Source organism: Streptomyces sp. NPDC015125 (assembly GCF_043080045.1).
GTDB lineage: Bacteria > Actinomycetota > Actinomycetes > Streptomycetales > Streptomycetaceae > Streptomyces.
The window spans coordinates 1-57,671 of sequence record NZ_JBIBVF010000014.1 but is presented as its reverse complement, the minus strand read 5'-3'; the positions used below and the strand labels follow the sequence as shown (position 1 = coordinate 57,671).

Below are 57,671 nucleotides of genomic sequence, written 5' to 3'. Positions count from 1 at the left end.
ACGCCCGGGTCCTGCAGGCCCTGGCCGCCGGGGTCCCCTATGGCGGCGTCGTCGGCTATCAGGACCTCGCCGACCGGGTCGGGGAACCGGGTGCCGCCCGCGCGGTGGGCGCCGCGATGGGTTCCAATCCGCTTCCGGTCGTCGTCCCCTGCCACCGTGTCGTCGCCAGTGACGGCGGCATCGGCGGCTTCGGCGGTGGCCTGGAGACCAAGCGTCTGCTGCTGGCCCTCGAAGGGGTACTGCCCGCTCCGCTCTTCTGACCGCGACCATCGTCCGCCCTCGCCGAGTCCGGCTCCTACGAAAGACAGCCCATGTCCCGTCAGATCGCTCTGCTCCGCGGCATCAATGTCGGCGGCCACAACCCCTTCCCCAAGGCGAAGCAGCTGGAGCTGGCCGAGTCCCTGGGCTTCCGCGAGGTCTCGGTGCTCCTGCAGACCGGCAATATCGTCTTCGCCGATCCCGGTACGCCACCGCATGAGACCGCCCGGGTGCTCCACGACCGGATCGCCGCCGAACTCGGCCTGACGGTGCCGGTCGTCGTCCGGACCGGCGACGAGCTGGCCGCCGTCGTCGCCGCGAATCCGTTTCCCCGGGCCGTGGCGGAACCCAAGAGTCTGCATGTCACGTTCCTGTCGGCGGTGCCGACCGATACGTCCCGGCTGGACACGCTCGACGCGGCCGCGTTCGCGCCCGATCAGTACCGGCTGACCGGGCGCGAACTGTATCTGTGGTGCCCCGACGGCATCGGCCGCTCCAAGCTCGCCGACGTGGTGAGCCGCGCCCGGCTCGGGGTGACGGCCACGGCCCGCAACTGGAACACCGTCACCAAGCTCCTGGCCCTGGCCGACGCCTGAGCCCCGGGGGCCCGGAGTCCCGGAGTCCGGAGCGCCCCGGAGTTCGCAACCCCGGGGCCCCGGAGCTGCGGAGCCCTGCCGTCAGCGCCAGCCGTAGCGCTCGCGCAGCCGGTTGACGACCAGGTTGAAGCGGCCCCGGTCCAGCGCGCAGGCCTCGCGCCGCATCCCGGCCGGGTGCACCCGCAGCACCCGGTCCACAGCCACCCAGGAGTCGCGCCCCGCGCGGTCCCACGGGCCGGTCCCGAGGGGGACCCATTCCCGGTCGTTCTGGTGCCGTTTGCTGGACAGCTGCACGGCCAGCAGCGTTCCGCCGGTCTCGCGGGCGACGACCAGCACAGGGCGGTCCTTGCCCCGGCCGTCGTTCTCCTCGTAGGGCACCCAGGTCCACACGATCTCGCCGGGGTCCGGGTCGCCGTCGGGGTCGGGCGCATAGGACATCTTTACGGTGCCGACGGACTGCGGACGGGCCTCCACGGTCGCGGTGGGCCCCTGGCTGCCGGGCAGCCCGGCGGACTCGTCGGATGCATTGAATGAAGTGGTCACGGACTCACGCTAACCGCCGCCGCCGGCGCGGTGATCAGCGGTCCGCAGGCAGCGGCGCGGGCTCGATTGTCAGTGGTCGGCCGTACGGTTTTTTCCAACGGGGGGACGGCCGTGGAGGGGGCCGAGGACGCAGGCCGGGCCGGACGCTCAGAGCGGGCCGCTCCAGGCCGGCCGGCGGGGATCGTCGGCCCGTACGACCACATCCGCCGCCTCCTCGGGCCGGGTCTCGGTCTCGTAGCGTGCAAACGCGGGCAGGGTCCAGCGCTCGCCCTGCGGGGTGCGGCGGGCGAGCGCGGCCGGTGACAGCTTCAGATGCACGGAGAGATCGAAGGGGAACCAGTGGCCGAGCAGCAGAGGGCCGTGCAGCAGCAGGACGCCGCCGGGCGGCAGCTCCACGTACGCGCTGCGCGTCGCCCGGTCCGCCGCGGGATCCCACAGATCCGGCAGCACCCGCCCGCTGCCGCCCGGGTCCAACGGCTGGAACACCTCACGCCACAGGGCCTGCCGGTCGAACCACTCGTCGTGGTAGGCGTCGGGATCCTCGCGGCCGTATTCCAGCCGCAGCGAAGCGGGGCGCAGAAAGCCGAAGGTGCCGGCCTTGTGCACCGCCCGCCCCCGGATCCGCAGCGCCTCGGCGAGCCGTCCGGCCAGCTCGCCGGGCGAGGCGGCGGGCGCCCCGTCGAGGGCCACGCGCAGCCAGGGGCTCCCGTCCTTCGCCGGCATCGCGGCGATGCGCTCGGCGAGCGCGTCGGTGAGCCGTTCCCAGGTGATCGCTTCGAGCCGCACCCCGCCATTGTGCCCGGCCGCCCGACGCGGGGCGCCGTGCATCGGGCGGGGAACGGCCGGCCCGCCTTGCGCCTCATCGGTACGCCCCTGGTCGGTCGCCTGTGCGCCGAGGGAGAGCCGGGCCGGTTCCTGCGCCGGCCGGCGGGCGGCCGCCGCGGCTCAAGCCTGGTCCGCGGACGGCCGGGCGGCGCCGTGGCGACTCAGTTCGGCCGCCGCCTCCTTCGTCGCCTCGATGACGCCGTCGGGGGCCACCGGCATCACGGACTTGAGCTTGAGAAGCAATACCGCTCCCATGATGGAGCCGTCCCACATGATCGGTGCCGCGCAGGAATTCCAGCCGGCCATGCACTCCTCGTACCCGAGCGCGTGTCCGAGGTCGCGCACCTCGGCGAGGGACTCCACCAGCGCCTCGTTGTCCCGGTAGACACCGGGTCCTGCCTGGTCGGGGACGGGCTCGGCCAGCACCCGCTGCTGGAGCACCTCCGGCAGGTAGGCGAGGATCGTCCGCCCGGAGGCACCGGTGCGCAGCGAACGCGTCACGGACAGCACATCGCGCGGCGTCATCCCCAGCTCCGCGAGGTCGGAGTCGCCAACGGCCATGTCGACGCACTGTCGTTGCGCGCCGGAGAAGGGCGCCACCATGTAGAGGAACGCCAGCCCGTCGTCGGTGGCCGTCCGCAGTTCGCGCAGCACCGTCTGCGAGGTCGCACCGTCGAGGCGGTGGTCGAGCGCGGTGAAGGCCAGTTGGGCCGCCGAGGTGCGCAGCCGGTAGAGGCCGCGGTCCACCCGTTCGAAGATGCGCTGGTAGATGCCGGACTGCAGGATGCGGTAGACGACGGAGTCGTCGAGGCCGGTGAACTCCGCGATCTCACCCGGGCCGTGGGCGGATCCGCCCAGTTCGGCGAAGGCCGTCTGGACGAGGAAGACCCGCTCGGCATGGCCGGATCCCGACGTCCGGGAGCCCGTGGACGACGCGTCCTTGGTTGCCTGGCGCGCTTTCTTGGTGTGGCCCGCGGAACGCGGCGCCACGCCGGTGGCGGGCACGGCGGCCGAGGCCGACGCTCCCGTGGCTGCGGTGCTGTTGCCCATCGTGTGCTCTCTCCCCTGGCAGTGGTGGGCGCCCGAAGGCGCACGGCAGATGTGCTGCGGGCCGGCGCCCCCGCCGGCCGCGGTTCCCGGCGGCCGGTCCCGGGGCCCGCTCCCGCAGCCGTGGTGCCCGTCCGGCACCCCGGGTCACCGGAATTACCGGGCGACGTCGAGGGCCAGTTTCCCGGTCGGGGTGCGTGCGGCCAGATCGTGGTGCGCCCGTGCCGCCTCGCCGAGTGCGTAGGCGGTGCCGGTCAGCGGCTTGAGGGTGCCGTCGGCGACCGCGTCGAACAGTGCCCGCATGGACGTCGGCAGGGCCGTACGGTCCGCGTAGAGCTGCGGCAGCCAGAAGCCCGAGACCGTGATGCTCCGCGCCATCAGCTCCCTGGTCGGCACGCTCGCCAGGTCGCCGCCGGCGAACCCGTAGACGGCGAGGCGGCCTCGCGGTGCGACGGCGGCGAGGGTCCGCTCGAAGGTGACCCCACCGGTCATCTCCAGCGCCGCCGCGACCGGACCGCCGGCCGCGTCCAGGATGCGCTCGGTCAGGTCCTCGGCGGTCGAGTCGACCACTGCGTGGGCGCCCAGTTTCCCGGCCAGTTTGCGCTTCTCCGGGGAGCCCGCGAGGCCGATGACCTTGGCTCCGGCGTGCGCGGCGAGCTGGACGGCCAGCGAACCGACGCCGCCTGCCGCGGCCGGTACGACGACGGTCTCGCCCTCGGCCAGGCGCAGCGAGGTGAACAGCAGATGCCAGGCGCTGTTGCCCTGCAGCGCCAGCGCAACGGCCTGTTCGTCGCTGATGGCGTCGGGGACGTCCCAGGTCACGCGGCGGTGCAGCAGTGTCCGCTCCGCGTATCCGCCGCCACGGCACAGCCCGACGACGCGCCGTCCGCCGTCCGCCCTCCCCACGACCTCGTTCCCGGGTACGTACGGCAGCTCGACGGGTGCGAGATAGGAGTCCCCGCGTACGTGCACATCCGCGTAGTTGATGCCGGCCAGGGACACCTCGACCAGCGAGTGGCCGCCGCGGGGAGCGGGCTCGGGAACGTCCTCGAGCCGCAGCACGTCCGGGCCGCCGAATTCTCGCATCACAATCGCGCGCACGACTCTCCCTCGGGTTCTCCAGTGCGGTGCCCGCACAGGGTAGGCAGTCCGGCCTTCGGTCCGTCCGTACCCGATCATTTCCCGCCAACCCTGCGGGACTTCGCGTGCCGCCGTATCTCCCCTCACGGGATTTTCCGGCCCGCCTTTCTCGCGTCGCGAGAAAGCGCCGCAGCGGTTTCCGCCCATTGCACCGTTTTGCTGCAGATCTACCCATCGGTATCTCCGGGGTGGCCACCACGCGCCCCTCCCTCACACCCGGCTGTCGGATGTGATCGCCGCCGCCTACGATCCGGAAGGGTGCCCACCGTTGACCAGATGTGACGGCTGCGTCCCCCGGGGCAGAGCTCATTCCACGAGGCAGTTGTGCTCGCCCGCCCCACCCGGTGATACGGGCGGGTGGCGGAGGAGGACGTGGCGGTGCGCGGGGCGACGCGGCACGGCCTGAGGGGGAATCATGATGGGGAAATCGGGGGGCGGCAGGCCGGCATTCGCGTCGGCCTGCCGGGACCCACAACGAGCGCAACCGCTTCCACCGGCACCTCTGCGCATGCTGCGGACCGCATCCGCGTCCCTGCCGTTCTCGTTGACGGCTTCGTTCACCGCCGTCACCGACGCCGTCATCGCCGCCGCGCGCCGGCGTTCCCGACCGTATGCGGCACCGCCCTTTCTGGACGTGGCCCGCACCCGCCGGGGATCCGTGCTCCGCCGCCGAGAAAGGGACTGCCCATGAACGGATCGAGCACGACGAGCAGCAACGGGCTCCAGTTCAACCACCCCTACCTCGCCGTGGTGCTCGGCGGCGGCTTCACGGGCATGCTCGCCGCCGCGACGCTGTCCGAACACGCCGACGTCATCGTCGTCGAGCGTGACCGGCTGCCCCGGACCCCCGCCCTCCCCACGGACCTACCGCGGGCCCGGCACGCCCATCTGCTGACGGCGGACGGCGCCCGGCTGATCGATGCCCTGCTGCCCGGCAGCGTCGAACGCTGGCTGGCCGAGGGCGCCCGCAGGATGCCGAAACCGGCGGAGTACACGGACCGGTACCCGGCGGGCCGGTTAGGCCGACGGGCACGCCCGGAGCATCTGATCGCCTGCTCCCGCGATCTGCTCGACCGGGTCATCCGCCAACAGGTACCGGCCCTCCCGGGGGTGAGCGTCCTCGACGGAACCGAAGCAGCCGGGCTCACCGGCACCGCGGAACACATCACCGGCGTGCGCGTCCGGGACACCACCACCGGCGCCACATACCGTCTGGATGCCGACCTCGTCGTCGATGCCACCGGCCGGCACTCCACCACCCGGGACCGGCTGGCCGCGCTGGGGCTGCCCGCCGCACCCGAAGACCTCGCGGACCGCCACATCGTCTCGGCCACCCGTATTTTCCGTGCCCCTAACGGCATGGAAAACTGCCCGGTACTCACCACCCGTTCGGCGTTCACCGGCCCGGCTCCCGGTGCTGTCGCACCGCGGCGCCCGGTTCCCGGCAAGACGGCGACACTGGTCCCCATCGAGGGCGGGCGCTGGCTGGTCACGCTCACCGGCACCGGGGACGACCGGCCCTCCGAACACGCGGGCCGGTTCGTGCCGTTCGCCCGCTGCACGGGTAACGGCGTCATCGGCGACCTCATCGCGGACGCCGAGCCGCTGAGCGAGGTGCGGCTGTCCCGCGACACCACCAGCCGGCGGCGGCGCTATGAACAACTGCCGTCCTGGCCGACCGGATTCGTCGTCCTCGGGGGTGCCGTGGTCTCGCTCGCCCCCGACTGCGGTCAGGGCCTGTCCCTCGCCGCCCATGGTGCCGCCGCGCTGCGCGGGGCGCTTCGGCGGCACGGGATCGACGAGCCGGCGCTTGCCCGGAAGGTGCAGCGGAGCCTCGGACGCCTCGCCCGCGCACCGTGGTCGCTGGCCACCGGCACGGTGTTCCCCTCCCCCACCGGCGGCCGGCCCACTGTCAGCCGCGCCTACCTCGATGTCGTCACGCCCTCCGCACCGGCGGCCCCGGTCCTGCGCCCCTCCGCCGTACTCGGCCTGCTCCGGAATGCGGCGCGGACCGGAGCGGCGGCAAGCGGTGCAGCGCGCGGGCCGGGTGCACCGCAGGCGCTCCCGCCCCCGCTGCCGACGACGTCCGGCCCCGCTTCGTCCGCCGCCCCGCTTCCCCCGGCAGCGGCCGGTGCCGCCTCCGCACTCGCGGCGACGCCCGCCGCCACGCTCTCCGCCGCGCCGCCCGCTCCGGGGCAGCCCTCGGCGCCGCCCCGGCCCCACGGCTCCGAGCCCGCTCCCAGACGCTTCCCGCGCCTCGGTTTCGGGCCGACCGCGCTGCGCCGTCTCGGCGGGGCCGGCCGACGGAAACCGGCCGACGGCTGAGGCCGCCACCGCGTCGACGCCGCCTATCCGCCGCGCAGGGCGGCACGGAGTCCCCGGAGCCCGCCCCGCGCTGCGGGCTGCGGCGCGGGCCGGCAACGGGTCACGGGGCACGAGTCACGGGGCACGGTCACGGGTCCCCGGCCGTGGTGGCCTCCTGACAGGGTGCCGGCAGTCCCAGGAGGCGGTGGGCGAGAGCAAGCGGTGCGTGGGAATTACGCGGAGGGGCGGGGGCCTTGGTCCGGTGGGCGGGGAGGCGTTCGACGGTCGTGGTGCCGGTGTCGGATTCCAGGGCCGGCGCGTAGCCCGCGGCGCGCAGCGCGTCCAGGGTGGCGGCCGGCGGTCGGCTGCTGACCAGGACGGTCGGGGCGATGACCCGCAGCCCGAGGTCACGCAGTGCACGGTGGGCGGCAAGCTCTTCGACAAGGGCCTCGTCGTCGGAGCGGATGCAGCAGGCGGCGGGCAGGACACGCATCCGGCCGTGGGAGCGGGCGACGTCCTGGACGAGGTAGCCGAGCGGTTGCGGCAGGGTGCCGGTCGCCGAGGCGCGGGCGAGGTCTTCGAGGAGGGTGTCGGCGCGGTGGCCGGCGTCCAGCGCGCGGCGTACGGAGCGGGGTGTGAAGCGCCAGGTCACGGCGTGGCCTTCGGATTCCCGGTCGGCCGCGGCGGCGAGGAGTGTCTGGAGCGCGACGGCGGGGCGGCCGGGCACGACGGCCGTCAGATCGGCCTGGAAGTGGGCCTGTTCGAGGAGCGGCGGGAGCAGATCGCCGAGCGGCTCGTCGAGGGAGCGCGGGTCGGCGAGCAGCGCCCGGCCGAGGGGGGTGAGGGTGCCGTGGGCGACCAGCCCCAGACAGGCGGCCTCGTGGAGGGTGTGGGCGGCGCGTTCCCCGGCCATCGGTTGGCGGGTGACGGCGAGGGGGCGATGCCAGTCCGCGGCCCCGAGGAGGTCCTCCCACGGGGTGCGGGTACCCGTCTCCTGCCGTGAGGGCTCGGTGAACGGCAACGGCGGAAGGGGGGCTCTTGCACCGAGGGGGACTGCGGCCAGGGCGGCGAGGAGCGCGTGCCGGAGGGCGGGGGCGTGCCGGTCGTGGCCACGGACCAGTGCGGTCGGGGTCTCGCCGGACGGGGTGTGGGTGGGGATGTCCCACAGTGCCGACCAGGCGGCCAGGAGCGGGGCGAGGCGTGCGCCGGGCGGGCGGCCGAGCCAGTCGTCGTAGGCGCCGGTGGGCAGTGCGGTGATGCCGGACGGGCTGCGGGTCAGCGCGATCAGGTCGGCTGCGAGCGCGAGGTCGAGGAGGAGGCGGGTGTGCGGTTCGGTGGCGCCTGCCGCCTTGGCCAGCCGTTTGATCTCCCGTACGGCCAGCCCGCCCGACTTGCGCAGCGCGGCGGGCTGCGTCGCCAGGGAGGCCAGCAGACGGTCGGCGGTGGCGGCGAGGGTCGCCGCGGCGGCCCGGGATTCGTCGTGCGGCGAGGTCGGAGGGAGGGTTGCGGAGAGCGTGGCGGGGGCGGCGGTGTCGTCCGGCGCGGGCTGCGGGGCGCGCGCGAGGAACGGGCCGAGGTCGTGGGCGGCCAGGAGTTGCGGGGCGCGCGGCGGCACGACGATCGCGCCGTCCTCGGCCGGCGCGGCGAGTCCGTCGTCGCAGAGGTGGCGCAGTGCGGTTTCGGCGGCGGTGCGCGCAGGGCCGGGTGAGGCGGCCCCGAGGGCGGTGAAGACGTCCTCCGGCGGGACGGGTTCGGTGGCCAGATGTGCGAAGGACAGCCGGTGCGCCATCAGGGACTGGTAGTCGGCGCCCGGGGCCGGGGCGGCGGGGCCGGGGGCGTCACGCCCGGCCCGCTCCTGGCTGATGCGGGCGGTGGCGGCCAGCACCTGGAGCCGGGGGTGGTCGAGGTGCAGCACCAGGTGGTGGAGGGTTTCGTAGGACCACAACGCCTGGGCCAGGCCGCGGAGTTCGGTGGGGGCGGGCCGGCGGGCGAGCGGTTCGGCGTGCCGGGTGAGGAGCGCGGCGAGCTGCTCGGGGGTGCGCCGGGCGAGGGATCGGGTGACAGCATCGAGACCTTCCACGGCGTCGAGGTTAGTCATCGCGCGAGCAGGGTGGTGAGGGCGCCCACGGGGTCGGGGTCCGCGGGGCCGGTGGGCCACCAGTCCTCGGTGCCGGGCTCGGATTCGTACGGATACCAGCGGTGGTCGTGGCCGAAACGGAGCTGGATGCCGCGCTCCGCGTCGGTGAGGTGGTTGTGGCGCGGGCGCAGGGCCGGGAGGTCCGCGGCGAGGAGGGCACTGCGGGCCCGGTCGAAGTCGCCGGCCGGCGGGTTCCAGGCGGCTTCGAGGAGGGAGAGGCCCTCGCGGCCGCCCTGGCGCCAGGCGGCGACCGAGCGGGCCACGTCCGTGGTCGTCCGGCCGGTTGCCGCGGCGAGGTCGCGGTAGAGGGCCCGGGTGGCGGACGTCAGGCCGGCCGTGGGGTGGGCGGTGGCCGCCAGGCGGATGGCGTCCTCCCACACGGGGAGCGCCGGGAAGGGGCTGTGGACGGGCGGCCGCCCGCCGCCGGTGCGCCACCCGTCCCCGGCGCCGGGGTACGCGGATCCGGCGGCGGATACGCAGGCGTGGGCACGCGCCGCGGCGTCGGCTGCCAGGAATTCGAGGGCCGCAGGGTCCAAGGGGAGATGGTCGGCGTCCGGCAGGGCCGGCGGATGGCCGGGCCTGGGTGGGACCGGCAGCGGTGGAGGGAGCGGCGGGCGCGGGCGGTCGGCGAGCGCCGCCCTGGCGAGGACACCGGGGGGAGCCTGCGGCCCGGCCGCTGCCGTGGGCTCCCCGGGGCCCGCGCCGTCACCGCCCGCCGCGGCGCCCGGTGCGCTGACGGAGCGGGGGCTTCCGCCTTCGGGCGCCGGGCGGTGCGGGGGCGGCTGGGTGGTGGCGGGTGAGTGGGTGGCGGGTGGGTGGGCGCGGGCCTCGCGGGCGGTGAGGGCGGTGTTGCGGCGGGCGAGTGCGTCGAGGAGCTCGCGTTCACCGCGGCCGCGCATCAGCAGCAGGACGAACGGGTCGGCGTCCAGGAGGCGGGCGACCTGGAAGCAGAGCGCGGCGGCGTGTTTGCAGGGGCTGCCGTGGTCGGGGCAGGAGCACCGGGGGACGAGGTCGCCCGGCCCCGGGAGGAGGCGCGCCTCGCCCTCGGCCAGGACTCGGGGCAGCTTTTTGGCCAGCAGGGCGGTGAGCTGTCCGGGCTCCCCGGCGACGGCGTCCAGGAGTCCGTCCCACTCCTGGTCGGTGAGGGTTCCGAGGCGGATTTCCGCGCTGTAGGGGCGGGGCCTGCTGCCGCGTACGGTGGCGACGATGCGGCCCGGGGTGACGTTGATGGTGTCGACATGGCCGTCGCGGGCGTAGGTCCGGCCGCGGGCGAGCCGGGCGCTGTCGAGGGCCGTGGTCTCCAGGGCATCCAGCCAGGCGCTGCCCCACCAGGATTCGGCGAACAGTCCGCGGGCTCCGGTCCGGGCCGGCAGGGGCGGGAAGGTGCGCGAGCGGTCCGCGCGGGCCAGCCGGTCCGCGGCGGCGGCGCGCCCGGAGACGGGGCGGGGGGTCATCCGGGCCTCCTGAGAGAGACGAGGTCGGCCAGCTCGGCATCGGACAGCTCGGTGAGCGCACTCTCGCCACCGGAGAGCACGGCGTCGGCGAGTGCCCTTTTGGCGCTGAGGAGTTGGGCGATGTTGTCCTCGACCGTGCCCTCGGCGATCAGCCGGTGGACCTGGACGGGCCGGGTCTGGCCGATGCGGTACGCCCGGTCCGTGGCCTGCTCCTCCACCGCCGGATTCCACCAGCGGTCGTAGTGGATCACGTGTCCCGCGCGGGTCAGATTCAGTCCGGTGCCCGCCGCCTTCAGGGACAGCAGGAAGACCGGGGCGTGGCCCGACTGGAAGCGGTCGACCATCTTCTCCCGTGCGGCGACGGGGGTGCCGCCGTGCAGGAGTTGTACCGGGATGCCCCGGTGGGTCAGATGGCGTTCGAGCAGCCGCGCCATGCCCACGTACTGGGTGAAGATCAAGGTGGCGCCGCCCTCGGCGAGGATGGTGTCCAGGAGTTCGTCGAGGAGTTCGAGCTTCCCGGAGCGGGCGGCGAGACCGGGCGCGGCCTCCTTGAGGTACTGCGCGGGGTGGTTGCAGATCTGCTTGAGAGCGGTGAGCAGCTTCATCACCAGGCCGCGGCGGGCGATGCCCTCGGCGGTCTCGATCCGGGAGAGGGTCTCGCGGACGACGGCCTGGTACAGCGCGGCCTGTTCGCGCCCCAGCGCCACCGGGTGGTCCGTCTCGGTCTTGGGCGGCAGTTCGGGGACGATGCCGGGATCGGACTTCTTACGACGCAGGATGAACGGGCGCACCAGCCTGGCCAGCCGCTCGGCCGCCTGCGCATCCTCGCCACCCTCGACCTCCCGGGCGTGCAGCGCACGGAACGTCTTGAGCGAGCCGAGAAGCCCGGGGGTCGTCCAGTCGAGGAGAGCCCACAACTCGGAGAGGTTGTTCTCCACCGGCGTCCCGGTGAGGGCGATCCGGGCGGGGGCCTTGATGCTGCGCAGGGCTTTGGCCGTCGAGGAGCGCGGATTCTTCACATGCTGGGCCTCGTCGGCGACGATCCAGGCCCACGGGTGTCCGGCCAGTTGGGCGGCGCTGCTGCGCATCGTCCCGTACGTCGTCAGCACAAAGCCGCCCGCCAGGCCGTCGAGGCTGCGGCCGGCGCCGTGGAAGCGGCGTACGGGGGTACCGGGGGCGAAGCGTTCGATCTCGCGCTGCCAGTTGCCGAGCAGGGAGGCCGGGCAGACGACGAGGACCGGTGCGCCGGGCCGGCGGTGCAGCTGGAGCGCGATGACGGTGAGGGTCTTGCCGAGGCCCATGTCATCGGCGAGGCAGCCGCCGAGACCGAGGGAGGTCATGGTGTCGAGCCAGGCCATGCCCCGTAGTTGGTAGTCGCGGAGGGTGGCCCGCAGCCCCGGCGGCTGGGGCAGAGGCCGTGCTTCGGCGGTGAGACGGCCGCGCAGCGCGGCGAGGGCGCCCTCGGGCACCACTTCGACCTCCTCGCCGTCCACCTCCGCGGTGCCGTTGAGCGTCGTGGCGAGGGCCTCGGCCGGGTCCAGGTAGCCCAGTTCGCGTTTCCGGGCCTTGCGGACGAGCCCGGGGTCGACCAGGACCCACTGGTCACGCAGCCGGACGACGGGGCGATGCGCCTCGGCGAGGGCGTCCATCTCCGCCTCGCTCAGCGGCACCCCGTCCATCGCCACCTGCCAGCGGAACTGCAGGAGTTCACGGGTGTCGAAGAAGCCGAAGCCGTCCGCGGCCGACCCCGGCGCCGGGCGCAGCACCGCCGCCGCGGTCAGGCCGCGGGCCAGTTCCCTGGGCCAGTGGACGGTCACTCCGGCGGCGCCCAGGCGTGGCGCGGCTTCCCCCAGCAGCGCGTACAACTCGTCCTCGCTGAGCGCCAGTACGTCGGGAACGGGCTGCTCCAGGAGGCGGGTGAGCGGGGGCCAGATACGGGCGGCGCGACGCAGGGCGAGCAGAGTGTCGACACGGGAGCGCGGCCCGAAATGGCCGGGCTCTTCGCCGTCCCACAGTCCGCGGGCGTCCGTCACCAGGGTGGGGTCGGTGAGACTGTGCACCTGAAGGACGGCGGCCGCCGCACCGCGCTCTTCGGCCCCGCCCGCCCCGCTCTCCTCCTCCCGGTCGAAGAGCTTGTGCGGAGCGAGATCGAGGCGCAGGGAGAGGCGCACCCCGGCGTCGACGCCGGCCGCGACCTCGGCGGCCCACTCCCGGGCGCCGGGAAGGTACTGGGGCGCGCTCGCGGCGAACGGGGCACCGGCAACCAGACCGGCGGCAGGGGTACGCGGCAGCGCATCGGCGACCGCATCCACGTAGAGCCGTACCAGGGCCGCCGGGTCGTGCACCCGGAGCGGGCGGCTGCCGGCGATCGGCACGGCGTGGGCATCGGCGGGCATGGCGGCGGCGATGGCCCGGAGATGCGCGATGTCGTCGGGGTCCAGCGGCCCGGCGCGCCAGGCGTCGCTGTCCTCGGCGGTCAGCCCGGGGAGAAGTCTGCCGCGGGCGGCGAGATGCAGCGCATGCAGGGTGGCCGCGCCCCAGCAGGCGGCGGCCGGGTGGGCGGCCGGGTCGTGCCGGGCACGGACCAGCAGGGGGACGGCCTCGGCCAGGGGAAGCAGTACGGCGGGGACCGTGCGGCTACGGGCGCCGTTTCCATGGCGGCGGGCGACGGTCAGCTGTCCCGGCCCGGCGGTCCCGTCGTTGCCCGGCGCGGCCCCACGGTCTTCCCCGGTGCCGACGTCCGGGAGGGGGCCGCCGTCGGGTCGCCACAGAGCGATCTTCCCGGCGCGCGGCGGCTGGGCGGGCCCGGCGGGCAGGAAGACCGCCGCGCAGCGAGCCGGCGGAACGCCGGTTTTCCCGCTCTCCCCCACGCCCCCTGACCCGGCCGTGGGCGGGTCGTGCAACGGCCGGGGCTCCCCTGCCGCCTCCCACCGCCTGGCCATCCCATTCCTCACTGCTTGGTCGTTCACTCCGTGGCCGTGCACTGCTCGATCGTTCACTGCGTGGTCGTGCACTGCGTGGGTGTTCCACCCCGATCGCGGCGCCCGCAGAACCTGCCGCGACCGGCCCGATCCAGCGCCCCCGACCTGCGAGTCTACGGTCGCACGCACCATGTCTTCCGCTTCCCTCCGCAGCGTTCGCACCTCCCTCGGAGCGCCGGGCACCGAAGCCCCGGACGCACACCATGACCCCACCGGCATCCCGCGACCGCGCGCGCTCCTCGCCGCACGACGCTGAAGCCGAACGAGAGATCGCACTGCCTGCCGCCCCCGCTCCGCCGCGGTCCCGGCCCTTCCGGATCGATGGAAGCAGACAGCACTGACAATGCGTCCCGACCAGGCCTTCCGCGCCCGGGCCGGGGGTTATCCACAGGCCGCAGGAATCCCTCTCGCCCTCAGCCCGAAATCCGCTACGGTGTGCGACATCGTCACTCACAGTAATCAATCGGCGTCGATGAGGAGCACAGCATGCACAGCCCCACGCCCGAACAATCCGCCGCGGCGGAGGCCTTTCCGACCGGCGCGCATCTGGTGATCCAGGCCGGCGCCGGAACCGGCAAGACGACCACCCTCGCGATGCTCGCCCGCACCGCACGGCGGCAGGGCCGATCAGGCCGGTACATCGCCTTCAACAGAGCGGTCGCGCGCCATGCCGCGCGGACGTTCCCCGCCGAAGTTTCCTGCGGAACCGCCCACTCCCTCGCCTACACCGCCGTGGGCAGGCGGTACCAGGCACGTATGAACGCCCCTCGGCGAGCAGGATGGCGCACGGGCGCCGCCCTGGGCATCGACGAGGACATGACCGTGCCCATCGGCGCCCGCAAGGTGACCCACAAGGCGCTCTCCTACACGGTCCTGCGCACCGTCACCCGTTTCTGTCAGTCGGCCGACCAAGAGATCGCGCCCCATCACGTCCCGCCCCTGCGCGGAGCCGAATCCACGCCGCTGCACGCACAACTCGCCGCTCTCGTCCTGCCCTACGCGCGCAAGGCCTGGGCCGACCTGCAACATCCGGACCACGGCGTCGTCCGCTTCGAGCACGACCACTACCTCAAGATGTGGGCGCTGCGCGAACCCGTCATCCCGGGGGATTTCCTGCTCCTGGACGAGGCACAGGACACCAGCCCCGTGGTCGAGCAGGTCTTCACGGCCCAGCGCGACCACGCACAACTGGTGCTGGTCGGAGACTCGGCACAGGCCATCTACGGCTGGCGCGGCGCCCGCGACGTCATGACCGGATTCGACGGCAGACAGCTCAGCCTCTCCCGCTCGTTTCGCTTCGGTCCGGCGCTTGCGGCCGAGGCCAATCGCTGGCTCACCATCGTCGACGCCCCGATCCGGCTCACCGGATCACCCTGCCGGGCGACGGAGTTACGCAGGGTCCCCGCGCCGGAGGCGATCCTGTGCCGGACGAATGTGGGAGCGATGGTGGAGGTCATAGGACAGCTGGAGGCGGACCGCCGGGTCGCCCTCGCCGGCGGCGGCGAGGCCCTCAGCGCTCTCGCCCGCGCCGCATACGACCTCGAGGCCGGCCGCCGAACCGTCCACCCCGAGCTGATGCTCTTCGAGACCTGGGCCGAACTGCGCGAGTACGCGGAGTTCGACCCGGCCGGACGGGACCTGCTCCCCTTGGCGGAACTCGTCGACGAACATGGCACGGAGGCGTTACTCCACGCCCTGGATCAGCTCTCCCCCGAGGACTCCGCCGAAGTGACGGTGTCCACGGTGCACCGGGCCAAGGGCCGGGAGTGGGCAAGCGTGCGCATCGCGGACGATTTCACGGGCCCCGATGACCTCGACGAGCCCGGCGAGGACGGGACCCCGCTGCCCGGCCCGGTCGACATCGATGAGGCGCGCCTGGCCTACGTTGCCGTGACCCGTGCCCGCTCGCTCCTCGACATCGGCGGACTGTCCTGGATCAACAGCCACCCCGCCGGGGACCCGCTCCCCGACCCGTGCCCCAGCGAAGGAAAACCCACCAAGCAGCCGGCGGAAGGAGCGGAAAGAACAGCGCACAGCAGGGAAAGAGGTACCGGGGAAAGGTGACTGACCGGCCGATCGGGAGGATCCTGGAGGTGGGAGATGGGTGCCGATGCGTACGGGAAATGAGCCCCTTCAGGCACGTAGCCCGCTGAAAATCCGTTGCGGACTGGCGCTGTGGGGGTTGCTGTGGGCGATCGCCGGAACCGTGGCCTTCGTCGATGTAGGACGGCCGGAGTGGGCGGCGGCCTGTGCCGCGCTGGCCATGGTGGCGGCCATGGACCTGGCCATGGTGATCCGCCACATCCACCAGGGACCGCACTACCAGCCGGGAAAGAACATACCGCCGTACGCCCCCGACCGAGGGCACAACGACACGTTCGGCATACGGAACGGCCCCGGCAGGAGACGGGACAGCAAACCGTAGGTACCCCGGCGCAGAGCGCCACGATCGCGGACGGCGAAGGCGGAGCCCCGTAGCGAACCGCGGGCACTACGCGGGTGCGGCCTGTCGCATCCGGTGACAGGCGGGGGCGCTCGTACAGCGAAGGCGGGCCCCGCGTGGTGGCCGCGATAGGCACGATCGGCGCAGACGGCGCGACTACTCCGGACCGGCGTCCGGGCGGCCGCGATCACGGTCGCCGTTGCCCGTGCCCGGTGGGAAGCGGGCGGCTTCGATGAACTCCGGGCGCGGGTCCAGAGCTGCTGCCAGCCGGAAGTGGCGCAGCGCCTCCTCGGCGCGGCCGGCACGCTCCAGGGTGCGGCCGAGCGCGAAGTGCGCGAAGGCGTTGTCCGGCTCGCGTTCCAGGACGATCTGGAACTCGAGTTCCGCAGGCCGCAGTTGAGCGGCGAGAAAGAAAGCACGGGCGCGCAGCAGTCGGGCCGCGGTGTTCTCGGGGTGCGCGGTGATGACCGAGTCCAGCAGCCGGATCGCCCCGCGTGGGTCGCGGGCCGCCAACAACTGCTCCGCGGCGCGGAAGTCGATGACATACGTCTCGGGGCTGCTCTCGGGCACGGCTGCTCCTCTCCGTCGCCGTCGGGGCATGCATCAGCCACGGACCGTACGGCGCTACCTGCGGCACAACATTCCCATCGGTCGCGGCATTCCCCGGCCGGCATGACCTCAACCGGCGCTCCCGGCCTCCGTGTGCGAGCACCACCAGCCGGGCCGGCGGAAGAGCGCCGCCGGCCGCTGGCTACCGGTCCGTTTCCTACAGGCTGATGTGGTACGCCTTGCGCAACGTCTCGTGCACGGTCCACTGCGTGCGGTCGCCCTCGCGCAGCACGCAGGCATCGCCGGGGCCCACCTCCAACACCGAGCCGCCTTCGACCTCGATGGTGGCGCGCCCGCTGACGACCACGAACAGCTCATTGGCCTCGGTGTCCGTCACCACACCCGGCGTGATCTGCCAGATTCCGCGGATCTGCTGCCCGTCGGGCGACTCCCACAGCACCTTGCCCGTCACCACCGGCTCGCCGGCGACAATCTGCGAGGGGTCCAGCGGTTCAGGTTCCAGATCGGCATCCGCGATGCCGGGGATGTTGACCACGAACGATGCGGGCGCCGGGTCACCGGCAACGAGCGGTGCGGCGGACTCGGCAACCGGGCCGGGGCCGGAGCCCGGCTCCGTGGTGGGGGCGGGCTCGGTCGCGGAGTTCGTGGCGTCAAGGTCGGAAGCAGCAGTCATGGCGGCGAGGGTACCCTCCGGCCTCAGGCGCTCCGCAGCCGCTCCCATACGGCGCGGACCTGGGGTTCCAGCGCATCCAGCGGTCCGTCGTTGTCGATGACGAGATCCGCGACGGCCAGCCGCTGTTCACGGGTGGCCTGGGCCCCCATCCGTGACGTGGCCTCGTCCTCCGCCATACCGCGCAGCCGCACCAGGCGGTCCAGCCGGGTCTGCGGCGCGGCGTCGACCACGACCACCAGGTCGTACAGCGGTGCCAGGCCGTTCTCCGTCAGCAACGGGACATCGTGCACCACCACCGCGTCCGGCCCGGCCGATGCTTCGAGTTCGGCCGACCGTGCCCCCACCAGCGGGTGCACGATCGCATTGAGCGCCTCCAGCTTCCCCGGGTCGGAGAACACGATCCGGCCCAGCTTCGGCCGGTCCAACGTGCCGTCCGGTGCGAGTACGTCGCTTCCGAACTCCTCGACCACTGCGGCCAGTCCGGGTGTACCCGGCTCGACGACCTCGCGTGCGATCTTGTCCGCGTCCACCACCACCGCCCCGTACGACACCAGCAATCGCGAAACCTCACTCTTGCCCGCGCCGATTCCGCCGGTCAGCCCCACCTTCACCATGAGCCCACGCTATACGCTGCGCCCGGACGACAGGAGCGCAGGACGCCGCTCCGGCTTGTTCGCCCTCCCCCTCGCCCAAGCCCGGCCTCACTGGGGCTCCGGCAGGCTCCTGCTCTCTCCGGCCCTCTCCGGCTCGCTCAAGCCCCGCCCGCGCCGCCGTCGCCCTCGCGTTCGGCCAGGAAGCGCTCGAACTCCCTGCCGATCTCGTCGGCCGACGGCAGTTCCACCGGCTCGGCCACCAAGTTCCCCCGGCTCTCCGCCCCGGCCACCGCGTCGTACTGATGCTCCAGCCCGCTGACCAGCGCGACCAGTTCCTCATCGCCCTCCGAGATCTGCCGCTCGATCTCCTCCTGCGTCCGCAGTGCCTCCGTACGCAGCGAATGCGCGGCGCCCGGCAACACCAGCCCGGTCGCGGCCGTCACGGCTTCCAGCGCCGTCAGCGCGGCGTCCGGATAGGCGGACCGTGCGATGTAGTGCGGTACGTGCGCCGCCACGCCCAGCACGTCGTGTCCCGCCTCCGCCAGCCGGAACTCGATCAATGCCTCCGCGCTGCCGGGCACCTGTGCCTCATCGAAGAAGCCGCCGTGCCCGGGCATCAGGTCCGTGCGGTTACCGTGCGGGGTGATGCCTACGGGGCGGGTGTGCGGCACGCCCATGGGGATGCCGTGGAAGTTCACCGAGAGGCGTACGCCGAGGCGCTCCACGATCTCCTTCACGGCGGCCGCGAAGCGCTCCCACTCGACGTCCGGTTCGGGTCCGGACAACAGCAGGAACGGCGCGTCGGTGGTGTCCCGTACGAGCCGCAGCTCAATGCTCGGGGTCTCGTAGGCGGTCCAGCGGTTGCGCTCGAAGGTGAGCAGCGGACGGCGGGCGCGGTAGTCGACGAGGCGGTCGTGGTCGAAGCGGGCGACGACCTGGTTCGGCAGGCCATCCAGCAGCCGTTCAACGATCTGGTCGCCGGTCTCGCCGGCGTCGATGTACCCGTCGAAGTGGTACAGCAGCACCAGTCCGGCGGAGTCCCTGGAGGCAATCGCCTCGACCTCCGCGAGCCCGCTCGGCTCCCATTCGTACATACCCTGGGGATCCAACACAGTGACTGCTCCTCCTCGTTCTCGTCAGCGGCAACGCACGATCCCGCGCGGGCATTCCCGATTCCCGCCGACGCGGAAGACCCCCTGCCTCACTTCTGCCCCGGCGCCGGCCCGGCCGACGGTCCGATCCGGCCCCGCTCCCGCTCCGGCCCCCATCCCGGCCCCCGCGCCCCCGGCTCGGCCCCCTGGTCCCGAGGCGGCCATCCCCCGTCCCACAGCGATCCCCGCCTGCACCTCACACGCCTTCAGAAACCTGAACCCGCCTGGAGGAACCTGAACCCGCCTCGTGCCAACAGGCCCGCGCGAAGTACCCGCCCCGCACGCCCCGCACGCCTACACGCCCGCTCTGAGCGGCGCCACCGACTCCGGCCGCTTCCGCCCGCCGGAGCATTCCCCGGACACGACGAAGGCCCGCTCCCTCCCAGGGAACGGGCCTTCGTCTATCGGCTAGTGCCTATCGGCAAGAGCTCAGCTCTGGCCGCCGGCCAGCTTCTCGCGGAGCGCGGCGAGGGCCTCGTCCGACGCCAGGGCGCCGGAGTTGTCCGCCGACTCCGAGGAGTACGAGCCGCCACCGGTGTTGCCACCGCCGGTGCTGCCGCCCGCCGCAGCCGCCGGCGCCGCAGCACCCTCGGCCGCAGCCTGCTCGTCGGCCTCGCGGGACTTGATGACCTGAGCCTGGTGCTGCTCGAAGCGCTGCTGCGCCTCGGCGTACTGGTTCTCCCAGGCCTCGCGCTGGGTCTCGTAGCCCTCGAGCCAGTCGTTGGTCTCGGGGTCGAAGCCCTCGGGGTAGATGTAGTTGCCCTGGTCGTCGTAGGACGCGGCCATGCCGTACAGGGTCGGGTCGAACTCGACCGCCGACGGGTCGGCACCGAAGGACTCGTTGGCCTGCTTCAGCGAGAGGCTGATGCGACGGCGCTCGAGGTCGATGTCGATGACCTTGACGAAGATCTCGTCGTTGACCTGGACAACCTGCTCCGGGATCTCGACGTGGCGCTCGGCCAGCTCGGAGATGTGGACCAGGCCCTCGATGCCCTCGTCGACGCGCACGAACGCACCGAAGGGAACGAGCTTGGTGACCTTACCCGGGACGACCTGACCGATCTGGTGGGTCCGGGCGAACTGCTGCCACGGGTCTTCCTGGGTCGCCTTGAGCGACAGGGACACGCGCTCGCGGTCCATGTCGACGTCCAGGACCTCGACCGTGACCTCCTGGCCGACCTCGACGACCTCGGACGGGTGGTCGATGTGCTTCCAGGACAGCTCGGAGACGTGGACGAGACCGTCGACGCCGCCCAGGTCCACGAAGGCACCGAAGTTGACGATGGAGGAGACGACGCCGGAGCGCACCTGACCCTTCTGGAGGGTGGTGAGGAAGGTCTGGCGGACCTCGCTCTGGGTCTGCTCCAGCCAGGCACGGCGGGACAGGACCACGTTGTTGCGGTTCTTGTCCAGCTCGATGATCTTGGCCTCGAGCTCCTTGCCCACGTAGGGCTGGAGGTCGCGGACGCGGCGCATCTCGACCAGGGAGGCCGGGAGGAAGCCACGGAGGCCGATGTCGAGGATGAGACCACCCTTGACGACCTCGATGACGGTACCGGTGACGATCCCGTCCTCTTCCTTGATCTTCTCGATGGTGCCCCAGGCGCGCTCGTACTGGGCACGCTTCTTCGAGAGGATCAGGCGGCCTTCCTTGTCCTCCTTCTGGAGGACCAGGGCCTCGATCTCGTCGCCGACGGCAACGACCTCGTTGGGGTCGACGTCGTGCTTGATCGAGAGCTCGCGGCTCGGGATCACACCTTCGGTCTTGTAACCGATGTCGAGCAGGACCTCGTCCCGGTCGACCTTCACGATGACGCCGTCGACGATGTCGCCGTCGTTGAAGTACTTGATCGTCTCGTCGATCGCGGCGAGGAAGGCTTCCTCGTTACCGATGTCGTTGACCGCAACCTGCGGGGTGGTGGCGGTGGTCTCGGTGCTGCTCGTCATGTGGGTAAAGGCTCCGGTGCGGACATTGAAGTCGTAGGTACTGCTACGCCGAGAACCCGTATCGCCTCTGCATAAGCCGGACAGTGTCAAAGACGTAATCGCCGGAAGCCCGCGGATGCCTGAACATCCGGAGCGACCCGAGATCGCCTCAAAACCGAGGGGACATACATACAGATGCGAGCGCAGCCTGCTCCGTCTGAGGCGCGCAAGCCCGCAGCGCAACTTGTAGCATACGGGGGCAGCCGGACCCGGTCAATGCGCGAACGCGCACACCGGGGGCAGAACGCCCCATAACCGGCACACGCGATGTTCCGCGAGGTCGAACGGCCTCACAGTCCCTGCAGCGACAAGCAGAGCGAACACTACGACGACGGGCGCCATGAACCAAGAGCACGAGCCGGAGGCGACTCGCCGTGACGCCTCGGACACCGAAAGCAGCCGGGCCAGCCGGGGCTGGTGGGACGGCAACGCGGACGAGTACCAGAGCGAGCACGGTTCCTTCCTCGGGGACGACCGGTTCGTCTGGGGTCCCGAGGGACTGGACGAGGCGGACGCCGCGCTGCTCGGGCCGGCGGCCGAACTCAAGGGGCGCCGGATCCTGGAGATCGGAGCCGGTGCGGCGCAGTGTTCCCGCTGGCTGGCGGCGCAGGGCGCGCTCCCGGTGGCGCTCGACATCTCACACCGGCAGTTGCAGCACGCACTGCGGATCGCCGGTGGGCCGGGCGACGACGCCCTCGATCTGGTCGAGGCGGACGCCGGGGCGCTGCCGTTCCGCGACGGTGGCTTCGACCTCGCGTGTTCCGCGTACGGCGCGCTGCCGTTCGTCGCCGATCCGGTGCGGGTGCTGCGCGAGGTGCGCCGGGTACTGCGGCCGGGCGGCCGGTTCGTCTTCTCCGTCTCGCACCCGATCCGCTGGGCTTTCCCCGACGAGCCGGGGCCCGAGGGGCTGTCGGTGGGGGCTTCCTACTTCGACCGCACGCCGTACGTCGAGCAGGACGAGTCCGGCCGGGCCGTGTACGTCGAGCACCACCGGACGCTGGGCGACCGGGTACGGGACGTGGTGGCCGCCGGATTCCGGCTGGAGGACCTCGTCGAGCCGGAATGGCCCGAATGGAACACCCAGGAGTGGGGCGGCTGGTCCCCGCTGCGCGGGCATCTGATCCCGGGGACGGCGATCTTCGTGTGCTCGGCGGTGGCTCCTTAGCGGACCGGCGGTGTCGGCTTGACGGACCGGCCGGGTCGGCTTGACGGACCGGCCGTGTCGGCTTGGCGGTGCAGTGCCGTCGGCCACGCCGGCAGGGCAGGCACAAGCGCTCGGCAGGCGGTGCCCCTGCGGTGCCCCCGGGGCAGCCGGCCGGCGGACCTCGCCGGGGCGGCAGACTGGGGGCGTGATCCGCCGTGACGCCCTTGACCAGCTGCCCGTGCGTACCGCGCTGCCCGCGCTGCGCGCCGCCCTCGACGGACCCGGTGCCGCGGTGCTGTGCGCCCCGCCGGGCACCGGCAAGACGACACTGGTGCCGCTGGAGCTGGCGGGCCTGACCGGGGAGGGACCGAAGCGGCGGGTGCTGGTCGCGGAGCCGCGCCGGATCGCGGCCCGTGCGGCCGCGCGGCGGATGGCCTGGCTGCTGGGCGAGAAGACAGGGGACCGGGTCGGGTTCACGGTGCGCGGGGAGCGCCGGGCCGGGCCCCGTACCACCGTGGAAGTGGTGACGACCGGGGTGCTGCTGCAGCGGCTGCAGCGCGATCCGGAGCTGGCGGGCGTCGATGTGGTGGTACTCGACGAGTGTCATGAGCGGCATCTCGACGCCGATACCTCCGCGGCGTTCCTCCTGGACGTACGGGAGACCTTGCGGCCCGAGCTGCGGCTGGTGGCGGCGTCGGCCACGACGGATGCCGAGGGCTGGGCACGGCTGCTGGGCGGCCCCCAGGGCCCGGCGCCGGTGGTCGAGGCGGCGGGTGTGTCGCATCCGGTGGGGGTGGTGTGGGCACCGCCGGAGCGGCCGGTGCGGCCGGCACACGGGATGCGCGTCGACCCGGCGCTGCTGGCGCAGGTGGCGGCGGTGGTGCGGCGGGCGCTGCGCGAGCAGACGGGTGATGTGCTGTGTTTCCTCCCCGGCGTCGGGGAGATCGGGCGGGTCGCCGGGGAGCTGGCCGGGGTGGACGCCGAGGTGCTGCAGGTGCACGGGCGGGCTCCGGCCGAGGTGCAGGACGCGGTACTGGCGGGCGGGGGCGGCCTGCGCAGAGTGGTGCTGGCGACCTCGGTGGCCGAGTCCAGCCTGACCGTGCCGGGGGTGCGGGTGGTGGTGGACAGCGGGCTGGCGCGGGTGCCGCGGACGGATCATGCGCGGGGGCTCAGCGCGCTCACGACCGTGCGGGCCTCCCGGGCGGCGGCCCGTCAGCGCGCCGGACGGGCGGGGCGCGAGGCACCGGGTGTGGTGTACCGCTGCTGGTCGGAGGGCGAGGACGGGCGACTGCCGGCGTTCCCCGATCCGGAGATCAAGGTCGCCGATCTGACGGCGTTCGCCTTGCAGGCGGCCTGCTGGGGCGATCCGACGGCCGGCGGTCTCGCCCTGCTCGACGCGCCGCCGACCGGTGCACTGGCCGCGGCACGGGAGGTGCTGACGGCGATCGGTGCGGTGGACGGGACCGGCCGGGCAACGGCGCGGGGGGTACGGATGGCACGGCTCGGGCTGCACCCCCGGCTGGCGCGCGCCCTGCTGGACGGCGCACCCGAGGTCGGCGTGCGCCGCGCCGCGGAGGTGGTCGCCCTGCTGAGCGAGGAACCGCCGCGGGCGTACGGGGACGATCTGGCGGCGGCGTGGCGCACCGCGCGGCGGGGCGGCGATGCGTACGGAGCGAGGTGGCGGCAGGAGGCACGGCGCTTGGCGTCGGCGGCCGGGGAGCCGCGGGCCGGGTCGGGCGCGGACGCCCTTAAAGGCTCCGGGCCCGGAGCCGGGGGCGGCACGGCGGCAGCGGTCACCGACGATGCGGTCGCCGGCCTCCTTGCCGCGTTGGCCTTCCCGGAGCGGGTGGCACGCGCCCGCGGGGGCGGGAGTTACCTCATGGCATCCGGGACCGGGGCGGAGTTGGCGGGGGCAGGGCCGGGCCCGGGGGCGCAGGCCGGGCGGGGGCACCGCGCGGGGCCTGCGGACGGGGGCGGCGGATCGGGGCTGCGGGATGCGGGGTGGCTGGCGATTGCGGTGGCGGACCGACCGGTGGCGGCGGTGTCGGCGCGGGTGCGGCTCGCGGCGGTGATCGACGAGGAGACGGCATGTGCCGCGGCGCGGGCGCTGCGCTCCTCGGGTGAGGAGGTGCGCTGGGCGGACGGTGACGTGGTGGCCAGGAGCGTGACCCGGCTGGGGGCGATCGAGCTGGCGTCCCGGCCGCTGACCGCGCCCGACCCCGGGCTGCTGCGGGAGGCGGTGGTGTCGGGGCTGCGGCGGGAGGGTTTCGGCCTGCTGCGGTGGCCGCCCGCGGCGGCGTCGCTGCGGCAGCGGCTGGCGTTTCTGCACCGGGAGCTGGGCCCGCCGTGGCCCGATGTGTCGGACGCGGCGCTGCTGGAGCGCGTCGAGGAGTGGCTGGGGGTGGAGCTCGGCCGGGCGCGGCGGCGGGCCGATCTGGCACGGGTCGATGCGGGGCAGGCGCTGGCCCGGCTGCTGCCCTGGGCGACCGGGGACGCGGCGCGCTTCGACGAGCTGGCACCGGAGCGCATCGAGGTGCCGAGTGGTTCGCGGGTACGGGTGGATTACGAGGGTGCGCAGCCGGTGCTGGCCGTCAAACTCCAGGAGTTGTTCGGCCTGCAGGAGTCGCCGCGGGTGGCCGGCGGGCGGGTACCCGTGCTGGTGCATCTGCTGTCCCCCGCGGGGCGTCCGGCGGCCGTCACGGCGGATCTCGCCTCGTTCTGGCGGGACGGATACCGGTCCGTACGCGCGGAGTTGCGCGGGCGCTACCCCAAGCATCCCTGGCCGGAGGACCCTTCGGCGGCCGAGCCGACCCGGCACACCTCGGCGCGGCTCAAGCGGGGCTGAGCGCGGGGCCGGAGGGGCGCGGAGGCGGCTCGCTGACGTCATGCTTCCACGTTACGGGCCGGCACTGACAACGCCGTTGCCGGACGACGACGGCGCGGGGGCGGGCGGCCGGGCCGCCGGAGCGCGGGGGCGGCGGTTGCGGGCTTCGAGGTGCAGGCTCAGGGCGAGCAATGCGGCGCCGAGCACCAGGAATCCCCAGGGGAGGTAGCGGGTGAGCAGCAGGACGAGGGTGCGCTGCGAGGTCACCAGGGCCACGGTGGAGTCGATGTAGTCGTCGCGCATCTTCACATGGCCGGCGAACGCGGTGACCTTGCCGCCCCCGGGCAGCAGTTGGCCGCCGCGCAGCTCCTCCTGGTGGATCTCCTGGCCGTTGACCGGCGCGCCGGTGACCGGCTCCACCCAGAACATCCGCTTGGTGGTGTACCAGCGGGTGGTGCCCATCTTCTCGACGGACGCGGGGGTGATGCCCTTGACCGGCATCTTCTTGGGGAGGGCGACCTTGGTCCAGGGGATGGTCTGCTCGAAGTAGTAGACCTCCAGGCCGTGGAAGGTGCGGGTGCCCTTGTAGTGGATGGGGGCCGAGGTGCGGGTCTGGGCGTCGAAGTAGGCGTAGTCGCGCTTCTCGGTGAGGAACGGCCACTTGTACTCGATGCCCTCGCGGCGCACCGGGTCGCCGTCGACCATCTCGCCGGTGGCGTGCACGGGTTCCTGGGTGTGTGCGTCGAAGAGGTAGCGCTCGGGGATCTCGGAGACCATCTTGCCGTCGGGGCCCACGACGTAGGACAGCGCGTCCCAGACGACGACATCGCGGCCCGCGGACTGCTCGATGCGCTCGGATGCGGCGACATCGCCCTTGAGGGTCTGCACGATGGTGATCTTGGGGACGCGCTCGGCCTTCATCGTCCCGTAGTCGAGGAGGGTGGCGGGCCTGGCCTCCAGGACCATGTCCTGGTACTGGCCGGGCGGGATCTTGGCGAGCCGCGGAAAGGCGTACCACCGCATCAGCGGGGACAGGGCGGTGAAGAAAACGGCGAGGGCGAGCAGCACCAGGCTCGCCGGGCGGCGCATCCCTCGGGCTTCTCCGCCCCGGCCGGTGCCTGCGGTGGCGGAGCCGGCCGGGGGCGCGGGTGTGGTCCCCCGGGTGGGCACAGTACGGCGCATGGCGGTGGCGTCCCTCCCTCAGGGGTGCTTGGGGACGGTGGTCAGCAGCGGTTTGGGCGAGGTGGTGCCGCGGGGTGCGCCGATCGCCGCGAGGGTGAGCACGAGGGCGAGCGCCGCGGCCAGTCCGGCCGCGGCTGCTGTCAGGGCGCGCATGGTCGGCCTCCCGAGAGCTGATACAGCGTCAGGGCGGGGGCACCGTAGCAACGGGCGGCCGAGATGAGAACACGTGACACCGCCGCCCCGCCCTGGACGGAGGGCGGGACGGCGGTGTCGGACCGGCGCGGCGGCCGGCCCGGCTGGTGGCCCGGCTGGTGGCCCGGCCATGATGCCGGGACCGGCCGATGCGGTGTGGGACCGGCCGACGCGGTGCCGGACCGGCCCGCGCGGTGCCGGACCGGCCGTGGCGACGGGCCGGGAGTGCGGTCAGGAACCGGTCGGGGCGGCGACCTTCAGCTTGATGGTGAGTACGGCGCCGTCGGCGGTGGTCAGCCGCAGCAGGAACGTGCCGGCGTGCGTATCGGTGTAGATCTTCGGGAGCTTCAGCAGGCCGTGGGCGTCGGTGGTGAGCCCGGTGAGGGTCCGGACCGGCTTGCCCTTGTCGACGCCGGTGGCCCCGGGGTCCTTGAAGTAGGGGCCCTTGTCGTTCTCTTCGGGCTGCTTCGGGTCGTCGGTGACCATGGTCGCGGTGATCGCCGCACCCGGCGCGATCTTGCCCTGGTAGGTCGCCTCGACCTCGACCGCGTCCTCGGCGAAGGCCTGCCCCGCGGTCGCCGTCAGCTCCTTGTCCGAGGTGCGGAGGAGCTTGTCGGCCTTCGGGGCCGGCTTGGCCTTGACGGTGGCGCCGAAGGCGACGGCGGGTGCGGTGCGGCCCACGGCGGTGGCCCGGATGGTGAAGGAGCCGGCCGTGTCGCCCGCCCGCAGCGTGGGAGCGGTGGCGAGGCCGTCCTTGTCCGTGGGGACGGTGACAGAGGTGGCGTTACCGGGGAAGCGGGCGCCGGTGGTCTTGGGCAGGGTGAAGCGAACGGGGGCTCCGGCGACGGCCTTGCCGGCGGCGTCCTTGGCGCGCACCCGCGGCGACGCGGCGAACTCGGTGCCGGCGGTGGCGCTCAACTCCTTGTCGCCGACCCGTTCGAGAGCGGTGAGCCGGGTGGGCTCGGTGGGCGGCTTCGGGGTGGGCTTCGGGGTGGGCGTCCCCGTATGGCCGCCCGGAGTGTGGCCGGTGCCGTCCGAACCCCCGGGCCTGCCGGGGTGGTTCGGCGTTCCGGTGCCGGTGCCGGATCCGCCGGACCCCGCATGCCGGCCCGGTGCGGGGGAGTTGCGGTGGGGGCGCGTGGCGTCGCCGGTACGGCCGCTGCCGTGGCCGCCGGACTTCCCGACGTCGCCGCGGTGCACCGGAAGGACGCCCCGGCCGTCCGGGACCTCGTGGGTGCCCTTGCGGTAGAACGCGTACCAGGACAGCACCGTCCGCAGATAGTCCTCGGATGCGTTGTAGCCGAGGATCGCCCGGTCCAGGTCGTCCCGGTCCGACAGATCGCGGCCGCCGGCGCAGAGATAGCGGCCCGCGGCGAGCGCGGCGTCGAAGACGTTGTGCGGGTCCTTCTTGCCGTCGCCGTTGCCGTCGGCGCCCCAACCTGCGCCGTCGGGGCCGCCGTTGGACCAGGTGGAAGGGATGAACTGCATCGGGCCCACGGCACGGTCGTGGGTGAGGTCGCCGTCGTAGCGGCCGCCGTCGGTGTCCCTGATCAGGGCGAAGCCGTGGCCGTTGAGCTGCGGGCCGAGAATCGGCTGAAGGGTGGTGCCCTCGGCGTCGACGGCGCCGCCGCGCGCCTGTCCGGACTCGACCTTGCCGATTCCGGCGAGCAGTTGCCAGGGCAGCCGGCAGCCCGGATCGGACGTGCCGACCGCCGAGGCGGCCTTCTTGTACGCGGCCAGGACGGTGGCGGGCAGGCCGGCTTCGGCGGGACCGGTGCCGAGGGCGGGGCCCTGGCCGGTGTGGTGCGCCTCGTGCGGCGGTACCGGCCGGTGGACGGGCGGCCGGTCGGTGAAGTACGCCGAACCACCGTCGATGGGGGTGTCGGCGGGTGGGGCGGGCTTCTGTTTCCTGGCGGCCGAGGCCTCTGTGGCGGCGGGTGCCTGAGAGGCGGTCAGGGCGGCGAGCACCACGGCCGCCACCGCTGTCGAGGCCGCTCCCCTCCGGAGCCGCCTTCGGAATGTGGCTGCCATACGTGGTCCCCTCCGCGTTGCCCTACCGCGCCCCTGACGCGGTGTTGCGCTCCCCAGCGCTCCAACTCAGGTGACACTACGACAACTCGGGCCCGGCATCTACCACCAACATCGGACACATAATGAGCCGAATCGATCGAGGAGAGGTGTCATGCCGTTCACGCTCAGTCATGCCGCTGCCGTGCTCCCCGCCATCCGGCGGACCGGCGCGGCACGTGGTCCGTTGGTCGCCTCGGCGCTCGTGGCGGGGTCGTTCGCACCGGACATGACCTACTACGCGGACAGCCTGGTGCCGGGCGCCATGACGTTCGGCGAGGTCACCCACTCGCTGCCCGGAGTGCTGACCGTGGACGTCCTGGTCACCGCGGCGCTCGTCGGCGGCTGGCTGCTGCTGCGCGAACCGCTGCTGACGCTGCTGCCCCGGGGATGGCGGGGTCCGGTCCAGGCGCTCCTGCGCGGGCGGCCCTGGAGACCCCGAGGTGCCCGCGAACTCGCCGCTCTCGCGGGCTGGTTCCTTCTCTCCGCGGTGCTCGGGGCGGCGAGCCATGTCGTCTGGGACGCCTTCACCCACCCGGGCCGCTGGGGTACCCGGCTGGTTCCGGGCCTGGACGGTACGGCGGGCGGCCTGCCGGTCTGCACCTTTCTGCAGTACGGCACCTCGGCGCTCGCCCTGGTGGCGATGGGAGGGTTCTTGTGGTCGGCGCTACGGGGCCGAGCCAGCGGCGGTGCCGCGACGTCCGGACCGCCCGTGAGCGGGCCATCCGTGACCGGGCCGTCCGTGACCGGGCCATCCGTGACCGGGCCATCCGTGAGCGGGCCGTCCGTGAGCGGCGCGGCAGCAGCGCTGACCGTACGGCTGCGGTTGCTGCTGAGCGCCCCGCTCGTGCTGTGTGTGGCGGCGGGTGCGGTACACCGCACGCTGCGGGCGCGCGCGGCCTACGGCCCGGGGGCGGGCTGGTTCGACTACCTTCCGGCGGTGCTCTTCGGCGCGGGCGCGGGCCTGGCTGCCGGACTGCTGCTGTATGCGCTGGGCGTACACCTGCTGGTCCGGCGGACGCGCCGGTCCGGGCCGGTCCCCCGCGTCCCGGTCACGACCGTGTCCGGGGCGGCCGCCGGCCCGGAGGCCCTGACCCCCGGCGCCGACTGACGGCATCGGCGGCGGGCCGGGCGGCGCCGAAGTGAGCTGTGGGCGCCCGCTCCGGACCGCCCCGGCCTGTGCCGTCCTCAGTGCGCCGCCGACTCCCAGTCCTTGCCGGAGCCGACCGAGACGTCCAACGGGGCGCTCAGCTGGACCGCCGCGGCCATCTCCCGGCGGAGCAGTTCCTCGACCTTCTTGCGCTCGCCGGGGGCGACCTCGACGACGATTTCGTCATGGACCTGGAGCAGCATCCGGGACTGCAGCCCGGCGGCCCGCAGCGCCGCGTCGACCCGCAGCATCGCGATCTTGACGATATCGGCCGCGGTGCCCTGGATCGGGGCGTTCAGCGCCATCCGCTCGGCCATTTCGCGGCGCTGGCGGTTGTCGCTGTTGAGGTCGGGGAGGTAGCGGCGGCGGCCGAGCATGGTCTCGGTGTAGCCGATGGCGCGGGCCTCCTCCACGACGCGCTGGAGGTAGTCGCGCACCCCACCGAAGCGCTCGAAGAAGTTGTCCATCAGCTTGCGGGCCTCGTCGGGCTGGATGCCCAGCTGCTGGGAGAGGCCGAACGCCGACAGACCGTACGCCAGGCCGTAGGACATCGCCTTGATCTTGCGGCGCATCTCCGGGTCGACCTGGGTCTTGTCGACCGAGAAGACATGGGAGGCGACGGTGGTGTGCAGATCCTCACCGGAGGTGAACGCCTCGATCAGGCCCTCGTCCTCGGAGAGGTGCGCCATCACCCGCAGCTCGATCTGGCTGTAGTCGGCGGTCAGCAGCGACTCGAAGCCCTCACCGACGACGAACCCGCGGCGGATCGCCCGGCCCTCGTCCGTACGCACCGGGATGTTCTGCAGATTGGGGTCCGTGGAGGACAGCCGTCCGGTGGCCGCCACGGTCTGGTTGAAGGTGGTGTGGATACGGCCGTCGGCGCCGATGGTCTTGATCAGGCCCTCGACGGTCGTCCGCAGCTTGGCCTGCTCACGGTGCCTGAGCATGATCACCGGGAGTTCGTTGTCGGTCTGCGCCGCCAGCCAGGCGAGGGCATCGGCGTCGGTCGTGTACCCCGTCTTCGTCTTCTTGGTCTTGGGCAGGCCCAGCTCACCGAAGAGGACTTCCTGCAGCTGCTTGGGCGAACCGAGGTTGAACTCGTGGCCCGCGGCGGCATGCGCCTCCTTGACGGCCTGCTGCACCGCCCCCGCGAACTGCTGCTCCATCCGCTCCAGCCAGCCCCGGTCCGCGGCGATGCCGGCCCGCTCCAACCGGGCCAGCAGCTCGCTGGTCGGCAGCTCCACCTCGCGCAGCAGGTCGGCCGCGCCGACCTCCGCCAGCTTCGACTCGAAGGCCGTCCCCAGGTCGAGGACCGTACGGGCCTGCCCCATCAGGGCGTCCGCCTCGGCCTCCTCGTCCGCGCCGAACGCCAGCTGGCCGTCGCCCGCCGCGGCCGGGGCGAGATCACGCCCCAGGTATTCGAGGGAGAGCGCGTCCAGCGCGAAGGAGCGGCGGCCGGGCTTGACCAGATAGGCGGCCAGGGCGGTGTCCATGGTGACGCCCTCGATGCGCCAGCCGTGCTCGCCGAAGACCCGCATCAGGCCCTTGGCGTTGTGCATCACCTTGGGACGGGCGGCGTCCGCGCTCCAGGCGGCGAAGGCCTGCTCGTCGGCCTCGTCGAGCTGGGACGGGTCGAACCAGGCGGCCGGGCCCGCGGGGGCCGCCAGCGCCACCTCGGCGACACTGCCGCTGCCCAGCGTCCATACGTCGACCGTGGCCACACCCAGCGGGCCCGTGCCGTGTTCGGCCAGCCACGGAGCGAGTTCGCCGGTACCGAGGACCGTGCCGTCCACCTCGACGCCCGGGGCCGGGGCGGCCTCCTCGGCGGCCTCGGCCGCTCCGGGGTCGACGGCGTGCAGCCGGTCGCGCAGGCCCTGGTTGCGGATCTCCAGGCCGTTGAGGAACACCGTGAGCGCCTCGCGGTCGTACGCCTCGCGGGTCAGCTCCGCCGGGCCGCACGGCAGCGCGACATCGCGCACCATCTCCGTGAGCCGGCGGTTGAGCTTCACGGCATCCAGGTGCTCGCGGAGGTTGACGCCCGCCTTGCCCTTGACCTCCTCGGCGCGCTCCACCAACTCCGCGAACGAACCGAACTGGTTGATCCACTTCGTGGCGGTCTTCTCGCCGACGCCCGGGATACCGGGGAGGTTGTCCGACGGGTCGCCGCGCAGCGCGGCGAAGTCCGGGTACTGGGCGGGGGTCAGGCCGTACTTCTCGAAGACCTTCTCCGGGGTGAAGCGGGTCAGCTCCGAGACGCCCTTGGTGGGGTAGAGGACCGTGACGTCGTCGGAGACCAGCTGGAAGGAGTCGCGGTCGCCCGTGACGATCGAGACCTCGAAGCCCTGGGCGGTGGCCTGCTCGGTGAGCGTGGCGATGACGTCGTCGGCCTCGAAGCCCTCGACCGCGAACCGCTTGACGTGCATCGCGTCGAGCAGCTCGCCGATCAGCTCGACCTGGCCCTTGAACTCGTCGGGGGTCTTGGAACGGTTCGCCTTGTAGTCGGCGAACTCCTCGGACCGCCAGGTCTTGCGCGAGACGTCGAAGGCCACCGCGAAGTGCGTGGGCGCCTCGTCGCGCAGGGTGTTCGCGAGCATCGACGCGAAGCCGTAGATCGCATTGGTCGGTTGTCCCGTGACGGTCGTGAAATTCTCCACGGGCAGGGCGAAGAACGCCCGGTATGCCATGGAATGCCCGTCCATCAGGAGCAGTCGGGGACGGCCGCCCGCCGCCGCCTCGGTGCCGGTCGCTTCGCTCTTCTTCGCTGCCTTTGCTGCCACGCCCCCGATCCTGCCACGCCCCACTGACAATCCCCGCCGCGACGGTCGCCACACCTCGCCGCAGCCCGGCCCCGGCCCCGCTCCGGGCCGGCCCCGGACCGTCGCCGGACACCGCCCCCACCGCTTCCGCACACCACCCCGGACCGCCACCGGACACCGTCCCGGCCGCCTCCGCACACGCCCCGGCCCGACGCCCCACCGGGCCGCCCCGGGCGCCCCGGCGCAGGCGCACCCCCACTCGCCCCTACACCACCCCTCGCGTCCGTGACAGGATCAGATGTGTACAGCAACGATCCGCCGCACCCGGTGGAGCGAGCAGCTCACGGCTCAAGGGAGAGCGCCATGGCAGGCAAGCCGCCCGCATCGGACCCCGCCCAGGACGCGCCCCAGGTCGGCGAACCCCAGCGCTCCGCCGTCGGCCTGCCGGCCATCACCCATGCCCTGCGCATCTCCCAGCAGCAGATGGGCGTGCGCCGTACCGCCCTGACCCTCCTGCGCGTCAACCAGCGCGACGGCTTCGACTGCCCCGGCTGCGCCTGGCCCGACCCCGGCACGCCGCACACCGCCGAATTCTGCGAGAACGGTGCCAAGGCCGTCGCCGAAGAGGCCACCCTGCGCCGCGTCACCCCGGACTTCTTCGCCGACCACGCCGTCGCCGACCTCGCGACCCGCAGCGGCTACTGGCTCGGCCAGCAGGGCCGCCTCACCCACCCCATGTACCTCCCCGAGGGCGCCGACCACTACGAGCCGGTGACCTGGCAGCGGGCCTTCGACATCATCGGCGAGGAGCTGACCGCCCTCGGCTCCCCCGACGAGGCCGTCTTCTACACCTCCGGCCGCACCAGCAACGAGGCCGCCTTCCTCTACCAGCTCTTCGCCCGCGAATTCGGCACCAACAACCTCCCCGACTGCTCCAACATGTGCCACGAGTCGTCGGGCTCCGCGCTGACGGAGACCATCGGCATCGGCAAGGGCAGCGTCCTGCTGGAGGACCTCTACCAGGCCGACCTGATCATCATCGCCGGGCAGAACCCGGGCACCAACCACCCCCGGATGCTCACCGCCCTGGAGAAGGCCAAGGCAGGCGGCACGAAGATCATCTCGATCAATCCGCTGCCCGAAGCCGGCCTGGAGCGCTTCAAGAACCCGCAGACCCCGCGCGGCCTGGCCGGCGGCGGCACCGCGCTCACCGATCTCTTCCTCCAGGTCCGCCTCGGCGGCGACCAGGCGCTCTTCCGCGCCCTCAACCGCCTCCTCCTCGACACCGACGGCGCCCTCGACGAGGACTTCATCCGCGCCCACACCCACGGCTTCGAGGAGTTCGCGCAGCAGGCCCGCGCCGACGACGACCGGGACGAGACGCTGCGCGCCACCGGCCTGACCCACGAGGAGATCGACCGCGCCCTGGCCATGATCCTCGCCTCGCGCCGCACCATCGTGTGCTGGGCGATGGGCCTGACCCAGCACAAGCACTCCGTCCCCACCATCCAGGAAGTCGTCAACTTCCTTCTGCTGCGCGGCAACATCGGCCGCCCAGGGGCCGGCGTCTGCCCCGTACGCGGCCACAGCAACGTCCAGGGCGACCGCACCATGGGCATCTTCGAGCGCCCCGCGCCCGCCTTCCTCGACGCCCTGGAGAAGGAGTTCGGCTTCGCCCCGCCCCGGGAGCACGGACTCGACGTCGTCCGCGCCATCCGCGCACTGCGCGACGGGCAGGCCAAGGTGTTCTTCGCGATGGGCGGCAACTTCGTGGCCGCCACCCCCGACACCGACGTCACCGAGGCCGCCATGCGCCGCGCCCGGCTGACCGTCCATGTCTCCACCAAGCTCAACCGCTCGCATGCGATCACCGGCGCCCGTGCGCTGATCCTGCCGACCCTGGGCCGCACCGAACGCGATGTCCAGACCGGCCCGGACGGGAAGCACACCGAACAGTTCGTGACCGTCGAGGACTCCATGGGCATGGTGCACGCCTCCCGGGGCCGCCTGGCACCCGCGAGCCCCCAACTGCTGTCCGAGACCGCCATCGTCGCCCGCCTGGCCCGCCGCGTCCTGGGCGAGGCCAGCCGCACCCCCTGGGAGGAGTTCGAGAAGGACTACGCGACGATCCGGGACCGCATCGCCCACGTCATCCCGGGCTTCGAGGACTTCAACACCAAGGTCGCCCGCCCCGGAGGCTTCGCCCTCCCGCACGCCCCCCGGGACAGCCGTAGCTTCCCCACCGCCACGGGGAAGGCCAACTTCACCGCCGCGCCCGTCGAATACCCCGCCGTCCCCGAAGGACGGCTGCTGCTGCAGACCCTGCGCTCCCACGACCAGTACAACACCACCATCTACGGCCTCGACGACCGCTACCGCGGCATCAAGAACGGCCGCCGCGTCGTCCTCGTCCACCCCGACGACGCCCGCGAACGGGGCCTGGCCGACGGGGCGTACACCGACCTGGTCAGCGAATGGACGGACGGCAGCGAGCGGCGCGCACCCGGCTTCCGGGTGGTCCACTACCCGACGGCCCGCGGCTGCGCGGCGGCCTACTACCCCGAGACCAATGTCCTCATCCCGCTCGACCACACCGCCGACACCAGCAACACCCCCGCCGCCAAGTCGATCGTGATCCGCATGGAGAGCCCCCGGCCCCAGGACTGACCACCACCGGGCCGGCCGGCGGGAAGCACAACCCCGCGCTGAGCGCTTGCTCAGGGGCCTGATAGGAACAGGCACGGATCGACGACGATCACGGGCGAGCGAACGGAGCCGTAGGCATGGGTGAGCAGAGCACGACCAAGTTTCCGCAGGAGATCCTCGACCAGTGGGCCGGCCTCGGCCTCGACCTGCCGTCCTTCTTCTCCGCCGGACACCTCGGTGAACGGATGAGCGTGCAGGTCACCGAAGCCGCCCCCGAGCGCGTCGTCGGCACCATGCCCGTCGAGGGCAACACCCAGCCCTACGGACTCCTGCACGGCGGCGCCTCCGCCGTCCTGGCCGAAACCCTCGGCTCCGTCGGCTCCATGCTGCACGGCGGCCCCACCAAGATCGCGGTGGGTGTCGACCTCAACTGCACCCACCACCGCGCTGCCCGCTCCGGTCTGGTCACCGGCGTCGCCACCCCCGTACACCGCGGCCGGTCCACGGCCACCTACGAAATCGTCATCACCGACGAACACGACAAGCGGGTCTGCACCGCCCGCCTGACCTGCCTGCTGCGCGAGACGGACGCCGACGTCTACCGCAGCTGACCGGCACCGGCCGGCGGACCGCCGGCCGCCCGTACGGCCCCGCACCCGGATTCCGGGAGCGGGGCCGTACGCATTCCCGTAACGCTGCGTAACACGCGCGCCCTACGGCGACGGCCCCAACTTCCGTCCCCCACAAGGCCCTGGGCGTCCCCGCGCACACCGCATCCGCTATCCGGACGCCGCTTCGTCACCGCACGCCCCATCCCCCCGTGGAAGTGCGAGTTCACCCTCCGCACCGCGTTCGCCCTCCGGTGTAAGGACCATAACGGCATAACGCTCATCGAAGGTCATAACAAGAGCGTCACATCCTGGTCAGCGCCTCTGCCGGTACGACGAACACCGCTCTAGAGTCACCGCCAGTCACCGCGCCGCCGGGCACGCTGCACGCACGGACCTTGTACGGCCCGTACAGCCCGGCGAGCGAGACGGCCATGCGACAGCCGTGGCCGCGCCAGGGAAAGGACTGATCGTGCGTCACCGTTCCTTGCTCATCCTCACCACCGCAGTCACCACCGGCGCCCTCACGCTCTCCGCGTGCGGTTCGCGCGGCGACGACAACAAGAGCGGCGAAGGAAAGTCCACGGTCGTCATCGGCCTCGACGCCCCCACCACCGGCGAGCTCTCCGCGCTGGGCCTGGGCATCCGCAACTCCGCCCAGCTCGCCGTCAACAACGCCAACAAAGCCGGCGAGGTCAAGGGCGTCACCTTCAAACTCGAAGCCCTCGACGACAAGGCCCTGCCGAACGTCGGCCAGCAGAACGCCACCAAACTCGCCGGCGACAAGGACGTCCTCGGCGTCATCGGCCCCCTCAACTCCGGCGTCGCCCAGTCCATGCAGCAGGTCTCCAAACAGAACAACCTCACGCTGATCTCCCCGGCGAACACCACCCCCGACCTCACCCAGGGCAAGGACTGGAAGCAGAACAAGCGCGTCCGCCAGTTCCCCACCTACTTCCGCACCGCCACCACGGACGAGGTCCAGGGCGCCTTCGACGGCCAGTACGCCTGGGAGAAGATGAAGGCCAAGAAGGCCTACGTCATCGACGACCAGAAGACCTACGGCGTGGGCCTCGCCTCCTCCTTCAAGGACCAGTTCGCCAAACTCGGCGGCAAGATCGTCGGCACCGAGCACGTCAGCCCCGACGACCGCGACTTCAAGGCCGTCGTCTCCAAGGTCAAGTCCGCCAAACCCGACCTGGTCTTCTACGGCGGCGAATACCCCGCCTCCGGCCCCCTCAGCCAGCAGCTCAAGGACGGCGGCGTCACCGCCCCCGTCATGGGCGGCGACGGCATGTACAGCAGCGACTACATCAAGCTGAACAAGAAGGCGCAGGGCGACTACGCCTCCTCCGTCGGCAAGCCCGTCGAAGAGCTCCCCTCCGCCAAGAAGTTCATCGCCGGATACAAAGCAGCCGGCTTCAAGGAGGGCTACGAGGCCTACGGCGGCTCCACCTACGACGCCACCTGGGCTGTCATCCAGGCCGTCAAAAAGGTCATCGAAGCCAACGACGGCAAGCTCCCCGACGACGCCCGCAAGCAGGTCGTCGACGCCATGAACAAGGTGACCTTCGACGGCGTCACGGGCCCCATCGCCTTCGACAAATACGGCGACACCACCAACACCATGATCACCGCTTACCAGGTCGACAAGGGCGCCTGGGCCTCCCGCTTCAGCGCCGAATTCAAGAAGTTCGACAAGAGCTGACCGACCGCACCGCACCACCTCACCCCGGGCCGCGCCAGGACGCACCAATGACCCTGGCGCGGCCCGTGGCACACCGCGGCACCCCGGAATGCGGGCGCTGCTCACTTGCACCCGGCCTGAATCTCTCTTGACCGGCCGGCCCGGACCCCGTACTCCGGCCGGTCCGGATCCCGCGCTTTTGACAGGCCCGGATCGCTTACTCCCCGCCGGCCCGCATCCCGCACACCCGGCGGGCCCGGACCCCGCACTCCCAGCCGGCCCGCATCCCGCGCTTCTGGCCGGCCCCGATCCCTGACACCCAGCCGGCCCGGATCCCTCACACCCAGCTAGCCCCGATCCCTCACACCCAGCAGCCCCGATCCCTCACACCCAGCTAGCCCCGATCCCTCACACCCAGCAGCCCCGATCCCTCACACCCACCCAACGGAGGCCCCGCGGTGAGCGAACTGCCGCAACAGCTGGCCAACGGACTCATCCTCGGCGCGATGTACGGACTCATCGCGATCGGCTACACGATGGTCTACGGAATCGTCCAGCTCATCAACTTCGCCCACGGCGAGATATTCATGGTCGGCGGCTTCGGAGCGCTCAGCGTCTTCCTCGCTCTCCCCGCCGGCACCTCACTCGCCCTCGCCCTGCCGGTCATGCTCCTCGGCGGCATCGCCGTATCCGTCCTCGCCGGCATCGCCGCCGAACGATTCGCCTACCGACCGCTGCGCGGCGCACCCCGCCTCGCCCCGCTCATCACCGCCATCGGCCTGTCCATCGCCCTCCAGCAAGCCATCTGGAAGTGGTACCCCGACGGCAAACAGGCCCGCGTCTTCCCCCAGTTCAAGGGCCACGCCCTCGACATCCTGGGCGCCACCGTCCAGCGCGGCGACCTCTTCGTCCTCATCGCCGCCCCCACCTGCATGATCGCCCTCGGCTTCTTCGTCGCCAAAACCCGCAGCGGCCGCGCCATGCAGGCCACCGCGCAGGACCCCGACACCGCCAAGCTCATGGGCATCAACACCGACCGCATCATCGTCCTCGCCTTCGCGATCGGCGCCGCCTTCGCCGGCGTCGCCGCCGTCGCCTACGGCCTGCGCACCGGCGAAGTCCAGTTCCGCATGGGCTTCATCATGGGCCTCAAGGCCTTCACCGCAGCCGTGCTCGGCGGCATCGGCAACATCTACGGAGCCATGCTCGGCGGCGTCGTCCTGGGCATCGCCGAAGCCCTCGCCACCGCCTACATCGAGGACATACCCGGCATGGAGCAATTCGGCGGCGGAGCCTGGAAGGACGTCTGGGCCTTCGTCCTCCTCATCCTCGTACTCCTGCTCAGACCACAAGGCCTCCTGGGCGAACGCGTCGCGGATCGGGCGTGATAGCGATGACCACTGACACCACCACACTGCCCGCCCGCGGCCTGCTCCCCCTCCCGGAACGCACCGCGCGTCTCCTCACCGCCGCGGGCGCCCTCGCCACCGCTGCCACCACCGGCCTCGCCTGGACCTGGAGCAGCGACTTCCCCGGCGACCTCACCTACTACCTCTCCCCCGCCGGACTGCAGGTCGTCACCCTCGCCGGCGGCATCCTCACCCTGCTGTTCGCCCTCGCGGCACTCGGCATCCGCGGCCTGCAGTGGCTCACCCCCGCAGGACGCAACGCCCCCACCCTCCTCGCCGCCCTCGCCACCTTCGCCGCCACCTGGTTCACCCTCATCGCCATCGCCGTCCACCTCCACGGCCTGATCAACCTCGAACCCGGCGGCGCCCTCGCGGCCGTCACCTCCCTGCTCACCCTGGCCGGCGCCCTCGCCCTGCCCCCCGACCAAGCCGCCGACCGGCCGCCGTCGGGCCCCTGGCAGCGCTTCACCGCCACCCTCGCCACCGGCCCCCTGCGACGCCCCACCCGCCAACTCCCCTCCTGGGCCGAGATCCTGATCATCGCGGCCGCCTTCGCCGCCGGGCTCCTCGCCTTCACCTACGGCATCGACACCGATGACGGCGCACCCTTCGTCGGCTACCTGATCTTCATGGTGCTCGCCGTCCCCGCCGTCCACCGGGCCGGACTCATCGCCCGCCTCACCGCCCTCACCCACACCCACCGCGGAGTGGCCCTCGGCGCGGCCTTCCTCGCCGCCGCCTGCTTCCCCTTCACCCAGGACACCGACCAGTACACGATCATCGGGGCCAACATCCTGATCTTCGCCACCGTCGCCCTGGGCCTCAACGTCGTCGTCGGCCTCGCCGGGCTCCTCGACCTCGGGTACGTCGCCTTCCTCGGCGTCGGCGCCTACGCCGCCGCCCTCGTCTCCGGCTCCCCCGAATCCGCCTTCGGACTCCACTTCCCCTTCTGGGCGGCCCTCCTCACCGGCGCCGCCGCCTCCCTCGTCTTCGGCGTCCTCATCGGCGCACCGACACTGCGCCTACGCGGCGACTACCTCGCCATCGTCACCCTCGGCTTCGGTGAGATCTTCCGCATCGCCATGCTCAACCTCAACGGCACCACCGGGCCCGACATCACCAACGGCGCCATGGGCATCCCCAACATCCCCAACCTCGAAATCTTCGGCTTCAACTTCGGCGAACCCCACGACATCCTCGGCATCCCCCTTGCCACCTACGGCAACTACTACCTGCTGATGATCCTCGTGACGGCCTTCGTCGTCCTCGTCTTCCGGCGCGCCGCAGCCTCCCGTATCGGCCGCGCCTGGATCGCCATCCGCGAAGACGAAACCGCCGCCATCGCCATGGGCATCAACAGCTTCCGCCTCCGCCTCCTCGCCTTCGCCCTCGGCGCGTCCCTCGCCGGACTCGCCGGCACCGTCCACGCCCACGTCGTCACCACCGCCACCCCCGAACAGTTCCAGTTCGCCGGCCCCCAACCCCCCAACTCCGCCTTCCTCCTCGCCGCCGTCATCCTCGGCGGCATGGGAACCCTCAGCGGACCCCTCGTCGGCGCCGCCCTCCTCTTCCTCATCCCGGCCAAGCTCGACTTCATCCAGGACTACCAACTCCTGCTCTTCGGCATCGCCCTCGTCCTCCTCATGCGCTTCCGCCCCGAAGGCCTCATCCCCGACCGCAGGAAGCAACTCGAATTCCACGAAACCGGCCAACTCGACGTGCCCGACCAGCGCCTCCCCGACGCAGACGCCACCCTCGGCGCCACCCAGGCAAAGGCGTGACGACCATGACCACACCCTCCAGCCTCGCACCCGCCACTGACACCGACACCGTCCTGCGAGCCGACGGCGTCACCATGCGCTTCGGCGGACTCACCGCCGTACGCGGCGTCAGCCTCACCGTCGGCGCCGGCGAAATCGTCGGCCTCATAGGCCCCAACGGCGCCGGAAAAACCACCTTCTTCAACTGCCTCACCGGCCTGTACGTGCCCACCGAAGGCACCGTCAGCTACCGAGGCACCCGCCTCTCCCGCAAACCCCACCTCGTCACCCAGGCCGGCGTCGCCCGCACCTTCCAGAACATCCGCCTCTTCGCCAACATGACCGTGCTCGAAAACGTCCTCGTCGGACGGCACACCCGCACCAAAGAAGGGCTCTGGTCCGCGCTCCTGCGCGGCCCCGGCTTCAAAAAGGCCGAACGCACCAGCGAACAACGCGCCATGGAACTCCTGGAATTCACCGGCCTCGCCCACAAACGCGATCACCTCGCCCGCAACCTCCCCTACGGCGAACAACGCAAGCTCGAAATCGCCCGCGCCCTCGCCAGCGAACCCGGACTGCTGCTCCTGGACGAGCCCACCGCCGGCATGAACCCCCAGGAAACCCGCGCCACCCAGGACCTCGTCCTCGCCATCCGCGCCCAGGGCACCGCCGTCCTCGTCATCGAGCACGACATGCGCTTCATCTTCAACCTCTGCGACCGCGTCGCCGTCCTCGTCCAAGGACAGAAACTCGTCGAAGGCACCGCCGAGGTCGTCCAGGCCGACGAACGCGTCATCGCCGCCTACCTCGGCACACCGGTCGAGGGCATGCCGACGCCGGACGACACCACGGACCCGGACGGAACACCAGCCCTGGCAGCCCCGGCAGCCCCGAAGGACACGGCACCCACGCCGAAAGCACCCACCACCCCCGACGCAGCAAAACCCGACGGGCCACCAGAACCCGACGGGCCAGGCGAACCCGACGGGTCAGGCAAACCCGACGGGACAGGAGACCCCGGCGCATCCGACGGGACACCCCCGCCAGACCAGCCGGCCCAGGGACAGACCGGAGACACCCCATGACCGCACTGCTCCAAGTCGAGGACCTCCGCGTCGCCTACGGCAAGATCGAAGCCGTCAAAGGCATCTCGTTCTCCGTCGAAGCAGGACAGGCCGTCACCCTCATCGGCACCAACGGCGCGGGCAAAACCACCACCCTGCGCACCCTCTCCGGCCTCCTCAAGCCCCTCGCCGGCAAGATCACCTTCGATGGCGAGCCCCTCGACGGCGTCCCCGCCCACAAGATCGTCGAACGCGGCCTCGCCCACTCCCCCGAGGGTCGCCGCCTCTTCCCCCGCCTCACCATCGCCGAAAACCTCCAGCTCGGCGCCTTCCTCCGCAAGGACGCCGACGGCATCGAGAAAGACATCCAACGCGTCTACGAGCTCTTCCCCATCCTCGGCGAACGCAGCAAACAAGCCTCCGGCACCCTCTCCGGCGGCGAACAGCAAATGCTCGCCATGGGCCGCGCCCTGATGTCCCGCCCCAAGCTCCTCATGCTCGACGAGCCCTCCATGGGCCTCTCCCCGATCATGATGCAGAAGATCATGGAAACCATCCGCGAACTCCGCTCCCAAGGCACCACCATCCTCCTCGTCGAACAGAACGCCCAGGCCGCACTCTCCCTCGCCGACCAAGGACACGTCATGGAGATCGGCCGCATCGTCCTCTCCGGCAGCGGCGCATCCCTCCTCCACGACGAATCCGTCCGCAAGGCCTACCTCGGCGAGGACTGACCCCCACCCGCCCCGACGCGAACGGCCCCGCACCGACGATGATCGGTACGGGGCCGCTCGCACACTCAGGACGAGCCCGGCTGCTCCCGGGCTACTGGTCCTTCTGCTGCTTCTTCTCCTCGGCGTCCTCGATGACCGCCTCGGCCACCTGCTGCATCGACAGCCGGCGGTCCATCGACGTCTTCTGGATCCACCGGAACGCGGCCGGCTCCGTCAGCCCGTACTGCGTCTGCAGAATGCTCTTCGCCCGGTCCACCAGCTTCCGGGTCTCCAACCGCTGCGTGAGGTCCGCGACCTCCTGCTCCAGCGTCCGCAGCTCGGTGAACCGGCTCACCGCCATCTCGATCGCGGGAACCACATCGGTCTTCGAGAACGGCTTCACCAGATACGCCATCGCGCCCGCGTCCCGCGCCCGCTCCACCAGCTCACGCTGCGAGAACGCGGTCAGCATCAGCACCGGCGCGATGCTCTCCTCGGCGATCTTCTCGGCCGCCGAGATGCCGTCCAGCACCGGCATCTTGACGTCCAGGATCACCAGGTCGGGACGGTGCTCCCGGGCCAGTTCCACGGCCGTCCGGCCGTCCCCGGCCTCACCGACGACGGTGTAGCCCTCTTCCTCCAGCATCTCTTTGAGGTCGAGACGAATGAGGGCCTCGTCCTCGGCGATCACGACGCGCGTGGTCAGCGGCGGGACGTGCGACTGATCGTCATCGGCGACGGGCGGCTCGGGCTCGGCGGCGCTCACGGGACTCCTCATTCCAGGCAGGTGGTGCTCCATGAGCCTACCTAGCTCCTGTAAGGTGGTCCCACAGCAGGTGGGCGTTAACCTTGGATTCCGCTGGCCCCGGTAGCCCAATTGGCAGCAGGCAATGGATTCAAAACCCATACAGTGTCGGTTCGAGTCCGACCCGGGGCACTTTTCCTTCGATTCCAAGGTCATCTAAACTTCGGGAATATTCGCTCGATGGAGCGAACGAACACTCGAACAGTGGCCCCGTGCCGTCGCTCCGGCCAAGCTCGCATCCATGTACGACCGGGAAACCCGCGAGCGCACCCTCGCCCTCGTCGCCCAAGGCCGCAGCCTCAGCGCAGTGAGCAAACAGACCGGGATATCCCGGTACGCGATCCGCTCCTGGCAGACCAGGATCGCGCCGCTCTCACGCACGACGGAATGCCCGCGATGCAGGTCGGTGCCGCAACCGCCTGAGGCAGCTGGGGCATACGCCTACTTACTCGGCCTCTACCTCGGCGACGGCTGCCTCAGCAGGCAGCCTCGACGGCACGGATATGTGCTGCGCATCGCCTGCGCGGATGCCTGGCCGGGGCTGATCGTCGCGTGCCGCGAGGCGGTGAAGGCCGTCCGCCCGACGAACAGCGCGTGCATCGTCCAGCGCGAGGGCTGCGTCATGGTGACGAGTTACAGCCACCATTGGCCTTGCCTGTTCCCTCAACACGGCCCCGGCAAGAAGCACGAACGACGGATCACCCTCGAACCCTGGCAGCAACGGATCGTGGACGAGCACCCCTGGGAGTTCCTCCGCGGACTCATCCACTCCGACGGCTGCCGGATCACCAACTGGACGACTCGTTCGGTAGGCGGCGAACGGAAACGCTACGAGTATCCGCGGTACTTCTTCACCAATATGTCCGCCGACATCATCCGCCTGTACACCGACACCCTCGACACAGTCGGGGTCGAGTGGAAGCCGGCGCGGCAATCCCGCAGGGCGCAGAACATCTCCGTCGCCCGCAAAGCCTCCGTCGCCCTCATGGACCGACACATCGGGCCGAAGTACTGACAGGGACGGCGGTCAGGTACCTCGGCCCAGCGGAATCGCGGTGCGGGTGGGGCTACTTCGGGGAGTCGTCCTCGCCGATGTGGTGGACGCGGACGAGGTTGGTGGAGCCGGGGACTCCGGGCGGGGAGCCGGCCGTGATGATGACGACGTCGCCCTGCTGGCAGCGGCCGATCTTGAGGAGCTGCTCGTCGACCTGGGCGACCATCTCGTCGGTGGAGTCGACGGTCGGGCCGAGGAAGGTTTCCACGCCCCAGCTGACGTTGAGCTGGGAGCGGGTGGCCGGGTCGGGGGTGAAGGCCAGCAGCGGGATGGGCGAGCGGTAGCGGGAGAGGCGCCGGACGGTGTCGCCGGATTGGGTGAAGGCGACGAGGAACTTGGCGCCGAGGAAGTCGCCCATGTCGGCCGCGGCGCGGGCGACGGCACCGCCCTGGGTGCGGGGCTTGTTGGCCTCGGTGAGCGGCGGGAGGCCCTTGGCGAGGAGGTCTTCCTCGGCGGCCTCGACGATGCGGCTCATCGTCTTGACGGTCTCGGTGGGGTATTTGCCGACGCTGGTTTCGCCGGAGAGCATGACGGCGTCGGTGCCGTCGATGACGGCGTTGGCGACGTCGGAGGCTTCGGCGCGGGTGGGGCGGGAGTTGTCGATCATCGAGTCGAGCATCTGGGTGGCGACGATGACCGGTTTGGCGTTGCGCTTGGCGAGTTTGATGGCGCGCTTCTGGACGATCGGGACGGTTTCGAGGGGCATTTCGACGCCGAGGTCGCCGCGGGCGACCATGATGCCGTCGAAGGCCGCGACGATGTCGTCGATGTTCTCGACGGCCTGGGGCTTTTCGACCTTGGCGATGACGGGGAGGAAGCGGTCTTCCTCGCGCATGATGCGGTGGACGTCGTCGATGTCGCGGCCGCTGCGGACGAAGGAGAGGGCGATGATGTCGGCGCCGTAGCGCAGGGCCCAGCGGAGGTCGTCCTGGTCCTTGTCGGAGAGGGCGGGGACGGAGACCGCGACGCCGGGGAGGTTGAGGCCTTTGTGGTCGGAGACCATGCCGCCTTCGACGACCCTGGTACGGACGTGGGGTCCGTCGACGTCGGTGACTTCGAGGGTGACTTTTCCGTCGTCGATGAGGATGCGTTCGCCGGTGGTGACGTCGGCGGCGAGGCCGTGGTAGGTGGTGCCGCAGATCTGGCGGTCGCCTTCGACGGCGGGTTCCACGGTGATGGTGAACTCGTCGTCGCGTTCGAGAAGTACAGGGCCTTCGCGGAATCGGCCGAGTCGGATCTTCGGGCCTTGAAGGTCGGCGAGGATGCCGACGCTGCGGCGGGTTTCTTCGGAGGCTTTGCGGACCCGGTCGAATCGTGCCTCGTGTTCGGCGTAGGTGCCGTGGCTGAGGTTGAAGCGGGCGATGTCCATTCCGGCGTCGACGAGGGCTTTGATCTGCTCGTACGAGTCGGTGGCGGGTCCCAGTGTGCAGACGATCTTTGCTCGGCGCATGTTTCGACTCTATGACTTACCGGGCGGTAGGGAACGGTAGGAAAGTGACTGCCCAACGAGCGCTTGATGAAAGGCTGTTGACAAGTAATGGAATGGGCGCAACGGCGCTCCGATGAGCAGAATTTCATTCCGTGCGCGTGGTCTCACAGTACGGGGCGGGTCATCGTAAAGCGTGCGTTGACATGGGCATAGACGGCTTGGCGCTGGGGTTCGAGGTCGAGGGCGGGGGCGGATTCCTGGACGGCGGCACGGCTGTGGCCGGCGAAGCCGCGCATGCCGGGGGCGGCGGTGGGGGCGGTGTTCTCGGCGCCGAGGTCGGCGATTTCGAGGAGGGCGTCGAGGCGGGCACCGAGGGCTTCGGCGTATTCGCGGGCGCGCTGGACGGCTTCGCGGACGGCTTGGGTGCGGGCGGCCCGGTGGGCGGGTGAGTCGGGGCGCAGGTCCCACCACGGGCCGTCGACGCGGGTGAGGTCGAGGTCGGCGAGGCGGGTGGTGAGTTCGCCGAGCGTGGTGAAGTCGTTGAGGGTGGCGGTGTGGGTGACGCGTCCGTGGTAGGCGCGGACGCGTTCGTGGCGGCCTTTCTCGGTGAGCTGGGGGGTGAGGCTGAAGGTGCCGGTTTCGAGTTTTTCGATGGCGTCGCCGTAGCTCTTGATGAGGGTGAGGGCTTGTTCGTTGCGTCGGGTGAGGTCCGTGAGGGCGGCGGTGCGGTCGGTGCCGCGGGCGCTGACGGTGACGGCGAGGCGGGCGATTTCCGGGTCGACGTCGAGGCGGGCTTCGCCGCGTACGGCGAGGCGGGGGGTGTCGGGGGTGCCGTACGGGAGGGCGGTCGGGGTGCTGCCGGTGGCGGGGACGGCGGGGGTGGAGGTCGTGTCGGTGGGGTCGGTCATGGTGGCTCCCGGGTTTCGGGGGTGGGTGTCCGGTGGGCGGGGTGTGCGGGTGTGGGGTGTGCGGGTGTGGGGTGTGGGTGGTGCAGGGTCGCATATCGGGGCGGGTCGGGGTGGGGCATCCCGGGGGTGCCGGGTGAGGGGTGTTGCGCGGGTGGTGGCTGCGCCAGAATCTACGCGCGTTGTCCCGCTGTGTGGCGGCGCGCATCGGCGTTTTGGCGTTCATCCAAGGGAGTTGGCATGTCGCTCGACCGTAGGAAGTTCTTGGGGCGTTCCGTGGTGACGGGGGCCGGGGTGGCGCTCGCGGGGGCGGCGGGTGTGCCGGCGGCGGGGGCGGTGGCGGCCCGGGGCCCCGGTGACCACGGTCACCGGCGGGAGCGGTACGCCTTCACGGTCATGGGCACGACGGATCTGCACGGCAATGTCTTCAACTGGGACTACACCACGGACGCGGAGTTCGACGATGCGGCGCACAACGACGTCGGCCTGGCGAAGATTTCGACGCTGGTGACTCGGGTGCGGCGGGAGAAGGGCCGGCGGCACACTCTGCTGATCGATGCGGGTGACACCATTCAGGGCACGCAGCTGGCGTATTACTACGCCAAGGTGGACCCGATCACGGATCCGAACGGGCCGGTGCATCCGATGGCGCGGGCGATGAATGCGATCGGCTATGACGCCGCGGCGTTGGGGAATCATGAGTTCAATTACGGCATTCCGGTGTTGCGGAAGTTCGAGGAGACCTGTGATTTTCCGCTGCTGGGGGCGAATGCGGTGGATGCGAAGTCGCTGCGGCCGGCGTTCCGGCCGTATGTGCTGAAGCGGTTGCGGTCACCGCGCGGGCGGGAGGTGAAGGTGGCGGTGCTGGGTTTGACGAATCCGGGGATCGCGATCTGGGACAAGGCGCATGTGCAGGGGAAGCTGGCGTTTCCGGGGCTGGTGGAGCAGGCGGCGAAGTGGGTGCCGAAGCTGCGGTCGATGGGCGCGGATGTGGTGATGGTGGCGGCGCATTCGGGGATGAGTGGTACTTCGTCGTACGGGGATCAGTTGCCGTATGTGGAGAATGCGGCGGCGTTGGTGGCGGAGCAGGTGCCGGGGATCGATGCGATTTTGGTGGGGCATGCGCATGTGGAGGTTCCCGAGCGGCGGGTGGTGAATAAGGAGTCGGGCCGTGAGGTGGTGTTGTCGGAGCCGTTGAAGTGGGGGCAGCGGCTGACGCTTTTCGATGTGGTGGTGGAGTGGCGTCGGGGGCGTTGGGAGGTGGGGTCGGTCGGTTCGCGGGTCTTGAATACGAATGCGGTGGCGGAGGATGCGCGGATCACGGGGTTGTTGCGGGCGGAGCACCGGAAGGTCGTGGCGTATGTGAACCGGGTGATCGGCCGGTCGAAGGCGGAGATGACGGCGGCCGAGGCGCCGGTGAAGGACTCGCCGGTATTGGACTTCATTGCGTTTGTGCAGGCGGAGGTGGTGCGTAAGGCGCTTGCGGGGTCGGCGTATGCGTCGTTGCCGGTGTTGTCGCAGGCGTCGTGCTTTTCGCGTACCGCGAGGGTGCCGGAGGGGGAGGTGACGATCCGGTCGATGGCGGGGCTGTATCCGTTCGACAACACGCTGGAGGCGCGGGTGTTGACGGGTGCGCAGGTGCGGGCGTATTTGGAGTTTTCGGCGCGGTATTACGTGCAAACGGCGGCCGGTGGTCCGGTGGATCCGTCGAAGGTCACGAATGCGGACGGTACGCCGGATTACAACTATGACGTGGTGAGCGGCGTCTCGTACGAGGTCGATATCGCTAAGCCGGCGGGGCAGCGGATCGGGAAGCTGATGTTCGACGGGAGGCCGCTGGATGATGCGGCGCGGTTTGTGCTGGCGGTGAATAACTACCGGGCGAGTGGTGGCGGTAATTTCCCGCATGTGGCGGCCGCGGAGCAGGTGTGGTCGACGTCCGACGAGATCCGGAATTTGATTGTCGGGTGGGTTCAGGAGAGCGGGCAGATCGATCCTGCGGAGTTTGCTTCGGTGGACTGGAAGCTGACGCGGGACGGGGTGCCGGTGTTCTGAGTTCCGGTTGACCGCCGGGGCCGCGGGAGGCACGGGGGGGCGGGAGGCACGGAGGGCGGGAGCACGGGGGCGGGGCACAGGGCGCGCCGTCCGGGGGCGGCCGTGGTCTCTTCCGGGTCCGCGGCGCTCCCCCGGCTCCCGTGGGCCTGGTGGCGCGTACCGGGCGGACGTGGCTGGGAGGGGCCGGGGTCAGCGGCGGGGGACGAGGGTGGAGCCCTGGCGGGGGACCATGCCGGTGCGTCCCGTCGACGGCTGGGGCAGGCCGAAGCTGGTGAAGGCGGTGCGGGTGGGGAGGGGGTAGGGGGTGTTGTCGGTGAGGGAGTTGAGGATGGTGGCGCTGCGCCAGGCGGCGAGGCCGAGGTCGGGGGTGCCCACGCCGTGGGTGTGGGTTTCGGCGTTCTGGACGTAGACCGAGCCGGTGATGGCGGGGTCGAGGACGAGGCGGTGGTGTGTGTCGATGCGGGGGCGGGCGCCGGAGTCACGGCGTACGTAGGGGTCGATGGCGGCGAGCAGGGTGTCCATGCGGCGTTCGCGGTAGCCGGTGGCGAGGATGACGGCATCGGTGGTGAGGCGGGAGCGGGTGCCTTGCTGGATGTGGTCGAGGTGGAGTTCGACCTTGGTGGTGCCGACGCGGCCGGCGGTGCGGACGAAGACTCCGGGGGTGAGGGTGGCGTCGGGCCAGCCGCCGTCGAGGGTGCGGCGGTAGAGCTCGTCGTGGATGGCGCCGAGGGTGGCGTGGTCGATGGCTTTGTGGAGCTGCCATTGGCCGGGGACGAGGTCGTCGCGGACGCGTTCGGGCAGGGCGTGGAAGTAGCGGGTGTAGTCGGGGGTGAAGTGTTCGAGTCCGAGTTTGCTGTATTCCATGGGGGCGAAGGCGGGGGTGCGGGCGAGCCAGTGGAGGCGTTCGCGGCCGGCGGGGCGGGCGCGGAGCTGGTCGAGGAAGATTTCGGCGCCTGACTGGCCGGCGCCGATGACGGTGACGTGGTCGGCGTTGAGCAGGCTTTCGCGGTGGTCGAGGTAGTCGGCGGAGTGGATGACGGGGACGGCGGGGGCCTCGGCGAGGGGGCGGAGGGGGACGGGGATGTGGGGGGTGGTGCCGATGCCGAGGACGAGGTTGCGGGCGTAGGTGCGGCCCAGGGCTTCGGCTTCGCCTTCGGTGTCGAGCTGGGTGAAGTCGACTTCGAAGACTTCGTGTTCGGGGTTCCAGCGGACGGCGTCGATCTGGTGGCCGAAGTGGAGGCTCGGGAGGTTTTCGCTGACCCAGCGGCAGTAGGCGTCGTATTCGGCGCGGTGGAGGTGGAAGCGTTCGGCGAAGTAGAAGGGGAAGAGGCGTTCGCGGGTTTTGAGGTAGTTGAGGAAGGTCCAGGGGCTGGCGGGGTCGGCGAGGGTGACCAGGTCGGCGAGGAAGGGGACCTGGAGGGTGGCGCCGTCGATCAGGAGGCCGGGGTGCCAGTGGAAGGCGGGGCGCTGGTCGTAGAAGGCGGTGCGGAGGGGGGTGAGGGGGTGGGCGAGGGCGGCGAGGGAGAGGTTGAAGGGGCCGATGCCGATGCCCGCGAGGTCGAGGGGTTCGCCGGGGCTCGCGGTGTCGGTGGTGAGGGGGGTTTCCGGGTGCGGGGTGGCGCTCATCGAGGCGTGTGGCCTTCCACGAGTTTGAGGAGGGTGGTCAGGTCTCCGGGTTGGGTGTGGGGGTTGAGGAGGGTGGCTTTGAGCCAGAGGCCGGTGGGGGTGGTGGCGCGGCCGAGGACGGCCTGTCCGTCGGTGAGGAGGGTGCGGCGGATGGTGGCGAGGGTGGTGTCGTCGGCACCGGTGGGGCGGAAGAGGACGGTGCTGAGGGCGGGGCGGGAGTGGAGTTCGTAGCGGGGGTGGGCCTCGATGAGGTCGGCGAGGGTCTGCGCGGCGGCGAGGGTGCGGTCGACGAGTTCGCCGAGGCCGTGGCGGCCGAGGGCTTTGAGGGTGACGGCGATTTTGAGGATGTCGGGGCGGCGGGTGGTGCGCAGGGAGCGGCTGAGCAGGTCGGGGAGGCCGGCTTCGGTGTCGTCGTCGGCGTTGAGGTAGTCGGCCTGGTGGGTGAGGGGGGCCAGGGTGGCGGGGTCGGGGACGGCGAGGAGGCCGGCCGCGACGGGTTGCCAGCCGAGTTTGTGCAGGTCGAGGGCGACGGTGTGGGCGCGGGCGAGGCCGTTCAGTGCGCTGCGGTGGGTGTCGCTGAAGAGGAGACCTCCGCCGTAGGCGGCGTCGATGTGGAAGCGGGCGCCGTGCTGGTCGGCGAGGTCGGCGAGGGCGGGGAGGGGGTCGAGGGCGCCGGAGTCGGTGGTGCCTGCAGTGGCGGTGAGGAGGACGGGGCCGGTGCGGCCGGCGAGGTTGGCGAGGCAGGTGTGGACGGTGTCGGGGGTGAGGATGCCGTCGGGGGTGGGGAGGGTGAGGGGTTCGGGGAGGCCGAGGAGCCAGGCGGAGCGGTGGATGCTGTGGTGGGCGTTGGCGCCGCAGACGATCTGGAGGGGTGGGGCGGGCCGGTGGGGGTCGGTCGCGGTGCCGCCGGGGGCGGTGGCTTCGCGGGCGAGGAGGAGGGCGAGCTGGTTGGACTCGGTGCCGCCGGTGGTGATCAGAGCGTCGGGGTCGGTGGCCTGGGGGTAGACCAGCGCGGCGAGTTCACGGCAGGCGAGGGCTTCCAGTGCGGAGGCGGCGGGGGCCTGGTCCCAGGAGTCCATGGAGGGGTTGAGGGCGCCGGCGGCGAGGTCCGCGGCGGTGGCGAGGGCCAGGGGCGGGCAGTGCAGATGTGCGGCGCAATGGGGGTCGGCGGGGTCGGCGGCGCCGGCGGCGAGGGTGTGGACGAGGGTGCGCAGGGCGGCGTGCGGTCCGGTGCCGTGGTCGGGGAGCAGGGGGTGGCAGGCTTCGCGTACGGCGCGGGTGACGGTGGCGGGGCCGCCGGGCGGGAGGGGGCCGGCCCGGTCCTCGGCGCCGGTGGTGAGGGCGTCGAGGACGGTGTCGAGGAGGGGGCGGAGCGCGCGGGGGCCGTTGGTGCCGCCTGCGAGGGCGGTGCCGGCAGGGGGCACGGGCATCAATGTGCTCTTCTGTCAGGGGAGTTGGGGCGTCGATCCCATGCGGATCAGCCCTTAGGCAGCCCAAAGTTACTTTCCCTGTACAGCCGGTAGCCACTGATCGCGGTCATACCACCCGTAAGTGGTACGGGTGTACCGCAGGTGTTCGGGTGCCGTCGGCCTGCCGGCCGCGGCGGCGTTCGTTCGAGGCCGAGGGCGGGGCGGCACCCGTCTCGTGGTGGCCGCGAGGGCGGCCTCGGTCAGGTGCCGACGTAGGCCGCGAGGTGCTCGCCGGTGAGGGTGGAGCGGGCGGCGACGAGGTCGGCGGGGGTGCCCTCGAAGACGATCCGGCCGCCGTCGTGGCCGGCACCGGGGCCGAGGTCGATGATCCAGTCGGCATGCGCCATGACCGCCTGGTGGTGCTCGATGACGATGACCGACTTGCCGGAGTCGACGAGCCGGTCGAGCAGGCCGAGCAGCTGCTCGACGTCGGCGAGGTGGAGGCCGGCGGTCGGTTCGTCGAGGAGGTAGACGCCGCCCTTCTCGGCCATGTGGGTGGCCAGCTTGAGCCGCTGCCGCTCGCCGCCGGACAGCGTGGTGAGCGGCTGGCCGAGGCTGAGGTAGCCGAGCCCGACGTCGGCGAGCCTGCCGAGGATGCGGTGCGCGGCCGGCGTGCGGGCCGCGCCGTCGCCGAAGAACTCTTCGGCCTCGGTCACCGACATCGCGAGCACCTCGCTGATGTCGCGGCCGCCGAAGTGGTGGTCCAGGACCGATGCCTGGAACCGCTTCCCCTCGCACTCCTCGCAGGTGGAGGCGACGCCGGCCATCATCGCCAGATCGGTGAAGACGACGCCGGCGCCGTTGCAGGTGGGGCAGGCGCCCTCGGAGTTGGAGCTGAACAGCCCCGGCTTCACGCCGTTGGCCTTGGCGAACGCCTTGCGGATCGGGTCGAGCAGTCCGGTGTACGTCGCCGGGTTGCTCCGTCGTGAGCCGCGGATCGCGGTCTGGTCGACCGACACCACGCCGTCGCCGTCGCCGGCGGCCCCTGGCCGTCCCGGCAGCGACCCGTGCACGAGCGAGCTCTTTCCGGAGCCGGCGACGCCGGTGACGACGGCCAGCACCCCGAGCGGGATGTCGACGTCGACGCCGCGCAGGTTGTGCGTCGTCGCGCCGCGGATCTCCAGCCTGCCGGTGGGGGTGCGCACGGTCTCCTTGACGGCGGCCCGGTCGTCGAAATGGCGGCCGGTGACGGTGCCGCCGGCCCGCAGCCCCTCGACGGTGCCCTCGAAGCAGACCGTGCCGCCCGCCGCACCGGCGCCGGGGCCCAGGTCGACGACGTGGTCGGCGATCGCGATCGTCTCCGGCTTGTGCTCCACGACGAGCACGGTGTTGCCCTTGTCCCGCAGCCGCAACAGCAGGTTGTTCATCCGCTGGATGTCATGGGGGTGCAGACCCGTGGTGGGCTCGTCGAAGACGTAGGTGGTGTCGGTGAGCGAGGAACCGAGGTGGCGGATCATCTTGACGCGCTGCGCCTCACCGCCCGACAGCGTGCCCGACGCCCGGTCGAGCGAGAGGTAGCCGAGGCCGATCTCGGTGAACGAGTCGAGAGTCTGCTGCAGCGCGGTGAGCAGGGGCGCCACCGAGGGCTCGTCGAGGCCGCTGACCCATGCGGCCAGGTCGCTGATCTGCAGGGCACAGGCGTCGGCGATGCTGAGCTCGCCGATGCGCGAGGACCGGGCCCCCTCACTGAGCCGGGTGCCGTCGCACTCGGGGCAGGTGGTGAAGGTGACCGCCCGCTCCACGAACGCCCGGATATGCGGCTGCAGCGCCTCCTTGTCCTTGGACAGGAAGGACTTCTGGATCTTGGGGATCAGCCCTTCGTAGGTGAGGTTGACGCCCTCGACCTTCACCTTGGTCGGCTCCCGGTGGAGGAAGTCGTGCATCTCCTTCTTGGTGAACTTGCGGATCGGCTTGTCCGGGTCGAGCAGGCCCGACTCGGCGTAGACCCGCACGGTCCAGAAGCTGTCGGACTTCCAGCCGGGGATGGTGAACGCGCCCTCGGCGATCGACTTGGAGTCGTCGTAGAGCTGGGTGAGGTCGATGTCGGAGACCGTGCCGCGGCCTTCGCAGCGCGTACACATGCCGCCGGTGCGGGTGAAGGTCGCCTTCACCGCCTTGCGGGCTCCGCGCTCGACGGTGATGGCACCGCTTGCCCGGACCGAGGGGACGTTGAAGGCGTAGGCGCCGGGCGGGCCGATGTGCGGCTTCCCGAGCCGGCTGAAGAGGATGCGCAGCATCGCGTTGGCGTCGGTGACGGTGCCGACCGTGGAGCGGGCGTCGGCCCCCATCCGCTGCTGGTCGACGATGATCGCGGTCGTCAGCCCTTCGAGGACGTCGACCTCGGGCCGCGCCAGCGTCGGCATGAAGCCCTGCACGAAGGCGCTGTAGGTCTCGTTGATCAGCCGCTGCGACTCCGCGGCGATCGTGTGGAAGACCAGCGAGCTCTTGCCCGAGCCGGAGACGCCGGTGAACACCGTCAGCCGGCGCTTCGGGATCTCGATGCTGACGTCCTTGAGGTTGTTCTCGCGCGCGCCGTGCACGCGGATCAGATCGTGGCTGTCGGCAGCGTGCGGCGCGGGCGACTGCGGGTCCGTCCTCGTGGCCTTGCTCATCGTGTCTCCATCCGGGAGGAGGGGCCGCCTTCGCAGTCTCCGTCGGCGTCGCCCGGCTCGGTCTGACCGGCTCCGAGGGTAACGCCTGGTTCTGCCACGTCGGAGGGGTCGCGGAAACGATCGCCGTCCGCCTGATCGGCAGCGCCGGCCGGGGTGCGCGATGCCCGCCCGGCCGGCGTGCCGGCCCGGCCTGCGACCGTCGCGCAGCGGCTCGCGGCCGGGCATCCGGTTCACCTCACGCCCGGCCTGGAAGCGGCAGGGAGCGAGGGGGCGGCGCTCACCGGTCCTGAAGCAGCCCGAGGACGTTGCCGTCGGGGTCGGTGACGGTGGCCACCAGGCGGCCGCCGCCGACGTCGTGCGCGGGCTCCTTCACGGTGGCGCCCGCGGCCGTCACCTCGGCCAGCTTCGCCTCGATGTCCGGCACGTGCCAGTAGGCCACCGGTGCGGTCATGCCCTGCGGTCCGCCGCCCGGCACCAGCCCGATGTGCTGGCCCGCGGCCTCGAAGCCGACGTAGTAGGACTCGTCGGCCTGCGGTGGTACGCCGAGCAGGGCGGCGTAGACCGCCTTGGCCGCCGCCAGGTCGGACACGGGATGCAGCACGGTCTTGATTCCCTGGGTGGCAGAGCCGGTCATGATCACTCCTGAGGTCGTGGGGCATATCGTCCGGTATGTCCCATCGAGCTTAGGGACGAACGGGATGCCCGGGAACCGACATGCCGGGCCGGCCGTGAGCCGGGGAGGCCCGGGCATCCCGCCGTAGGCGAGGCCGGTACGGGACGACGGGTCCCGGCTAGGCGCTCCCGGCCGCCGCGGCGCGTACCGTCAGCGCCCTGCGCAGATCATCGAGCTGGTCGATGAGTTTGCGGCGCAGGGCGGGCGTCGGGTCGCCGTCGGTGAGGCAGGCCTCGCCGCGCCGGAGGGTGTCCTCCTCGACGAAGACGGCGGGGAAGGCGTGGCGGCCGGCGGCTTCGGCGAGGGCGGGGCCGCGGGCGGCGGCGAGGGCGGGGACGTCGGTGAAGTAGCGGGCGGCGTAGGGGCGGAGCAGGTCGTGCTGTTCGGGTGCCCAGAAGCCGGTGGCGGTGGCGGTGAAGAGGTAGTTGGACAGGGCGGCTTTGCCGTCGGTGGTGAACAGGGCGCCCCAGGCAGCTTGTTTGGCGGCCGGGTCGGGAAGCGCGGCGTGGCAGTGGGCGGCGCCTTCGCGGCCGGTGGCGCTGGGGTCGCGGGCGAGTTCGGCGTCGATGGTGGCGCGGAGGTCATCGAGTGGCGCCGCGCCGAGGGTGGCGAGCCGGCCGAGGATGCGCCAGCGCAGTTCGGGGTCGAGGCGCGGGCCGCCGGGGACGCCGCCGTCGTCGAGCCAGTCCTGGATCCCTTCGGGCGTGGTGGCGCTGTCGATGAAGGTGCGGACGGCGGTGAGCCGCAGCCCCGCCTCCGAGCCGTGTTCGGGGCCTTCGGTGCGGCGGAGTATGTCGCGGCTGAGGGAGGTGAGAGTGGTGAGGGCGGTGCGGCGTTCGACGGGGGCGAGGTAGCGGTCGGCGATCTGGGTGCGGGCGAAGGCCAGGGCGCCTTGGACGACGGCGAGGTCGGTTTCGTACGGGAGGTGGGTGCGGGCGGCGTCGAGGTAGGCGGCGGGGGCGAGTTGGCCGTCGCGGACCATGTCGCGGGCGGCGTTCCACACCACGGCGCGGGTCAGCGGTTCGGGAAGTCCGGAGAGTGCACCGAGGGCGGTGTCCCAGGAGACCGGGTCGAGGCGGACCTTGGCGTAGGTGAGGTCCCGGTCGTTGAGGAGGAGCAGGGCGGGGCGGCCGCCCGTGGCGGAGTGACCGCCGCCGTCGGGCACGTCCCAGGACAGCGGCTCGCGCGGGACGAGGCGGCCCGGGGTGGTGCGGTCGTGGTCGTAGAGACCGATGGTGAGCCGGTGCGGGCGGGTGCCGTCCTGGCTTCCGGTCTGCTCGACGGACACGCTCCAGTGGCCGTCCGTGCCTTCTTGTACGACGGGGGTCAGGGTGTCGACTCCGGTGGTGCGCAGCCAGCGCCCGGCCCAGGCGTGGACGTCGCGCTCGGTGGCGCGGGAGAGGGAATCGATGAAGTCGGCGAGGGTGGCGTTGCCGAAGCGGTGCCGGGCGAAGTGGTCGTTGATACCGGCGAGGAAGTCCTTCTCCCCCATCCAGGCGACGAGTTGGCGCAGTGCGGAGGCGCCCTTGGCGTAGGAGATGCCGTCGAAGTTGGTGAGCGCCGAGGTGGTGTCGGGGACGTCCTCGGGGGCGGGGGCGACGGGGTGGGTGGACGGGCGCTGGTCGGCGTCGTAGCCCCAGCCCTTGCGCGCGATGGCGAAGTCGGTCCAGGTGTCGGTGAAGCGAGTGGCTTCGGCCAGGACCTGGTAGCCCATGTATTCGGCGAAGGACTCGTTCAGCCAGATGTCGTCCCACCATTGGAGGGTGACGAGGTCGCCGAACCACATATGGGCCATTTCATGGGAGATGACCATGCCGCGGGTCTGGCGTTCGGTGTCCGTGACGGCGGAGCGGAAGACGAATTCGTCGCGGAAGGTGACCAGGCCGGGGTTCTCCATGGCGCCGGCGTTGAACTCTGGGACAAATGCCTGGTCGTAGGAGTCGAAGGGGTAGGGCTCCGCGAAGATCTGGTGGTAGCGGTCGAAGCAGCGCCGGGTGAGGTCGAGGATTTCGTCGGCGTCGGCGTCGAGGTACGGGGCCAGGGAGCGGCGGCAGTGGAGGCCGAAGGGCAGTCCGGCGTGTTCGGTGCGTACGGAGTGCCAGGGGCCGGCGGCGACGGCGACGAGGTACGTGGAGATCAGGGGGGTGGGGGCGAGGGTCCAGTGGCCGGGGTCGCCTTGGGCGGCGATGCCGTTGCCGAGGACGGTCCAGTCGGTGGGGGCGGTGACGGTGAGGGCGAAGACTGCCTTGAGGTCGGGCTGGTCGAAGGCGGCGAAGACGCGCTGGACGTCCTCCATGAACAGCTGGGTGTAGACGTAGCTCTCGCCGTCGGCGGGGTCGGTGAAGCGGTGCATGCCTTCGCCGGTGCGGGAGTAGCGCATGGTGGCGTCCAGGCACAGTTCGTGGGCGCCGGGGGTGAGTCCGGTGAGCGGGAGGCGGTTGTCCTCCAGGGCCGCGGGGTCGAGGGGGTGGCCGTCGAGGGTGGCGGAGTGCAGCTCGGCGGGTTTGACCTCGACGAAGGTGTCGCCGTCTGCGTGCGCGGTGAAGTGGACGACCGTACGGGAGGCGAAATGCTCCTCGCCTCGGGTGAGGTCGAGGGCGATGTCGTAACGGTGGACGTCGATGAGCCGGGCTCGGGTCTGCGCCTCGTCGCGCTGCAGTGCGGGCATGACGTCATGCTGCCGTACGGCCGGTGGGCGGTGCACGGGGGTTTGGAGAGGTCGGCGCCTTTACGGAGGTGGGGCGGCCGGGGGGCAGGGTCTCGTTCGTGCGGTCCGGCGGGTGGGGTTGGTGCCTTAGCCGTGGGGGTCGTGTGGCATGGGGGTCGTGTGTCATGGGGCTTGGGGCTCGTGTGCCGTGGGGCTCGTGTGCCGTGTCCGGCTGGGGGGGGGCTGGCGCGGTGCGGTGTTCGTGAGTGCCGCTGGGGCCGGAGGGGACGCACCGGAACCCTCCCCCAGCCTTCGGCCGGGAGGTGCCCCCACGGCGCGGGCGGCTCTGGTACGTGGAATTGATTGCCCCGGCGTTCGCTCCGGTCCTGCGGGCGGGTCCCGGTGCATCCCCTCCGGCCTTCGTCCGTTCCCGTCTGCCGCCCGGTGGCACCGTCCGTCACCGATCACAAGCGCACGCCGCCTCCGGCCAAGG

Annotated in this window: 41 protein-coding genes and 1 tRNA gene (1 of these 42 running past the window's edge); 18 read left to right on the top strand and 24 right to left on the bottom strand. The window is 71.7% G+C overall.

All coding sequences use genetic code 11. The features are described 5' to 3' along the window. A protein-coding gene (locus ACF088_RS26070; RefSeq protein WP_392378235.1) for a methylated-DNA--[protein]-cysteine S-methyltransferase crosses the window boundary here: on the top strand, positions 1–260 show its 3' portion. 340 nt of this gene lie to the left of the window's left edge; 260 of the gene's 600 nt are visible here — the last part of the coding sequence; its start codon lies beyond the left edge, outside the window; it ends in the stop codon at positions 258–260. 51 nt (positions 261–311) lie between these two features. Further along, on the top strand, positions 312–854 hold the full coding sequence (locus tag ACF088_RS26065) for a DUF1697 domain-containing protein (protein WP_392378233.1): 543 nt from the start codon (positions 312–314) through the stop codon (positions 852–854). An 81-nt stretch (positions 855–935) separates the two neighbouring features. Here the strand turns inward: ACF088_RS26065 and ACF088_RS26060 are convergent, their stop codons facing one another. From ACF088_RS26060 to ACF088_RS26045, 4 genes are all read right to left on the bottom strand, one after another. Beyond that, on the bottom strand, positions 936–1,397 hold the full coding sequence (locus ACF088_RS26060) for a type II toxin-antitoxin system PemK/MazF family toxin (protein ID WP_392378232.1): 462 nt from the start codon (positions 1,395–1,397) through the stop codon (positions 936–938). A gap of 147 nt (positions 1,398–1,544) precedes the next feature. After that, positions 1,545–2,183: a uridine kinase gene (locus ACF088_RS26055; protein WP_392378231.1), complete on the bottom strand. Its 639-nt coding sequence runs from the start codon at positions 2,181–2,183 to the stop codon at positions 1,545–1,547. Positions 2,184–2,342: 159 nt separating this feature from the next. Beyond that, complete coding sequence (locus ACF088_RS26050) at positions 2,343–3,272, bottom strand: IclR family transcriptional regulator C-terminal domain-containing protein (protein ID WP_392378230.1); 930 nt, start codon at positions 3,270–3,272, stop codon at positions 2,343–2,345. Positions 3,273–3,425: 153 nt separating this feature from the next. Then, positions 3,426–4,370 (bottom strand): zinc-binding alcohol dehydrogenase family protein, encoded by a 945-nt coding sequence (locus tag ACF088_RS26045; protein WP_392378229.1) that lies wholly within the window; start codon positions 4,368–4,370, stop codon positions 3,426–3,428. A 726-nt stretch (positions 4,371–5,096) separates the two neighbouring features. Between ACF088_RS26045 and ACF088_RS26040 the strand changes: the two genes are divergently transcribed. Then, positions 5,097–6,734 (top strand): FAD-dependent oxidoreductase, encoded by a 1,638-nt coding sequence (locus ACF088_RS26040; RefSeq protein ID WP_392378227.1) that lies wholly within the window; start codon positions 5,097–5,099, stop codon positions 6,732–6,734. Between the two features lie 127 nt (positions 6,735–6,861). Here ACF088_RS26040 and ACF088_RS26035 read toward each other — a convergent pair whose 3' ends face one another. The 3 genes from ACF088_RS26035 to ACF088_RS26025 are packed head-to-tail and all read right to left on the bottom strand — an operon-like array spanning position 6,862 to position 13,246. Next, positions 6,862–8,811, bottom strand: coding sequence for a helicase-associated domain-containing protein (locus ACF088_RS26035; protein WP_392378226.1), 1,950 nt, complete (start codon positions 8,809–8,811; stop codon positions 6,862–6,864). Next, positions 8,808–10,304 (bottom strand): SWIM zinc finger family protein, encoded by a 1,497-nt coding sequence (locus ACF088_RS26030; protein ID WP_392378225.1) that lies wholly within the window; start codon positions 10,302–10,304, stop codon positions 8,808–8,810. Before ACF088_RS26030 ends, ACF088_RS26035 begins: the two co-directional genes overlap by 4 nt. After that, positions 10,301–13,246 (bottom strand): DEAD/DEAH box helicase, encoded by a 2,946-nt coding sequence (locus ACF088_RS26025; protein WP_392378224.1) that lies wholly within the window; start codon positions 13,244–13,246, stop codon positions 10,301–10,303. The genes ACF088_RS26030 and ACF088_RS26025 overlap by 4 nt, the downstream gene beginning before the upstream one ends. A 525-nt stretch (positions 13,247–13,771) precedes the next feature. Here ACF088_RS26025 and ACF088_RS26020 point away from each other — a divergent pair. Both ACF088_RS26020 and ACF088_RS26015 read left to right on the top strand, forming a co-directional pair. Continuing rightward, complete coding sequence (locus ACF088_RS26020) at positions 13,772–15,349, top strand: UvrD-helicase domain-containing protein (protein WP_392378223.1); 1,578 nt, start codon at positions 13,772–13,774, stop codon at positions 15,347–15,349. 46 nt (positions 15,350–15,395) lie between these two features. Further along, positions 15,396–15,710 (top strand): DUF6343 family protein, encoded by a 315-nt coding sequence (locus ACF088_RS26015; protein WP_392378222.1) that lies wholly within the window; start codon positions 15,396–15,398, stop codon positions 15,708–15,710. A 174-nt stretch (positions 15,711–15,884) separates the two neighbouring features. On the opposite strand, the gene ACF088_RS26010 is transcribed toward ACF088_RS26015, so the two are convergent. The 5 genes from ACF088_RS26010 to rpsA all read right to left on the bottom strand — a co-directional run bounded on the left by ACF088_RS26010 (position 15,885) and on the right by rpsA (position 20,662). Next, positions 15,885–16,298, bottom strand: a complete 414-nt coding sequence (locus ACF088_RS26010) for a tetratricopeptide repeat protein (protein ID WP_392378221.1) — start codon at positions 16,296–16,298, stop codon at positions 15,885–15,887. 196 nt (positions 16,299–16,494) lie between these two features. After that, positions 16,495–16,815, bottom strand: coding sequence for a cupin domain-containing protein (locus ACF088_RS26005; protein WP_392378365.1), 321 nt, complete (start codon positions 16,813–16,815; stop codon positions 16,495–16,497). Between the two features lie 179 nt (positions 16,816–16,994). Further along, a complete protein-coding gene (gene coaE / locus ACF088_RS26000) occupies positions 16,995–17,585 on the bottom strand; it encodes a dephospho-CoA kinase (RefSeq protein ID WP_392378220.1) in 591 nt (196 codons plus the stop codon). A 137-nt stretch (positions 17,586–17,722) separates the two neighbouring features. After that, entirely contained in the window at positions 17,723–18,676 is a 954-nt protein-coding gene (locus ACF088_RS25995) for a PAC2 family protein (protein ID WP_328387665.1), read from the bottom strand. Positions 18,677–19,144: 468 nt separating this feature from the next. Next, on the bottom strand, positions 19,145–20,662 hold the full coding sequence (rpsA, locus tag ACF088_RS25990; protein ID WP_392378219.1) for a 30S ribosomal protein S1: 1,518 nt from the start codon (positions 20,660–20,662) through the stop codon (positions 19,145–19,147). 379 nt (positions 20,663–21,041) lie between these two features. Between rpsA and ACF088_RS25985 the strand changes: the two genes are divergently transcribed. Both ACF088_RS25985 and ACF088_RS25980 read left to right on the top strand, forming a co-directional pair. Then, the gene (locus tag ACF088_RS25985) at positions 21,042–21,866 is read left to right on the top strand and encodes a class I SAM-dependent methyltransferase (RefSeq protein ID WP_392378218.1); all 825 of its coding nucleotides are present in this window, start codon (positions 21,042–21,044) and stop codon (positions 21,864–21,866) included. A 184-nt stretch (positions 21,867–22,050) separates the two neighbouring features. Then, on the top strand, positions 22,051–24,690 hold the full coding sequence (locus ACF088_RS25980) for an ATP-dependent RNA helicase (protein ID WP_392378217.1): 2,640 nt from the start codon (positions 22,051–22,053) through the stop codon (positions 24,688–24,690). Positions 24,691–24,741: 51 nt separating this feature from the next. Here ACF088_RS25980 and ACF088_RS25975 read toward each other — a convergent pair whose 3' ends face one another. The 3 genes from ACF088_RS25975 to ACF088_RS25965 all read right to left on the bottom strand — a co-directional run bounded on the left by ACF088_RS25975 (position 24,742) and on the right by ACF088_RS25965 (position 28,074). Beyond that, entirely contained in the window at positions 24,742–25,758 is a 1,017-nt protein-coding gene (locus ACF088_RS25975) for a DUF3068 domain-containing protein (RefSeq protein WP_392378216.1), read from the bottom strand. 111 nt (positions 25,759–25,869) lie between these two features. After that, positions 25,870–26,004, bottom strand: coding sequence for an SPW_0924 family protein (locus tag ACF088_RS25970; protein WP_381651830.1), 135 nt, complete (start codon positions 26,002–26,004; stop codon positions 25,870–25,872). A gap of 270 nt (positions 26,005–26,274) precedes the next feature. Beyond that, positions 26,275–28,074 carry a lytic transglycosylase gene (locus ACF088_RS25965; protein ID WP_392378215.1) on the bottom strand — a complete coding sequence of 600 codons (1,800 nt, stop codon included), beginning with the start codon at positions 28,072–28,074 and terminating at the stop codon, positions 26,275–26,277. Positions 28,075–28,225: 151 nt separating this feature from the next. Here ACF088_RS25965 and ACF088_RS25960 point away from each other — a divergent pair, with 151 nt between their 5' ends. Further along, positions 28,226–29,221, top strand: coding sequence for a DUF4184 family protein (locus tag ACF088_RS25960; protein ID WP_392378214.1), 996 nt, complete (start codon positions 28,226–28,228; stop codon positions 29,219–29,221). A gap of 77 nt (positions 29,222–29,298) precedes the next feature. Here ACF088_RS25960 and polA read toward each other — a convergent pair whose 3' ends face one another. Continuing rightward, on the bottom strand, positions 29,299–32,037 hold the full coding sequence (gene polA, locus ACF088_RS25955) for a DNA polymerase I (protein WP_392378213.1): 2,739 nt from the start codon (positions 32,035–32,037) through the stop codon (positions 29,299–29,301). 342 nt (positions 32,038–32,379) lie between these two features. On the opposite strand from polA, the gene ACF088_RS25950 reads away from it, so the two are divergent. The 7 genes from ACF088_RS25950 to ACF088_RS25920 all read left to right on the top strand — a co-directional run bounded on the left by ACF088_RS25950 (position 32,380) and on the right by ACF088_RS25920 (position 41,924). Continuing rightward, the gene (locus ACF088_RS25950; protein WP_392378212.1) at positions 32,380–34,683 is read left to right on the top strand and encodes an FdhF/YdeP family oxidoreductase; all 2,304 of its coding nucleotides are present in this window, start codon (positions 32,380–32,382) and stop codon (positions 34,681–34,683) included. Positions 34,684–34,799: 116 nt separating this feature from the next. Beyond that, positions 34,800–35,273 carry a PaaI family thioesterase gene (locus ACF088_RS25945; RefSeq protein ID WP_392378211.1) on the top strand — a complete coding sequence of 158 codons (474 nt, stop codon included), beginning with the start codon at positions 34,800–34,802 and terminating at the stop codon, positions 35,271–35,273. A gap of 484 nt (positions 35,274–35,757) precedes the next feature. After that, positions 35,758–36,978: a branched-chain amino acid ABC transporter substrate-binding protein gene (locus ACF088_RS25940; protein WP_392378364.1), complete on the top strand. Its 1,221-nt coding sequence runs from the start codon at positions 35,758–35,760 to the stop codon at positions 36,976–36,978. 437 nt (positions 36,979–37,415) lie between these two features. Then, a complete protein-coding gene (locus ACF088_RS25935; protein WP_392378210.1) occupies positions 37,416–38,345 on the top strand; it encodes a branched-chain amino acid ABC transporter permease in 930 nt (309 codons plus the stop codon). 5 nt (positions 38,346–38,350) lie between these two features. After that, positions 38,351–40,147 carry a branched-chain amino acid ABC transporter permease gene (locus ACF088_RS25930; RefSeq protein WP_392378209.1) on the top strand — a complete coding sequence of 599 codons (1,797 nt, stop codon included), beginning with the start codon at positions 38,351–38,353 and terminating at the stop codon, positions 40,145–40,147. 5 nt (positions 40,148–40,152) lie between these two features. Beyond that, entirely contained in the window at positions 40,153–41,211 is a 1,059-nt protein-coding gene (locus tag ACF088_RS25925; protein WP_392378208.1) for an ABC transporter ATP-binding protein, read from the top strand. Beyond that, positions 41,208–41,924, top strand: a complete 717-nt coding sequence (locus ACF088_RS25920; RefSeq protein WP_311623370.1) for an ABC transporter ATP-binding protein — start codon at positions 41,208–41,210, stop codon at positions 41,922–41,924. The genes ACF088_RS25925 and ACF088_RS25920 overlap by 4 nt, the downstream gene beginning before the upstream one ends. Positions 41,925–42,015: 91 nt before the next feature. On the opposite strand, the gene ACF088_RS25915 is transcribed toward ACF088_RS25920, so the two are convergent. After that, positions 42,016–42,669 (bottom strand): ANTAR domain-containing response regulator, encoded by a 654-nt coding sequence (locus ACF088_RS25915; RefSeq protein WP_392378207.1) that lies wholly within the window; start codon positions 42,667–42,669, stop codon positions 42,016–42,018. Between the two features lie 96 nt (positions 42,670–42,765). Here ACF088_RS25915 and ACF088_RS25910 point away from each other — a divergent pair. Together ACF088_RS25910 and ACF088_RS25905 are read left to right on the top strand one after the other, a co-directional pair. Further along, positions 42,766–42,840: transfer RNA gene (locus ACF088_RS25910), tRNA-Leu, on the top strand. A gap of 109 nt (positions 42,841–42,949) precedes the next feature. After that, a complete protein-coding gene (locus ACF088_RS25905; protein WP_392378206.1) occupies positions 42,950–43,723 on the top strand; it encodes a transcriptional regulator in 774 nt (257 codons plus the stop codon). A 52-nt stretch (positions 43,724–43,775) separates the two neighbouring features. Here ACF088_RS25905 and pyk read toward each other — a convergent pair whose 3' ends face one another. Beyond that, positions 43,776–45,212 carry a pyruvate kinase gene (gene pyk / locus ACF088_RS25900; RefSeq protein WP_392378204.1) on the bottom strand — a complete coding sequence of 479 codons (1,437 nt, stop codon included), beginning with the start codon at positions 45,210–45,212 and terminating at the stop codon, positions 43,776–43,778. A gap of 143 nt (positions 45,213–45,355) precedes the next feature. Next, a complete protein-coding gene (locus tag ACF088_RS25895; protein ID WP_392378203.1) occupies positions 45,356–46,099 on the bottom strand; it encodes an SIMPL domain-containing protein in 744 nt (247 codons plus the stop codon). A 237-nt stretch (positions 46,100–46,336) separates the two neighbouring features. On the opposite strand from ACF088_RS25895, the gene ACF088_RS25890 reads away from it, so the two are divergent. Beyond that, positions 46,337–48,151 carry a bifunctional metallophosphatase/5'-nucleotidase gene (locus ACF088_RS25890; RefSeq protein ID WP_392378202.1) on the top strand — a complete coding sequence of 605 codons (1,815 nt, stop codon included), beginning with the start codon at positions 46,337–46,339 and terminating at the stop codon, positions 48,149–48,151. 189 nt (positions 48,152–48,340) lie between these two features. Here the strand turns inward: ACF088_RS25890 and ACF088_RS25885 are convergent, their stop codons facing one another. The 5 genes from ACF088_RS25885 to pepN form a co-directional block, all read right to left on the bottom strand. Continuing rightward, a complete protein-coding gene (locus ACF088_RS25885) occupies positions 48,341–49,777 on the bottom strand; it encodes a lysine N(6)-hydroxylase/L-ornithine N(5)-oxygenase family protein (protein WP_392378201.1) in 1,437 nt (478 codons plus the stop codon). Further along, positions 49,774–51,207, bottom strand: a complete 1,434-nt coding sequence (locus ACF088_RS25880) for a pyridoxal phosphate-dependent decarboxylase family protein (protein WP_392378200.1) — start codon at positions 51,205–51,207, stop codon at positions 49,774–49,776. Before ACF088_RS25880 ends, ACF088_RS25885 begins: the two co-directional genes overlap by 4 nt. Positions 51,208–51,446: 239 nt before the next feature. Next, complete coding sequence (locus ACF088_RS25875; protein WP_392378199.1) at positions 51,447–53,858, bottom strand: ATP-binding cassette domain-containing protein; 2,412 nt, start codon at positions 53,856–53,858, stop codon at positions 51,447–51,449. A 277-nt stretch (positions 53,859–54,135) separates the two neighbouring features. After that, positions 54,136–54,492, bottom strand: a complete 357-nt coding sequence (locus tag ACF088_RS25870) for a VOC family protein (RefSeq protein WP_392378198.1) — start codon at positions 54,490–54,492, stop codon at positions 54,136–54,138. Positions 54,493–54,649: 157 nt separating this feature from the next. Continuing rightward, positions 54,650–57,199, bottom strand: coding sequence for an aminopeptidase N (pepN, locus tag ACF088_RS25865; RefSeq protein WP_392378197.1), 2,550 nt, complete (start codon positions 57,197–57,199; stop codon positions 54,650–54,652). Positions 57,200–57,671 lie beyond the last annotated feature (472 nt).

Excerpts from the sequence above, each read along its gene's own strand:
- ACF088_RS25905 (WP_392378206.1), top strand. The coding sequence starts at position 42,950 with ATGTACGACCGGGAAACCCGCGAGCGCACCCTCGCCCTCGTCGCCCAA.
- ACF088_RS25875 (WP_392378199.1), bottom strand. The coding sequence starts at position 53,858 with ATGAGCAAGGCCACGAGGACGGACCCGCAGTCGCCCGCGCCGCACGCT.
- ACF088_RS25970 (WP_381651830.1), bottom strand. The coding sequence starts at position 26,004 with ATGCGCGCCCTGACAGCAGCCGCGGCCGGACTGGCCGCGGCGCTCGCC.
- coaE (WP_392378220.1), bottom strand. The coding sequence starts at position 17,585 with ATGGTGAAGGTGGGGCTGACCGGCGGAATCGGCGCGGGCAAGAGTGAG.
- ACF088_RS26030 (WP_392378225.1), bottom strand. The coding sequence starts at position 10,304 with ATGACCCCCCGCCCCGTCTCCGGGCGCGCCGCCGCCGCGGACCGGCTG.
- ACF088_RS25885 (WP_392378201.1), bottom strand. The coding sequence starts at position 49,777 with ATGAGCGCCACCCCGCACCCGGAAACCCCCCTCACCACCGACACCGCG.
- ACF088_RS25880 (WP_392378200.1), bottom strand. The coding sequence starts at position 51,207 with ATGCCCGTGCCCCCTGCCGGCACCGCCCTCGCAGGCGGCACCAACGGC.
- ACF088_RS26065 (WP_392378233.1), top strand. The coding sequence starts at position 312 with ATGTCCCGTCAGATCGCTCTGCTCCGCGGCATCAATGTCGGCGGCCAC.
- pepN (WP_392378197.1), bottom strand. The coding sequence starts at position 57,199 with ATGCCCGCACTGCAGCGCGACGAGGCGCAGACCCGAGCCCGGCTCATC.
- pyk (WP_392378204.1), bottom strand. The coding sequence starts at position 45,212 with ATGCGCCGAGCAAAGATCGTCTGCACACTGGGACCCGCCACCGACTCG.
- rpsA (WP_392378219.1), bottom strand. The coding sequence starts at position 20,662 with ATGACGAGCAGCACCGAGACCACCGCCACCACCCCGCAGGTTGCGGTC.
- ACF088_RS26020 (WP_392378223.1), top strand. The coding sequence starts at position 13,772 with ATGCACAGCCCCACGCCCGAACAATCCGCCGCGGCGGAGGCCTTTCCG.
- ACF088_RS25975 (WP_392378216.1), bottom strand. The coding sequence starts at position 25,758 with ATGCGCCGCCCGGCGAGCCTGGTGCTGCTCGCCCTCGCCGTTTTCTTC.
- ACF088_RS26015 (WP_392378222.1), top strand. The coding sequence starts at position 15,396 with ATGCGTACGGGAAATGAGCCCCTTCAGGCACGTAGCCCGCTGAAAATC.
- ACF088_RS26025 (WP_392378224.1), bottom strand. The coding sequence starts at position 13,246 with ATGGCCAGGCGGTGGGAGGCGGCAGGGGAGCCCCGGCCGTTGCACGAC.
- ACF088_RS25920 (WP_311623370.1), top strand. The coding sequence starts at position 41,208 with ATGACCGCACTGCTCCAAGTCGAGGACCTCCGCGTCGCCTACGGCAAG.
- ACF088_RS26035 (WP_392378226.1), bottom strand. The coding sequence starts at position 8,811 with ATGACTAACCTCGACGCCGTGGAAGGTCTCGATGCTGTCACCCGATCC.
- ACF088_RS26050 (WP_392378230.1), bottom strand. The coding sequence starts at position 3,272 with ATGGGCAACAGCACCGCAGCCACGGGAGCGTCGGCCTCGGCCGCCGTG.
- ACF088_RS25890 (WP_392378202.1), top strand. The coding sequence starts at position 46,337 with ATGTCGCTCGACCGTAGGAAGTTCTTGGGGCGTTCCGTGGTGACGGGG.
- ACF088_RS25895 (WP_392378203.1), bottom strand. The coding sequence starts at position 46,099 with ATGACCGACCCCACCGACACGACCTCCACCCCCGCCGTCCCCGCCACC.
- ACF088_RS25930 (WP_392378209.1), top strand. The coding sequence starts at position 38,351 with ATGACCACTGACACCACCACACTGCCCGCCCGCGGCCTGCTCCCCCTC.
- ACF088_RS25945 (WP_392378211.1), top strand. The coding sequence starts at position 34,800 with ATGGGTGAGCAGAGCACGACCAAGTTTCCGCAGGAGATCCTCGACCAG.
- ACF088_RS25965 (WP_392378215.1), bottom strand. The coding sequence starts at position 28,074 with ATGGCAGCCACATTCCGAAGGCGGCTCCGGAGGGGAGCGGCCTCGACA.
- ACF088_RS26040 (WP_392378227.1), top strand. The coding sequence starts at position 5,097 with ATGAACGGATCGAGCACGACGAGCAGCAACGGGCTCCAGTTCAACCAC.
- ACF088_RS25950 (WP_392378212.1), top strand. The coding sequence starts at position 32,380 with ATGGCAGGCAAGCCGCCCGCATCGGACCCCGCCCAGGACGCGCCCCAG.
- ACF088_RS25870 (WP_392378198.1), bottom strand. The coding sequence starts at position 54,492 with ATGACCGGCTCTGCCACCCAGGGAATCAAGACCGTGCTGCATCCCGTG.
- ACF088_RS25960 (WP_392378214.1), top strand. The coding sequence starts at position 28,226 with ATGCCGTTCACGCTCAGTCATGCCGCTGCCGTGCTCCCCGCCATCCGG.
- ACF088_RS25985 (WP_392378218.1), top strand. The coding sequence starts at position 21,042 with ATGAACCAAGAGCACGAGCCGGAGGCGACTCGCCGTGACGCCTCGGAC.
- ACF088_RS25925 (WP_392378208.1), top strand. The coding sequence starts at position 40,153 with ATGACCACACCCTCCAGCCTCGCACCCGCCACTGACACCGACACCGTC.